This is a genomic window from Proteus sp. TJ1640, from assembly GCF_003144445.1.
Taxonomy (GTDB): Bacteria; Pseudomonadota; Gammaproteobacteria; order Enterobacterales; family Enterobacteriaceae; genus Proteus; species Proteus penneri.
Genome location: NZ_PENY01000024.1, coordinates 1 through 57671, shown reverse-complemented (window position 1 = coordinate 57671; position 57671 = coordinate 1). Strand labels below are relative to the sequence as shown.

The following is a 57671-nucleotide window of genomic DNA, read 5'->3' as shown; positions in this document are numbered from 1 at the left end:
TTCCGGCGTTAAATGCTGAACCTGAGCATATTGACTTGCTAGAAGCGATGATCCGAGAGGTATGCAAAAAATAATTACTGAATTCGATAAATAAAATTATCGGATTTGATGATATATTAATTTGATCATATTTCAGTTATATATAAACTTATCTTTTCTCATTTTTTAAGTCTTTTAGTGGAAATCACTAAAAGTGCTGATAAACGGACACTGCATTACATAAATTTAGGCAGGAAAATGAATAGTAAGCTTTCAAAACCACAATCTTCAGAAATTGATAAAGGACATTTTGACGATTTCTATCTAAAACAGAATGATGAAATCGATCTTTTTGAATTATTTTCTGTTATTTATAAATCAAAGTTTGTCATTATTGGTATCACGTTATTATTTGCTATCGTTGGCTTTACTGTTGCAAGCTTTTTACCACAAAAATGGACTAGCCAAGCTGCAATTACCAAGCCAATGCTGGATGAAATGAAGCAATTAAGAGCAACATTGACTGAACTTAGCCTAGTGGATGTTGATACTGGTGTGAATGGTTCATCTGTTTATCAAAAGTTTATTAATAACTATAACTCTCGTGTTTTACGTGAAGAATATTTAGTTAGCACTGACTACTACAAAAGCTTACTGGCAAAAATGGAAGAACCAACGCCATTGGATAAGCGTAGATTAATTGAAAATATCGTAACGAAAGATATTAATTTAAAATCATCGGATAGCAAGAATAGTGATGAAGAGTTTAGTGGGGAAATTAATTTAAGCTTTACCGCCCCAACGCCTGAAGAAGCTTACGATTTGCTTTCTGGTTATATTCGTTTTATTTCTACCAAAGTACGAATGGAAGTAAAAGACGAAATTGATGATCAAATTGAGCGTAAATTAAGTTTTGCGAAAAAAGCTTATGAAATGGATTTAGAGCGTATCGCTAATGCGCGTAATGTAAATGTACAACGCTTAAAATATGCGTTAGAAATTGCAAATGCCGCTGGGGTTAAAAAACCAATTTCCAGTGAAGGTGCACAAATTAAAGATGATCCTGATTATTCTATTGCTATGGGTTCTGATGCATTAAGTAGTAAATTGGCGATCACAGAAGCTATCACTGATCCAACAACAGTAAGCTCTGATCTGAAAAACCGTTTATATAACATGAAGCAGTTAGAAAAAGTGAAATTAGATGAGCTTCAATTTGTACCCTTCAAATATATGTTGAAGCCTTACGAACCGACTAAAAAAGATGCGCCTAAACGCGCTCTGATTTTAGTTGGCGCCGCTTTTGTTGGTTTCATTCTGTCTGTTATGGGTGTTTTACTGAGCTATATGGCAAGAAACCGTCGTAAAACCGCATAAAAATATCTTTAAATAAGTAGGTGTACTGACATACACCTACTGTCTCTCCCATAATATTGTGTTAACATTGCGCATCTTTTTTAGCTGTGTAGCATCGTTCACAATGAAATTCCCTGGCAAACGAAAATCCAAACACTATTTTCCCGTTAGTTTACGAGACCCTCTATTACAACCCATCATCAATATGACGGAGAGTGAATCTTCGCGCGCTTATATTGTCGGCATTGACCAAACACTGGTGGATATCGAAGCGAAAGTTGATGAGGCATTTATTACCCGTTATAACTTGAGTCAGGGACACTCTCTTGTTATTGAAGATGATGTCGCAGAGGCACTTTATCGTGAATTAACAGACAATAATCTGATAACACACGAATTTGCTGGTGGTACGATTGGTAATACGCTACATAACTACTCTGTATTAGCTGATGATCGTTCTGTGTTATTAGGTACTATGTGTAATAACATTCAGATTGGTAGCTATGCTTACCGTTATTTATGTAACACATCTAGCCGTACTGATCTTAATTACCTCCAAGGTGTTGATGGTGCAATTGGTCGCTGTTTTACGCTGATCACGGAAAATGGCGAACGTACATTTGCGATTAGCCCTGGTCAAATGAACCAACTTAAACCAGAAAGTATTCCGGAAGAGGTGATTGCAGAAGCTTCTGCGTTGGTATTAACGGCTTACTTAGTTCGCTGTAAACCGGGTGAACCGATGCCGTTAGCAACCATGAAAGCGATTGAGTATGCGAAAAAATATGATGTACCTGTGGTTCTTACGCTGGGTACAAAATATGTTATTGCAGATGATCCACAATGGTGGCGTGATTTCTTAAAAGAGCACGTTTCTGTTGTCGCAATGAACGAAGATGAAGCTTTTGAATTAACAGGACATGCTGATCCTCTGTTAGCTTCCGATGCTGCTTTAGAATGGGTTGATTTAGTGCTGTGTACTGCAGGGCCTGCTGGGCTTTATATGGGCGGTTATACAGAACACAACTTTAAGCGCCAAACCTCACATCCTTTATTACCCGGTGCTATTGCTGAATTTAATCGTTATGAATTTAGTCGTGCAATGCGTCGTAAAGATTGTGAAGAGCCAGAGAAAGTCTATTCTCATATTGAACCTTATATGGGTGGCCCTGAAAAAATCATGAATACGAATGGTGCGGGTGATGCGGCATTATCAGCATTACTGCATGATATTACAGCGAATAGCTATCATCGCATCAATGTGCCAAATTCAAGTAAGCATCCTCGCACTTATTTAACTTATTCATCGTTAGCACAAGTCTGTAAATATGCTAATCGAGTGAGTTATCAAGTGCTAAGTCAGCATTCTCCGCGCTTAACACGTGGCTTGCCTGAAAAAGAAGACAGCTTAGAAGAAGCTTATTGGGAGCGTTAAATACATCTATCAATACGCTCTAATACATTACTTTATAATTTGTCTTAATAATTCATCTTATTAAGACTATTTCAATACACAAGAGTAATTAATCAATTATATAGGTTAGTTATCTTGTGTATTTTTATATCCCTGACTACAGTTATAAAGACTTAAATAAAGGGGAATATAGATGCACAAGAGTATAAGTTTTTTATTTTTAGCTTTATTTTCTGCTGGAGTATGCGCTGATAATATATATTTAAAGAATGGTGATGAAATATCAGGCACTATTTCTATTATTGACAGTAATAAAATCCTTGTGAAAACAGATTATGCTGGTGAAATAAGGATTAACCTTGATAATGTCAAATCTTTTACGGTAAATACACCATCGTTAATAAAAAATGCAACCTTTTCAAAGTGGACATCAATCAATTCAATTGAGAGTTCATCTGAGGGGGAAATTACATTAATAACTGATAATAATAAAGAAAGAGTGCCAATTAATGACTCTTTAGTCTTAAGTAAAGATAAAGTAGATAATAAATTAAGTGCAGTATCGATAGATAATAAAATAACAGGAAGCTTAAATGCAGGAGCTTCTTATAATAAAGGCTCTTCTACTAATGAAAAATACTCGGTAGATGGGAATCTCAATATTGCTAATGATATATGGCGTCAAAATTTTACTGGTGCGATGTTACGTAATAAAGATGATAGTAATGTAAGTACTTATTACTATAATTTAGGTTATGATCTTGACCGCTTTATAACACCTTCATTTTTCTGGCGTGGTTATGTCAGTTACCAACATGACTGGGTTGAAGATATTAAAGAAAAGGCAGGAGTTGGTACGGGCCCAGGTTGGCAAGTATGGGATGATGAATTAAGCTCATTATCTTTTACTACTTTATTAAGTTATCAAAACTTAAAATACCGTTATGATGGGGATGCTAATTACTTACAAGGTGCTTTAGGTTGGGATTATAACCAACATCTTTTTGCTAAAAAAGTAACTGCTTATACCAAAGGTCGTATTGGTCGTAGTTTTGATAACGATGTTAGCCTTGATTTAAATGCGCGAATTGGTCTTATGTATAATGTCACTGATAGTATTAATCTTAATGCCAATATTGTGAAAGAAAAGACAAAAGGTGATAAAGCGGATTCAAGTAATACCAATTATACCTTTGGTGTCGGTTATCGCTGGTAATAAAGATAAATAGCCGTACTGAAAGAAATGATAAAAGCCACACCTTAATTAAAACTGTCCAATAAGCTGGGGTCAGTTCATTTCAAGGAGTGGCTTTTTTATAACGTCTGAATTCGTCCTAAATAAGGTTGACACTTTTTAGGAATAGCTAGCTATTATTGATGAAAGATACGTTGGATCGTTTGTGGTGATTGATCAAAGGCTCTTAAAAAAGCTTGTCGCATACGTTCTCTATCACCAAAACCTGTCTCTCTCGCGATAATTTCTAATGAATTCATTGTGGTCTCTATTCTCATTCTCGCTTCTTCAACGCGTAATTGCTCAATGGCTTTTGCGGGGGATTGTCCTGTTTCACTTCTAAATATACGGCTAAATTGCCTTGGGCTGAGATTAGCAATTTGAGCAAGGGTTTCAACAGAGAGATCGCCGTTGATATTCTCTTTTGCGTAAGTGAGTGTTTTTTGTATCCGATCGGTTTTTGCATCAAGATCAAGTAGTGCTGAAAATTGGGATTGTGCACTTCCTCGGCGATGATATAACACTAATTTTCTCGCAATATTTCGAGCTAAATCCTGTCCAAAGTCGTTTTCAACCATTGCTAAGGCGAGATCAATACCTGCAGACATACCCGCAGATGTCCAGATGTTGTCATCAATAATAAAAATTTTATCTTCTTCTAAAATTACATCAGGAAAATCTTGCCTAAATTTTTTTGCATGTAACCAGTGGGTAGTTACTCGCTTATTTTTCAGTAAACCTGCTTTTGCTAATAAAAAAGCACCAGAGCAAACAGAAGCCATTCGGCGTGTATTCACACTAATATCTTTTAGTATTGATATTAACGTATCAGAGCCAAAGCCTGCGCGGTAATCTCCTGAGATTATCAGTGTGTCATAGTCAGATGTAGGAAGTAAGGGGGCACTATCAACGGTAATGCCGTAGGATGCGTGGATCAACCCGCCTTGATCTGAATAGATTTGGAAATCATATAATTTTTGTTGCGAGAGTAGATTTGCATATTCAAAAACACTCGCCACTGAAAGGCTAAAGGATTGGAAATGGGGATAAACAATTAATCCTATTTTTAACATGTGTCACCTCAAGGCGCTCGTTTGTTAATTTCTTCTTTTCATCTTATCACGATGTCCTAAATCATTGCATATATGTCATTGAGGTCATTTAAGGGTGGGGCTAATATTCAAACATACTTTTTAAAGGAGTGGTTACAGATGAAAAATAGTCTTTTATTTGAGCCCGTAAAATTGGGGCGTCACCAATTAAGAAATAGAATAGTTTTACCGCCATTAACACGCTCAAGAAGCTCTCAGCCTGGCAATATTCCTAATGAACTGATGGCTACTTATTATGCTCAACGAGCAGGTGCGGGGCTGATGGTCACAGAAGGAACACAAATTGAGCCAAGAGGTCAAGGATATGCTTGGACTCCAGGTATTTATAGTCCAGAGCAAATTGAAGGCTGGAAAAAAATAACGCAAGCAGTACATGATAAAGGCAGTGTCATTTTTGCTCAGCTTTGGCATGTAGGACGTGTATCACACACTTCGTTACAACCTCATGGTGATGCGCCTATCAGTGCTTCTGATATACCGGCTACGGGTGTTAAGGTCTTTATCGAAACAGCGCCACACCAAGGTGCTTTGGTTGATCCTTCAATCCCAAGAGCGCTAACGACAGACGAAGTAAAACAAGTGGTTCAGCTTTATGCTCAAGCTGCGCGTAATGCAATGGATGCGGGTTTTGATGGCGTTGAAATCCACAGTGCTAATGGTTATTTAGTGAACCAATTTATTTCATCACAAAGTAATAATCGTGATGATGAATATGGTGGAACACTCAAAAATCGTCTGCGTTTTTTAAAAGAAATTGTTGAAACCGTATCGAAAGAGATTGGCTCAGAAAATTTAGGTGTTCGTTTTTCTCCTCTGTTTTCAAGTACAAAAGAGGAGCGGGTTTATCTGGGAATTGTTGAGGATGATCCTCGTGAAACGTACATCGAAGCGGTAAAAATTTTAGAAGATAGTCATGTTGCTTATCTGTCAATCGCAGAAGCTGATTGGGATAATGCGCCTGAAATGCCGATAGATTTTCGTAAAGATATCCGTCAAATTTTTAGTGGTGCTATTTTTTATGCTGGGCGCTATACAGCAGAACGTGCAATAAAACTTATTAAAGAGGGTTTGGCTGATATGATTGCATTTGGCCGTCCTTTTATTGCTAATCCTGATTTACCCGAACGTATTGCGCATAATTGGCAATTAAATAATGTTGATCATACTTCTCTTTATGGGGGTGATGCTAAAGGATATACAGATTATCCAGCCTATAAAGAATAAGTATTATTAATGTGCTTTATTCTTTTATTCCCGTTATTAAAAATAACCCCTCAAGTAATAAATGACTTAAGGGGTTATTAGCAAGTAAACTTAGTGAACTTTAAGCCACCATGCTGAGTTATTGCGCTGCACTAGGTGCAATGATTTGTTGACCATTTTCAGGTGTATCATCAATAGCACAACCAAATTCGACTTCTTTAATTAGCATATCCGCCATGGCAGATGCCGTTTGATCTTCATCGATAACGACGTGATCTGCACCTTTCTCAAGGATAAAAGAAGCTTCTTCATCATAGTTAGCACGCACGATAATATCGTCAAAATGAGCACGAACAATGATATTTAAATCAGGGTTCATACTTCTTGCTGTTTCGGCGATATCAGCTGCTTCATAACCATTAGGTATCGTCAGTAATAAAGATTTAGCACAATCAATACGGGCTAAAGCAAGTGACTCTTTGGTTGATGCATTACCCAGCACTGTGTTTAAACCTTTTTCTTTTAATTCAGCGAATTTGTTTCGGCTATTTTCGATAATAACTAATGGAATAGATTGAGCTAATAATTTTTCAGCAAGCATACTTCCTGCACGTCCATAGCCGACGATAATAGCGTGGCCACAAATATCAACAGGGACGGGCATCTCTTCTTCCAGCTCTTCTTGTTGTAGCTGTTCCATTTCTTCTTTGGTTTCTGTTTTTGCCAGATAGCGGTCTAATAAAGAGAACAGCACTGGGTTTAGCATAATAGAGACTAAAGCACCCGCTAACACCAGATTACGAGCATCTGGTTCCAAAACGTTTAGTGCCACACCGAGACCTGCAAGAATAAAGGCAAACTCACCAATTTGCGCAAGGCTGACTGAAATGGTTAAGGCGGTGCGTCGGGAATGTCCAAACATTCGTACAAGGAGTAATGCAGCTACTGATTTACCAATAATAATGATAGCTAGCGTTGCTAAGATGCCAAGAGGGTGTTCAATTAATACCATTGGGTCAAACAACATACCGACAGAGACAAAGAACAGAACTGCGAAAGCATCTCTCAGTGGTAAAGTATCTTGAGCCGCTCTGTGGCTTAATTCAGACTCGTTAAGTACCATGCCGGCAAAGAATGCCCCTAATGCGAAGGAAGCATCAAATAAAGTTACAGCACCATAAGCGATACCTAAAGCAAGGGCGAGTACACTCAATGTAAATAACTCACGAGAGCCTGTTGCTGCGGTTTTGGCTAAAATCCAAGGAATAAGTTTACGACCAACAATCATCATGATTAAGATAAAGGCAACGACTTTACCGATAGTGATGCCTAAATTGATCATCAGTTGAGAAACATTGGTTTGATCACTACTTTCCAGCATATTGGCAATAGCAGGGAGTAGTACAAGAGCTAACACCATAGCTAAGTCTTCAACAATCAACCAACCAATAGCAATTTGACCTCGTTGGCTATCAATCAGGCCTCTTTCTTCAAGTGCGCGTAAAAGTACAACGGTACTTGCTGTTGATAGACATAAACCGAATACAATGCCACTAAATAAACCCCAGCCAAAAAATGCTGATAATCCCAATCCTAATAGTGTTGCTACTGCAATTTGAGCAATAGCACCCGGAATAGCGATGGCTTTTACTGCCATTAGATCTTTTAATGAAAAGTGTAAACCTACGCCAAACATTAGCAGAATAACGCCAATTTCAGCGAGTTCAGGAGCGAGAGAGGTATCAGCAACAAAGCCGGGAGTAAATGGGCCAGCGAGTACGCCTGCAGCAAGATATCCTACTAAAGGTGAAATTTTTAGCCGTTGAGCGATCATGCCTAAAATATAAGCAAGTGCTAATCCACCAACAATGGTGGTAATGAGAGGTGTTGAATGCGGCATCAATTCTCCTTCTTTTTATAAAACTACATGTATCGAGGGGCGAGTAATATAGCAGGCTGATAGTTTAACGTATTCATGCAATAAATTCGCTAAAAATTATCGATTATTTATAAAAATAGCAAGTTTATTGAGTTTTTTAATGCAAATGCACTTTTCTATGTTATTTTAATTAGTCTTACCTTTTGAAGTAAGAAATACTCTGTTTTCAGTTCATTTTGGTAACAGAGGTGATAACAAGTTATTCAGCTTTATCGACCCAATATTAGTAAGAAGAGTGATAAAAACACCTAATAGTGGGAGATAGGCTAAGATATGATAGACATATTCAATACTATTCTGATCCATAATATATCCTAAGGCCTTAGCACTAATTTCATTCATCCTAAAAGCAACTCCGAAGAAACGCTCTGGGATCATACTCTTCTCACCTAAAACTAACTATTGAGCATAAATTAAGATAGCAGAAAATGCTGAAGCAAAAATCACACCAATGAGTCTTACATGTAAATATTGCTTTCCTATTTAGTGCATAGGGTTGTTTTTTCTGAGTGTCTTGCTGAATTTTATACCGACGGCTAATTTGTAATAGCACTACAATTGCCAGCAACTTAGTAAGAGAGAATCAACGGGTATTTACTTTCTTTTTTTATATTACATTTTGGTAAATTATTTCTATTTTTATTAGTCTACTTTACATCTATTTGGAGTTGAGAGCTTTTGTGAGAAATAGAGTTTGATTCATGTCTCAAAAAAACTATCGGATCAATGAAATAATAAAAAAATTATATAACCTACATCATAAAATACAGCAAAAGTATTTAACTTCTGTCTTCTTTTTCTACTGTAGATACATGGCAGAACTTTCTCAATAAATAATATACATGGGGATATACCATGAGCTTATCTTTTAAATTATCAGCATGCGCTTTGACCGTTTCTTTAGCTATGGCGCCAGCGTTGTCTCAGGCATGGGAAAAGGATAAAACCTACGAAATTACCATTTTGCATACCAATGATCACCATGGCCATTTTTGGCATAACGATCGTGGAGAATATGGTTTAGCTGCACAAAAAACGGTTGTTGATAACATTCGTGATGAAGTTGCTAAAAAAGGCGGTAGCGTACTGTTGTTATCGGGTGGTGATATCAATACGGGTGTTCCAGAATCTGATTTACAAGATGCCGAGCCTGATTTTAAAGGGATGAATCTTGTGGGCTATGATGCAATGGCTCTGGGTAATCATGAATTCGATAATCCATTAGATGTTTTGCGCCAACAAGAAAAATGGGCAACATTCCCATTTTTATCTGCGAATATTTATCAAAAAAGTACGGGTGAACGTTTATTCAAACCTTACACTATTTTTGATAAGCAAGGTGTAAAAATTGCCGTATTAGGCTTAACGACTGATGATACTGTGCGTATTGGTAACCCAGCAAATTTCCCTGATACAGAATTCCGCAAACCTTCTGATGAGGCTAAAAAAGTTGTAGAAGAACTGCGTACAACAGAAAAGCCAGACATTATTATCGCTGCAACCCATATGGGTCACTATGATGATGGTAATCACGGTTCTAACGCACCGGGTGATGTGGAAATGGCGCGTGCCTTACCAAAAGGCTACCTTGATATGATTGTGGGCGGTCACTCACAAGATCCTGTTTGTATGTCTCAAGAGAACAAAAACTACAAACAAGCTGATTATGTACCAGGAACGCCTTGTGCGCCTGATAATCAAAATGGTACATGGATTGTTCAGGCTCATGAATGGGGTAAATATGTTGGTCGTGCAGATTTCGAATTCCGTAATGGTGAATTTACGTTAAAGCATTACCAATTAATTCCAATCAACTTAAATCAGAAAGTGAAGAAAGACGACGGTACAACCGAGCTTGTTTACTATACAGAAGAAATTCCTCATAACCCTGAAATGATGAAATTGCTGACACCTTACCAAGAAAAAGGAGGTGAGCAACTGAATATTAAAGTGGGTGAAGTTGTTGGTAAATTAGAAGGTGATCGTAGTAAAGTTCGCTTTGTTCAGACCAATATGGCGCGTCTATTATTATCAGCTCAAGCTGAACGTGCGAACGCAGACTTTGCTATTATGAGTGGCGGTGGTGTACGTGATTCAATTGAATCTGGTGATATCACTTATAAAGACGTGTTAAAAGTCCAACCTTTTGCTAACGAACTGGTTTATGTTGATTTTAAAGGTGAAGAAGTCGAGCCTTATTTGTCAGCTGTTGCATGTATGAAAGTAGACTCTGGTGCTTATGCTCAATTCTACAATGTTAGCTTAACAGTAGATGCAGACTGTAAAGTTAGCGATGTTAAAATTGCAGGCAAACCATTGGATAAAACAAAATCTTACCGTATGGCAACACTAAACTTTAACGGTATTGGTGGTGATGGTTATCCTAAGATTGATACTCATCCTGGCTATGTTAATACAGGGTTTGTTGATGCTGAAGTCTTGAAAGGTTATATCGAAGCGCACTCTCCATTGAAAGCCGCAGATTTCGAACCTAAAGGCGAAATTGTTTACAAAAAATAAATTTTATCAATAACGTTTATATAGACAAAAGGCGACATTAAAGGTCGCCTTTTATTTTGGTTTTAAATCACGTTAATTTCTTATTTTGAGGATGAGCCTTAAAATAAAAAATCATTAATGATTATGACGCTTTACGAATAAGTGCAAATTGAGCACCTAATACAGAGCCTAAATCTTCTGCTGATAATTCAATATCTAAGCCTCGTTTACCACCAGAAACAAAGATAGTGTCAAATTCAAGTGCTTGTTCATCAATCACTGTTGGTAGGCGTTTTTTCTGACCTAATGGGCTTATTCCACCCACTAGATAACCCGTGACCTTTTGTGCAATTTGAGGATCTGCCATATCAGCTTTTTTGGCTTTAAAGCACTTAGCAACCAGTTTTAAATCTAACTGACCAGAAACGGGTGTTACTGCAACAGCAAGATTTTTAGCATCACCATTTAAAGCAACCAACAGTGTTTTAAATACTTGGCGATTATCTAAACCTAATTTTTCAACGGCTTCATCACCAAAATTATGCACATTCGCATCATGTTCATAAGGATGAAGAGTAAATTTAATTTTTTGTTTTTCCAGTAAATTGACAGCGGGAGTCATAGTTATTCCTAATCACAATATTTTTATGATTGATATGTTAGTAAATCAATCAGATTCTCTTCACCAAATAAATGAAGAGCACCTACAGTTACCACATAACGTCCAGCCGGTAATTTTGATAATATGCTTACCCATTTTTGGTTACGGCTTTCCATTAAGATATCAAATACAGCTTTACTAAAGGTATTCGGTAAAGGCGGTTGTTTCTCTTGACCGTTATAATTTAACCACCAATTGATCATGATTTGCAATGTACGTGCATTATCGTGCCAATTTTTTAGTGTATCTTCGAGTAATTGCTGACCATCATCAGGGAAACTCAATAATAATGCGACCTGATCTTCAATACCTTCAAGTTCTATAATGTTTTTTTTGTGTTCATTAGCATATTGAATGACCTGGTAATCAATACCGTATTGCGGTTGCAATCCAAGTTGCATTGCTTGGGTAGATTGTAAAATCAATGCAATTTGCCAAAGTGGTTTGTTCTCAAGTTGATAAAGTGAGAGGGCGAGATCTTCACAGTGACATGTGACTTGAGAAAAAAGAGAGTTATTTAAGCGTGTTTCTAGCGACTTTCTAAAAAGAGATGCTTGATCAAAAGGTTGTACGTCTGTGGAAATATCGGCTTCAACAATAATAGCATTTGCATTTTTTATTTCGTTGAGTAGCACATTAGAAAGTGGTGACATTGTGGGCACGCCCATATGGATACTGCCCACAAGGTGTAAAGAGACATTATTGGGTAGTGTAATATCAACAGCAGGGTAAGGATAATGAGAAGCTTGTTTTATATTGGCCCACTCTTTAAGTTTCTGAAAAATACCCGCCATTTGATATGCTCCTCTACGTGTCGATCACTAAGCTCAGCATAACGGATTTTTAATGTAATGAAACAGTGAAAACTAAGTATTTACTTAGCTTTCACTTTGTTTACTTTATTGCGTTAATATTACCAGTTGATGCCAATCCCCCCAGCTGAAACAAAATTATTTGAGTCATTCCACGCAGTAGAGGCTCTTACTTTAATATTTTCATTGATACGATATTGCATCCCCCAAGCAAGGGCGGTGGCATTACGATAATTACCAATACCAATAGCTGTGCTGAATGTTGCTGTATCAGTAAAAGGTAAATTACTCATTGCTGCAACAGATGCAATACCTTGATTGGCACGTTTTTCAACTTTATAAAAGCGATTTTGAGTATCTGATTTAAAATGTTCAAAATCATTTTTTAGCGTTTTAAATTCGCGTCTTGTGAGGGATTTTTCCATATAAAGAGAAGCAAAATGGTTTTTTAATGTAAGATTGGTTCCATTAATATTTAGATTGTCGATATAGTTATCTTTAATATTATTAATATTATCTTTATTGGTATCAATGTCTTTTCTATTAATATCAATATTTTTTATATTGGCATTAATCTTATCTTTATTGATATCAATGTTTTTTCTATTAGTATCAATGTTTTTTATATTGGTATCAATGTTTTTTCTATTAGTATCAATGTTTTTTATATTGGTATCAATGTTTTTTCTATTAGTATCAATGTTTTTTATATTGGTATCAATGTTTTTTCTATTAGTATCAATGTTTTTTATATTGGTATCAATGTTTTTTCTATTAGTATCAATGTTTTTTATATTGGTATCAATGTTTTTTCTATTAGTATCAATGTTTTTTATATTGGTATCAATGTTTTTTCTATTAGTATCAATGTTTTTTATATTGGTATCAATGTTTTTTCTATTAGTATCAATGTTTTTTATATTGGTATCAATGTTTTTTCTATTAGTATCAATGTTTTTTATATTGGTATCAATGTTTTTTCTATTAGTATCAATGTTTTTTATATTGGTATCAATGTTTTTTCTATTAGTATCAATGTTTTTTATATTGGTATCAATGTTTTTTCTATTAGTATCAATGTTTTTTATATTGGTATCAATGTTTTTTCTATTAGTATCAATGTTTTTTATATTGGTATCAATGTTTTTTCTATTAGTATCAATGTTTTTTATATTGGTATCAATGTTTTTTCTATTAGTATCAATGTTTTTTATATTGGTATCAATGTTTTTTCTATTAGTATCAATGTTTTTTATATTGGTATCAATGTTTTTTCTATTAGTATCAATGTTTTTTATATTGGTATCAATGTTTTTTCTATTAGTATCAATGTTTTTTATATTGGTATCAATGTTTTTTCTATTAGTATCAATGTTTTTTATATTGGTATCAATGTTTTTTCTATTAGTATCAATGTTTTTTATATTGGTATCAATGTTTTTTCTATTAGTATCAATGTTTTTTATATTGGTATCAATGTTTTTTCTATTAGTATCAATGTTTTTTCTATTAGTATCGATGTTTTTTATATTAGTATCGATGTTTTTTATATTGGTATCGATGTTTTTTATATTGGTATCAATGTTTTTTCTATTAGTATCAATGCTTTTTTCATTAGCATCAATATTTCCTTTATTGTCTAATATTTTTTTTAAATCCTTTTGTCGAATGGATCGGTTTTCTGAATTCATCGCTGAATTCGTCTTAATTCTATTATTAAAACCACCCAGTTCAACATTGTTCTTTTTGATTAACCTAATGATCTTTTCATTGAATTCATCTTCAATTGAAAATAAATCTCCATGGCGTATTTGATTGTTTTTCACTACATTAACTAGACCATTGTAGTGTTCAAATGTTGTGGTAGGTACATCGATTTGTTTAATCTTTATACTCTCATATGTATTTTCGTTTAAAAATTGAATAACGGCTTTTCTATTAAATGAAATAGCGTCTTGTTTGATTTGATCACTTTCTAGTTCAGAAAAAAAATTAGCAATTCTTTTTCTTATCTCTCTATCTTCCGGTGAAATACTTACTCCATTTTTTAGTGCAATGTTTTCTTTTGTAATACGTTCTCCGGACATTGTTTCTATATACCCCACGTATCCATTGAGCTTTTCTATTATCTCATCAGTTAATAATATTTCATTTTTTCCTAACTTAACATAATAATTACTTATTATTTTATCAAAAGATGAAGGAGATGTGATTATCGTATCTTGTTCAATAGCGCTAAATGGAGTTTCATCTGGTGTTTCAATTGATATTGTATAAGGAACTTCAATTGGTGTTGTATAAGGAGTTCCATCTGAAAATACATGAGGTGAGTAAATTAATGGTAATATTATAATAATTTTATTTATATTCATTCTTAAATCCTTTTAAAAATATCATTTTTGTGTGAGATTTTTTATTTTATTTAAATAATAGTTTTCTACAATAATAAATAGAAACTAAATGATAATTTGTTCTTTTTTTAAAAATATAAAGTAAGTTTATTGTGCCACTAAATTTTAATGAAAAACTTATAATATATTGCTATCCTAGCGTTAAGAGGGCGGAGTGATGACTCTCTTGTATAATGAGAAATTCCTCTTTGACTGGCCGATAGAAATATCGGCTTTTTTTTAACCTTTTGAAAATATTCATAATCATAAGTAAAAATTAGAAATAAGGTAATAAAAAACCTCCTTTATCTGAAGATAAAAGAGGTTTTAATGTTGCGAACAGTGATTAAGTGTTATTGCTTAGGTTTAAAACGTAATAAGCGGTTTGCATTGCTAACTACAGTAATTGAGGATAAGGCCATTGCTGCACCTGCAACTACTGGGTTTAATAATGTTCCCGTGAATGGGTATAAAATACCTGCTGCAATGGGAATACCTAAGCTATTATAAATAAAAGCACCAAATAGATTTTGCTTCATATTACGCAGTGTGCCTTTTGAAATTTCAACGGCATCAGCAACACCATGTAAACTATGACGCATTAACGTGATAGCTGCTGTTTCAATAGCGATATCACTACCACCACCCATTGCAATACCGACATCAGCTTTGGCTAATGCAGGGGCATCATTAATACCATCCCCGATCATTGCAACACGACGCCCTTCAGTTTGAAGGTCAGTAATAGCTTGTGCTTTACCTTCGGGCATCACACCCGCAATAACCTGATCAATACCGGCTTCTTTTGCAATTGCATTTGCTGTAATTGGGTTATCTCCCGTTAACATCACAAGTCGATAACCTTGATGATGTAAACGTTGTAATGCACTTATCGTATCTTCTCTGAGTGGATCGCGAATAGAAAGTAATGCCACAATTTTACCGTTTTGCGCTAATAAAACAGGCGTAACACCTTTGGCGGCTTGAGAATCAATTAATGAATTAACTTCACTAATATCAATACCTGATTCAACCATCAATTTAGGATTACCTAAAAGTACTGTTTTACCATTAATTTCACCACTTAACCCCATGCCAGCTAATGTGCGAAACTTGTTTACTTCAGGTAAATCAATTCCTTCAGCTCGCGTTAAAATAGCTTTAGCTAATGGGTGATTAGAACCATTTTCCAAAGAGGCAGCCAATGCCAGTGCTTGAGTTTCATCTACTTGATTAAAAGTATGAATATCAGTAACTTGAGGCATGCCTTCTGTCAGAGTCCCTGTTTTATCAAACACTAAAGTATCTAGCATACTTGCTTGTTGTAGTGCATCGGCATCACGAACTAACACGCCATATTCAGCCGCACGACCGACACCTGAAATAATCGACATAGGTGTTGCCAAACCTAAAGCACAAGGACAAGCGATGATAAGAACAGTTGTGATAATTACTAAGGCATAGGTAATTTGTGGCGATGGGCCAAAGAAATACCAAATAGCACCAGCAATAAGAGCGATAGCTACGACAATGGGGACAAACACACTTGATATTTTATCTGCTAGCTGTCCCATTTCAGGTTTACTACTTTGTGCTTGGCGAACTAATTTAATAATACGAGCAAGTGTTGTTTTACTTCCCACTGCTGCTGCTTTAAATAACACAGAGCCATCTTGAACTGTTGTTCCTGCATGAATAGTGTCACCCACTGTTTTTTGTTGTGGAATGGGCTCGCCTGTCAACATCGCTTCATCCATCCACACTTCACCTTGGATAATTTCACCATCAACGGGTACTTTATCACCTGTTGCTAAACGTAATGTCATTCCTTGTTTAACATCAGCTAATGGCATTTCAACTTCACCGTTTTCAGTGATAACTCTTGCTGTTGGAGGCGTTAAATCTAATAGTCGCTCTAATGCTTTAGATGAACGCTGACGCGCTCTTTGTTCAAGCATATGACCCAGATTGATTAAACCGATGATCATTGCACTGGCTTCATAATAGAGGTGACGCGCTTGAGCTGGAAAAATTTCAGGCCATAAATTTACGGTAATGGAATAGAGCCATGCGGCACCCGTTCCTAATGCCACTAAGGTATCCATTGTGGCACTACGATTTTTTAAGCTCTGCCATGCGCTACGATAAAAATGTCCCCCTGCAACAACCATTACAAACAATGTTGCAATACCAATACCTAACCAAATACTGTGGTTAGCTTCGGTGAGCATCATATTATCGCCGATCATTCCCCAAACCATCACAGGAATACCGACAATTAACGCTAATGCGGCTTGCCAGCGAAAACGTTTCATATTGGCAACAGCAACTTCTTGCTGACGTTCTCTGCGTTTTATATCGTCTTGGATAATTTCAGCACCATAACCGGCTTTTTCGATGGCAGACACAAGTGCATCATGATCGATTTCACCTGTCACTAATGCGCTACGTTCAGCAAGGTTTACACGCACATTTTCAACGCCATCAACGGATTGTAATGCGTTGTGAACCTTGTTTACGCAACTTGCACAGGTCATACCATCAATTAAAAGCTGAACACTGTTGTCATCGTCAGTATTGATTTCAGCGCTATTATCAATATCAGCATTCTCGACTGGAATATCACAAACAGCCGCTGACGATGCTTCCAGTTGTGCATGCGTTTGCGTCAGCGGCTCAGTTTTTGGGACATCAGTACGCGCTAGTTGTGCTTCAAAACCAGCCTCTGTAACCGCGGTAATTAAGGTTTCAGCGGTTGCAGAACCCGTTACTTTTGCGTGTGTTAATTCAACTTCAGCACTATCAACGCCTGTTGTCTCTTCAAGTGCTTTTTTGACTGAGCTGACACAATGACCACAATTTAAACCAGATAGTGTTAGATGAATTATGTTGTCAGTTGGTGCTAAGCTTGCTTGAAAACCTTCAGCAGTAATCGCTGCAATTAAAGCATCCGCTGCCGCGTCACCAAAAATTTCAGCTGATTCTTTTGTTACATTAACGGCGACAACACCTTCAATGGCTAATAATGCTTTTTCGGTTTTACCGACACACTTCATGCAGTTAAGGCCACTTAGGCTTAATTTTACATCAGGTTGTGTTGCAATTTTAGCTTCATAACCTGCGTCTTCAATTGTTTTGATTAAACTTTCAGCAGTTGCATCACTGTCAATTTTAGCGTATTGAATAGTCACATATGACTGTTCTATATCATTGCGAGCATCAAGTGCTTTTTTTACACTGTTAACACAGTGGGAGCATGAAAGCCCTTGTAATGCGAGTAGCGTAGTTTTTGCCATGTTAGTTTATCTCCGAAATAAAAAGCGTTACCTCTATTATTGCTCAATATTCGGTAACTTGCTTTCTGTAAAGGTTTTTTCTTATCAAGATAAAGGCTAAACCTTTCCGCAAGGGGAAGGTCAAGGGGGAATTTTGAATATTAGTGAAATCGCCAGTAAAACAGGATTAACGGCTAAAGCTATTCGGTTTTATGAAGAAAAAGACTTGATAACCCCACCAGGAAGAGGTGAAAACGGCTATCGTTATTATCAAGCTCAACATATTGAAGAGTTAACATTATTGCGACAAGCGAGAGAGGTTGGTTTTAACTTAGAAGAGTGTCGTGCATTGTTAATGCTATTAAGAAATCCTTCTCGCCATAGTTCTGATGTGAAAGAAGCCACCTTAAAAAAAGTGGCTGAAATTGAGAAAACAATTAATGAACTCAATGACATTCGTCAACGATTACTTTTGTTAGCCAGCGAGTGCCCCGGAGATGAAGGAGCAGATTGCCCTATCATCGATCATTTGTCAGGGTGTTGTCATCACCAGAAATAGTCTGTTTAAGCGCAGTCACTTGTAAGGTAATACCATCAATTGCGGTTACTGTTACCTTATCGCCGGCAAGCAATGGCGTGTTTGAATAAACACGCCAACTACCATCAGCTAATTTTACGCGACTAAAACCATTTTCAGTATCTGATAATAAAACCGCATGAATACCAATCAGTTGATGCGTTTTCTGATTTAAGTTTTCAGCTTCTTTTGATAGTTTTCTGCGTTTAAGCCAAAGGTGCCAAAGTACAGCACTAATTACCGTTAATATCGCAAATAAAATACCTTGAATAGGCCAGCTAATAGGCAATATCCATGTGATCAACGACACACACAGAGCCGCCATTCCTGACCATAAAAGGTATCCCGCTGTTCCTAACATTTCTGTAATTAACAGCAAGCCACCAAGACAAAGCCAGAAAAGTGCAGGTTGAGCACTAATCCATTCAATCATAATTAATTGCTCTTGTTGCCAGAGTCACTTTTTTTGGTATTGAGTAATTCAGAAATACCGCCAATCGCACCCATGAGATTACTTGCTTCTAATGGCATCATAATAACTTTACTGTTATTAGCTGAACCAATTTGAGACAATGCATCCGTATATTTTTGAGCAACAAAGTAGTTAATTGCTTGCATATCACCTTTTGCAATGGCCTCAGATACCATTTGTGTTGCCTTAGCTTCTGCTTCTGCTGCACGTTCTCGGGCTTCTGCTTGTAAGAATGCAGATTGACGCTCTCCTTCAGCCTTAAGAATTTGTCCTTGTTTCTCACCTTCTGCTTTTAAGATCGCCGCCTGACGAATACCTTCAGCTTCAAGAATATCGGCACGTTTAGTTCGTTCAGCTTTCATCTGCGCATTCATTGCAGAAATCAATTCTTTTGGTGGGCGAACATCACGAATTTCAATACGGGTAATTTTGATACCCCAAGGGTTTGTTGCATCATCCACAATTAGTAAAAGGCGACTGTTGATTTGGTCACGCTGAGAAAGAATTTCATCAAGTTCCATTGAGCCTAATACTGTACGGATATTCGTCAATGTTAAGTTGATAATTGCAAGTTCAAGATTATTAACTTCATATGCGGCTTTTACAGGGTCGATGACTTGAATAAAGCAGACCGCATCAATGCTGACGTTGGCGTTATCACGAGAAATGACTTCCTGAGACGGAATATCAAGAACCTGTTCCATCATATTGATACGACGACCAATACGATCAACAAATGGTACGAGAATTTGAAGTCCTGGCGCTAGGGTCCGAGTGTAACGACCAAAACGTTCGACAGTCCACTGATAACCTTGTGGAACGGTTTTAACACCACATAAAACTAAAATAATAGCGAATAAGATGATAATACCAATGACTATTTCCATATACCTGTCCTAAGTCTGCTTTAATAAGAAAATAAAATTAATAAAGTAAAGAATACACCATACGACGATATTTAGACGCTAAATTATCATTAGTACCTAAGGCTGATAGAATATCCATCAGGGTTTTCTTAACTTGCCCATCACCAGCATTGAGATCTTTTTTGATAAAGCTAAATAGCAACTCTAGTGCCTCTTCATTACGAGCAACTTCATGTAATTTCAGTGCGAGTTGAATAGCAAGATCGGTATTTTCAGGTTGTTGATTAAAATCGTTCTGTAATTGTTGAATTTCAGGCGTATCAGCAGCCTGTTTTTGTAATTCAATTTGCGCTAACAAACTATGATAGTAACTATCTTGATCTTGTAATGGGATAGTAATTAACAGAGTTTGAGCTTCTTCATTTTTATTTAAAGAAATTAATGCGCCTGCTAGCGCAAGCGTAATTTCACTGTTTTTAGGAGCGAGTTGATGAGCTTCTTTTAACAGAGGTAAAGCTTCTTCGGTTTTTCCTTCAGAAAGTAATTGCGAGGCTTGTGTCGCTTTTAATTCTTCTGGTTTGGGTAATACATTGGCTAACACTTGGCGAATTGCTTCTTCAGGTTGAGGGCCTTGAAAGCCATCAACTGGGCGACCTTCTTGCAAAATATAAACAGTTGGAATAGCACGTAAACCAAATTGTGAGGCAATCATTTGTTCAACATCACAATCCAATTTTGCCAAAATAAATTGATCAGCAAATTCGGCTGCCAGTTTATCTAATGTTGCGCCAAGCTCTGCACAATGAGGGCTACGTTCTGAATAGAAATACATCATGACCGGTTTAGTCATAGATTGTTCTATAATTTGTTGAATATTTGATTCATTTACATCAACAATATGTGCAGTTGCTAACATTAACTTGCCCCTTTTTGAGAGTTTTAAATATAGATGCGATTTATAACGCTATTTTATTAATAAGTAAGGGTAGATCCTGAAAAATCAAGCCTTGCCACTTTGGCGACTGAGAATAACATCCATTAAAGCATCAGGTAGAAAACGTTTTAATATTCTGACCGCGTAAGTCAATAAGGTTACGGGATAACGTATCTTAGGTTTTGGACTTTCTAAAGCATGAATAAGCTTTTTCACAACATCTTCAGACGTTAATGTGAAACGACTCGCAATCCCCGGATTTTTTACAGGTTTATCTTTTTCGGCTTGAGCGACATTTTCAGTGAAACATGTTCTTATTGGGCCTGGCTCTATTAAACTTACTTTAATACCTGTATGCGCAATTTCCATTCTTAGCGCATCAGACCATGCTTCTACTGCATATTTACTGGCTGCGTAAGCACCTCGACCAGCTGTTGAGATAATCCCCATAACAGAGCTGGTTTGAATAATTCTTCCTTCACCATGAGGCAACATTGCTGGCAGAAGTAATGTAGTAAGCTGATGTAAACCAAAAAAGTTAGTAGAAAACTGTTTTTCCATTTGTTGGCGGGTAATGGCATCTAATGAGCCATAAACACCAAATCCACCATTATTAAATAATCCATATAAACGACCGTTTGTTAGACGAATAACTTCTAATGCCGCATTTTCAACACTTTTTGGATCATCAAGATCAAGATAAATAGGCTCTAATCCCAGCGTTTCCATGCGTTTAAGATCTTCATCTTTACGGCAAGCAGCAAGAACTCGATAGCCTCTTTCCTTTAGTGATTTTGCCGCACAGAGTCCTATTCCACTGGAACTTCCTGTAATCAATACCGTTTTTTGCATAATTTTACAATTAATCTCGTTTAATCTACGTCAACTACTGTCAGAATAGTCTAACGTGTTAAGTAAGGGGATAAGGTTTTATCCATCCATTGCGCAATAAAAGGCTGAGCATCTTCATTGGGATGTATACTGTCGTTTTGCATCCACTCAGGCTTATCTGCTATTTGCTCCATATAAAAAGGAAGCAGAGGGATCGCATTCTCTTCTGCAAGTTTAGGATAAATTGCTGAAAATGATTGTGTATAGCGTTTCCCGTAATTAGGTGAAATCATAATTTGCATAAAAAGTGGGGTTGCACCCGATGCTTTAACTTGTGCAATGATGTTTTGTAGCGCGTCTTTTGTTTGTGCAACAGGGTATCCCTGTAAGCCATCATTTGCACCTAATTCAATCAAAACCCAGCGTGGTTGATGCTGTTTTAATAAATCAGGAAGCCTATTTTGTCCCTGAAAGGCAGTTTCACCACTAATGCTTGCATTAACAACATTAATTTCAGGGTAGGTTGTTTTCCATTTATCAGCAAGGCGTTGTGGCCATGCACTTTCTATCGGAAGACGATATCCTGCACTCAAGCTGTCACCAAAGATTAAAAAGGTATCAGCAGCAACCGCCTTAAAGCTAAACATCATCATAACGATAAGGAAAAATGTATGTCGACGGAAAAGGTTCTTGAAGTTCATCAGTTAACCAAACAAGTAGGAGAAGGTGATAGTCAGATCTCTATATTGCAGGGTGTTGAGTTAGTTGTCGAGTCCGCACAGACAATTGCTTTAATTGGTGAATCAGGATCGGGCAAATCGACTCTGCTAGGGATCATTGCTGGATTAGATGATGGTAGCACTGGCAGTGTGAAATTAATGGGAGAAGATCTCACAAAAATGAATGAAGAAGAACGTGCTAAGTTGCGAGCTCAACATGTTGGGTTTGTTTTTCAATCATTTATGTTAATTCCGACATTGAATGCGCTCGAAAATGTGCAGTTGCCCGCATTATTAAAAGGCGAGTCAGAAAAGCATAGTTATGCGCGTGCAGTTGATTTACTAAAGCAGTTAGGATTAGGCGAACGTTTATACCATATGCCAGCGCAACTTTCTGGCGGTGAGCAACAACGTGTTGCATTAGCAAGAGCATTTTGTACTCAGCCTGCTATTCTTTTTGCGGATGAGCCAACAGGAAATCTTGACCGTAAAACCGGCGATAAAATTGCTGACTTGTTGTTCTCTCTTAACCGAGATTATGCAACAACATTGATTTTAGTGACTCATGACAATGAGCTAGCTGCTCGTTGCCAAAGACGATTACGATTAGTAGATGGACAACTTAAGGAGGAGTCATGATTTGGCGTTGGTTTTGGCGTGAATGGCGTTCTCCTGCACTATTAATTGTTTGGCTTTCTTTAGCGCTTGCGGTTGCTTGTGTGCTTGCTTTAGGGCGTATAGGTGATCGCATAGATAAAAGCATTTATGCTCAAAGTCGTGATTTAATTGCGGGCGATTTAGTCTTACGTGCGTCTTATCCCGTTGATGAAAACTGGCTTACAGAGGCGAGGAAAGACGGGTTAACGCTCAGTCGCCAAATGCAATTTACCACGATGTCTTATGCGCCTGAAGGCGATACACCACAACTTGCGTTGGTGAAAGCCGCAGATAAATTATATCCACTGTATGGTGAGCTAGAAACGGAGCCGGCAGGGTTAAAACCGGAAAAAGGAACTGCGCTTGTTGATGCTAGATTACTAGAATTACTTGATATAAAAGTCGGCGATAAAATTGATGTAGGTGATGCATCTTTTACGATTAGTGGTGTATTAATTCAAGAGCCAGACAGTGGGTTTAATCCTTTTCAAATAGCCCCCCGTATTTTAATTAATCTTGATGATGTTGAAGCAACAGGAGCAGTACAACCCGGGAGCCGCCTAACTTATCGCTATATGTTTGCTGGTAATGAGTCCGTGATTGATAGCTATCAGCAACGTTTCGACCCGTTATTAAAACCCGATCAACGTTGGAATAGTTTAAAACAAGACAGTGGTGCGCTTTCACAATCAATGGAGCGTGCGAAAAACTTTCTTTTGCTTTCAGCTCTATTAACGTTATTGCTTGCTATATCGGCCGTTGCGGTTTCCATGGCTCATTATTGTCGTAGTCGTCATACTTTAATTGCGGTATTAAAAACATTAGGGGCAGATAAGCGTGCATTAAGAAAATGGATCATTGGGCAATGGGGCGTGATTTTGATTGGCGCTATTATTGTTGGTTCATTCGTAGGACTTATTTTCGAAACGATATTGCTACAAATTTTAGCGCCTGTGTTACCGAAAAGTTTACCCGACGCAAGTTTTTTACCGTGGGGATGGTCTGTAGGCTCTTTACTGCTAATTGCATTATTAACGGGAATAAGGCCTTACTATCAATTGATGGCAACACAACCTTCCCGTGTATTAAGAAGTGATACTACAGCACCTATATGGCCTCTTCGTTATTATTTACCGATAGTAGGCTTAATTGTTGTCGGTGCATTAACACTTTTTGCCGGAACAGGTGTTTTACTCTGGTCAATTCTGTTTGGTGTTGTTGTTATTGCCTTTTTACTTGGAATAATTGGTTGGCTAGGACTATGGATATTAAAGCAGTTTAAATTCCGTCAACTTAGTGCGCGCTTAGCAGTTACTCGTTTATTACGACAACCTTTTCAAACGATGACTCAGCTTGCGGCTTTCGCGCTTTCATTTATGTTGTTAACGCTGTTAGTCCTTATTCAAGGGGATTTACTCGATAAATGGCAAAAACAATTACCAGAAGATAGCCCTAATTATTTTCTCATCAATATGTCTGCGCCTCAAGTTCAAGAAATTAATACTTTATTGGCAAAACATCATGTTGAGCCTACAGATGCATTCCCTGTGGTGTTAGCGCGTTTAACACAAATTAATGAGCATAATGCTAAAGAGTGGGCAGATAAACGTGATGCAGGTAATAACACCGTTCGTCGAGAGCTTAACTTAACGTGGCATAGCGAATTGCCAAAAGATAACGTAATTGTTGAGGGAACATGGCCTCCTGAGGGGAATGGGGTTTCTCTCGATCAAGGTGTTGCAGAACAACTCGAGATTAAATTGGGTGATGAATTAACATTTGTCGGTGATACTCGTGAATTTAAATCCATTGTTACAAGTATTCGTCATGTTGATTGGGAAAATATGCGCCCTAATTTCTTCTTTATCTTCTCTGAAGAAGGGTTAAGTAATCAGCCAGAAAAATGGATGAGTAGCTTTTATTACAATGGCGAGGGCGGGTTAATTACGGCACTTAATCGGCAATTTCCAACGGTAAGCGTGTTAGATACAGGTGCATTAATTCAGCAAGTTCAACAAATTTTACAGCAAGTCAGCCGAGCATTAGAAATTATGGTTGGATTGGTCATGATCTGTGGCGCGTTATTGTTAGTTGCTCAAATTCAGGTAGGAATGACACAACGGCGCATTGAGCTGGTGGTTTATCGCACACTGGGAGCGGGTAAATCATTATTACGACGCACACTTTGGGCTGAATTTGCATTATTAGGTTTAATGGCGGGTTTCGCCGCAGCGATTGGTGCTGAGGTCGCATTAAGCTTATTACAAATATCCGTGTTTAAGTTCCCGTGGCAACCGCAGTGGGGAATGTGGCTCACAGTACCTATTGTTGCGGCATTATTACTTTCATTATGTGGCAGTATTTTAGGCGTTAGGTTGTTGCAAGATAAAGGTCAATATCGACGGATACAAGGCGAATAGTTAGAATAAATAAGAGTTATAAATAGTGTTAAATAAAAATGCTGATGCCATTAAGCATCAGCATTTTTTATGGGAAAGGATAAGACAATTATTCTTTTATAACATAAGCATAAATTTGCTTACTGCCATCTTCTTCATCATAAATATAGACCCCTTGAAGTTCCGTTGAAAAGCCTGGAAGCTGATTAATCGAGGCTTCAAGTGCCTGAAAATAACGTAAAACAGCACCTCCCCAAATTTCACCGGGTACAGCACATAAAACACCTGGCGGATAAGGTAAAGCGCCTTCAGCAGCAATGCGTCCTGATAATTTATTTAAAGGTAAAAATTCAACATTACCACGAACAAACTCAATATTAGCCTGTTGCGGAGTTAATGCTCGTTTAGGAAAGTGACTCTTTCTAAACATCTGTTTTTGCAGTAATTTGATATTGTATCTGACACAAATATCATGCATTTCCTGACAGAGTTGTCGTAATGTATACCCCTGATAACGAGATGGATAGCGACGACACACAGAAGGCAAGATTTGTTCTAATGGCACATCTTCAACTAAGTGTTTTTCAAATTGAACAATCAAAGAGATTAAGCGATCAAACTTTGCTTGATGTTCTGCGGGAGTCAGCAAAAATAAGATTGAATTGAGATCGCTTTTTTCAGGGATAACGCCGTGCTCACGTAGATAATTTGCCAAAATAGAGGCGGGTACACCAAAAGATCCATATTCCCCTGTATGAGGATCGATACCCGGCGTTGTAAGCATTAATTTGCAAGGATCAACAAAGTATTGATTGGTTGTGTAACCTTCAAATGAGTGCCAATTATCATTAGGAATAAAATTAAAAAAACGCTGATCGTGGGCGATTTCATCTGTGTCGTGATCTTGCCAAGCAATACCATCAACCACTTCAGGAATAAACGGCTTAATAAACTGGCACTGCTTTAGTAATAATTTACGGGCTTCAATGCCTTGTTTTACGCAACTCATCCACATCGCTTCACCACTTTTGCCAGAATGCATTTTTGCATTGACATCAAGAGCGGCAAAAAGGGGATAAAATGGGCTGGTGGATGCATGCATCATAAAAGCATTATTCATACGTTTATGATTAACATAACGAGATTGCCCTTTAAGATGGGCATCTTTTTTATGTATCTGTGAGGTTTGTGAAAATCCCGCTAACTGCTTATGAACAGATTGAGTAACGAGAATACCAGGATCGTCTTCATTCAGTGTTAGTAACAAAGGCGAACATTGTTTCATCATTGGAATGAATTGTTCATAACCCACCCATGCAGAATCAAATAAAATATAATCACAAAGATGACCAATTTTATCGACAACTTGCCTCGCGTTATAAATTGTGCCGTCATAAGTGCCTAGTTGAATAACAGCTAAACGGAAAGGGCGTTTATCGAATTGACGTTCTGGCGCAATTTCTGCAATTTGTTGGCGTAAATAGTGTTCTTCAAAGCAATGAGCATCAATACCACCAATAAAGCCAAAGGGATTACGAGCTGTTTCTAAATAGACAGGTGTTGCTCCTGCTTGAATTAGTGCACCATGATGATTGGATTTATGGTTGTTTCTATCAAATAGCACTAAATCATTTGGTGCCAATAAAGCATTTAAGGCAACTTTATTAGAGGAGGATGTTCCATTTAAAACAAAATAAGTTTTATCTGCATTAAACACTTGTGCTGCATAGGCTTGTGCATCGTAAGGTGCACCTTCATGAATAAGTAAATCGCCCATTTCTACATCAGCATTACAGAGATCAGATCGAAATAGATTTTCACCAAAATATTGATAAAACTGTTCGCCAGTTGGATGACGACGGAAAAACTCTCCGCCTTGGTGACCGGGGCAATCAAAAGCAACATTCTTTTCGGCAACATAATTCACTAAGCGTGAAAAAAATGGTGTCGTTAGACTCTCTTCATATTGCTGTGCCGCTTTATTAATTAACATACTATTTTTTTGATATGCACTTTTATCCGTAATCACAATTCCTGAAACTTGATTAAACAATTCAGCATTGATTGCATCATTAATATTAACTGCAATAAATACGGGAAGTTGAAACCCTGTTTGATGAATGCGATCTAATTCGCCAGACTCAATATCTGACAATGACAACACTACTACTGATATTTGCGTTAAATTTGCATCAACAATATCAACAATCGGACGTTCAGAATAAAAATAGTGTGAAAGAGTAGGGTGACACGCCAACTTCATTTTTTTCATTATACTCGCATTTGTATCAATAGAAGAATTGGCGATCAATATACTTGGTTGTGAATATGATTGAAATAAATTAAAGCAATAAGGTTGATTATTTTATGCATAATAAATGCATAGTTTACCGTTATTGGTGATTGGTAAATGGATAAATTTATCAGAGGCTAAACTTATCCATTTCTATTATTGTGGGATAGAAGACGATTTTTCGATATAAATTGTTTGAGACGGAAATGCAAAGTCAGCACCATGTTTATGCACAATCTCAATCATCTTTAAATAGACTTCTTGTTGAGCTTCAAGCCACTGTGCCCATACGGTTGTTTTGGTAAAACAATACACCATGATATTGAGTGAAGAGTCTGCGAATTGATTAAAATAGACTAACAAGGTTTGTTGCGTATCAATTTTGTCATTTTGCATTAGCATGGTGCGGATATCTTCAACAATTACGCCAATTTTATCAGAGTCTTCGTAACGTAAACCGAGTTCAGTTTCAATACGTCGATTAGTCATTCGCCCCGGATTTTCTACACTAATAGATGAAAAAATAGAGTTGGGAATATAAAGCGGTCGATGATCAAAAGTAATGATTTTGGTAATACGCCAACCAATTTCGACTACAGTGCCTTCAATATTACGATCAGGTGAGCGTACCCAATCACCAATATTAAAAGGACGATCGAAATAGAGCATGACACCAGAGAAAAGATTACTTAATACATCTTTACTTGCCATGCCAATGGCAATGCCACCTAACCCTCCAAATGTCATTAAGCCGGATAAGCTCATGCCAAAATGCTCACCGAACAATAAAATGATAATAACAAATAGAGTGATTTTGAATATGCGAGAAATAATACGAGCAGAAGTAGGATCACTGCCTTTTTTAATTTGAGCTTTTTCTAGCCGATTAATCAGTAAGAAAAATTTTCTCATTAAAATTAATGCTATACCAATATAGGTAAAGAAATTAATCATCCTAAAAGAGATAAAATGGAGATTAAAATCAACCACAGCCATTTCACAATATTGGCTTAAGATAATCACTAAACTACAAAGAAAAATAGCTTGGCTGATATGAACAATAATATTTCTGTGGCGTTTTTTCTTTTTATCATGAAAAAGGGATACGATGATAAAGCCAACCAAACAGGCTAAAGCGATGCTAACACCTATTGAGTATTTTATTATTAATGCATCATTCATCAGCTTAACGTCTCCTTAGAAAATGCGTTTTTATAATATGAAACTCGCTATCTTGCTTATTTAAGGGTTACTTTTCTTGCTCACTCGCATGCTGAAATTTAGGATAAACTGGTGGTTTCATAAATAGAGTGACTATTAAAATCAGTAAAACAGGTAGGGTTAAAATCAAGAATGCCGGTGTAAAGCTACCTGAAATATCTTTGATTGCCCCAGCAAAAAAGGGTGCTAAACAAGCTAGTGTTGAAATTAAATTCATTACAGAAAATAGCTCAAGATAAGGGGTGCGACCAAAATAGTTAGCAAGCAATATACTTGATGCTAAGAACGTCATGCCATAACCAATACCGACACAAACCGTAAATAAGATCAGGTAAATCCAAGAATTAGCCATACTTAGTGCGAGCAATCCGATGATAATAATACTTAAGCTTGCGATAAGTAATTTTTTAGGTTCTAACCATTCACCAATAGCCCCACCCGCTAAGCGCGAGAACGCATTGATAAATGCCATACTACTTAATAGTGTTGCAGCAATAGTTTCACCAAAACCATTTTCAATAATATGTGCAACCGCAAAGCTATTGACTGTGATCCCACACCATAAAAAAGCCGTGTAAGTCGCAGCAATAACATAAAATTGCCATGTTCTTAAAGCATGACGAGCTGTCCAAATTTCTTTAGTTTGATAGATACGTTTTGTGGATTGAAGTTGGCTAATTTTTTTTGCATGTTCTTGCTCTTTACTCCCTTCACGTAAAAATAAAATAGTGAGAAGAGTAACAACAGTGAGAGTGATCGCGGAAATAAGCCAATGCATTCGCCATGTATGCCATAAATGGGTTGCTAAAAAGTAGATCCAAGGTCCGGCAACACCACCTAATCCACCAATAGTAAAATAGACACCAAAGGCAAAGGATTGTTTTTCAAATAAGCGGGAAATAACATAAGTACCGGGTACGGTAGCCAGTAGTGTAAAACCCACACCTAATAGTGCAGTACCAAGAAAATAACGCGCAATGGTGTATGTTTCGTAAAGGAAATAGAAACCACTGACAAAAATGCTCAACCCAATTAGTAGTGTAAGGCGAACACTTAATTTACGGATCAGTAAGGTAGGTAAAAAACTCGCAAGACCGCAGGTTAATCCTAATAACGTAAAACCAAGACCTGCTTGAGTCCAGTTCCACTCTAGCTCGTTTATCATACTAGGAAGAACAACACCTAAAGAGGTAAATGTGGTTGCGGTAGCTAAAAAATATACAAAGCCCAATAATATCAGCATACTCCATTGATAAACGGGCCCAAAAACCTGTTGCGTGACTTGCATCCTGACTCCATCAAACGGGTGCAGTAACCTGAATAATCAGGAGAAAATAGCGAATAACAGACCTCTTTATCTAAGGTCTGTTCGTTTAAAGGCTATTATTCTCTAACTTTATGAGTCGGACTGCTAGCTTAATTTTTCTAAAGCCCATTTGATAGGGAACTGATAGGCATCATCAAGCATTGAGCTTAATGATTTGAGTGTCTCTTTCAGTGGGTAATTATCGCGATGAACAAGATTGAGGTGACCCACTTTGCGCACAGGGCGAACTTCTTTTTCATACCAATGTAAATGCACTAATGGCAATGAAAGCCATTGAGGATTGACATCAGTTCCGATCAAATTAACCATTACTGCGGGTTGGCAAACCTCAGGTTTTGGCATCGGTAAATCTAAAATTGCACGTAGGTGTAACTCAAACTGGCTAATTGAGGCGCCATTTTGTGTCCAGTGGCCACTGTTATGAACTCGAGGCGCTAATTCGTTGATAAGCAATTTGTTACCAACAATAAAGCACTCCATTGCCATGACACCGATATAGTTGAGTTTATTAAGGATGGCGGTCAGCATTTTTTCTGCTGATTGTTGTAATTCTGATGCAGGTGTTGGTAATGCAACACTCATACGCAAAATGCCATCTTGATGAAGATTATGTGTTAAAGGATAAAATACACAATGACCGTTTCTATCTCTGGCTCCAACTAAGGACACTTCACCAGAAAAGGGAATACCTTGCTCAACAATGCATTCACCATAAATTTCAGCGGGTAATTGTTGCTCTTCACCAGGGTGAATGCGCCATTGACCACGACCGTCATAACCACCAACACGGCGCTTTACAATAATAAAATCACCCAGTTGAGCGAAAATATCAGGCCACTGTGTTGGTGATGTTAATGGTTGCCAAGGTGCCGTTGCTAAACCCAGTTCATCAAGAAGCTGTTTTTGAGGTAATCTATCGGCAAGCAATGGAAAAATATCACGGTTTACAAAGTTAGTATGACGTTCTAACTCTTTAGTGAGTGAAGTTTCAGGCCAGCGCTCAATTTCAGCTGTGATTATGCTTTTTTGATAGGGAACGGCTTCGGGCTCTGCATCTAATCCTACTGGATAAACCGCAATGCCTAAAGGTTCTCCTGCTTGTTTTAGCATTCGCCCTAATTGACCATTTCCCAGAACACAAACAGGCTTCATAGTGCCCCCCTTGGATCAGGGTTATTTAATACATCGTCAGTTTGTGCTGTGCGCCATGCTGTTAGTGCTTCAAAAATAGTAGGAGAGTGTAATGCTAAAATTTGAGCAGCTAATAAGGCAGCATTAGCTGCGCCTGCTTTACCAATCGCTAATGTTCCCACGGGAATACCTTTCGGCATTTGTACAATAGAGTAAAGGCTATCAACACCACTTAATGCTGCACTTTGAACTGGAACACCTAATACAGGAACAAGTGTTTTTGCTGCGAGCATACCGGGTAAATGGGCTGCGCCGCCAGCACCTGCAATAATGACGTCAAAGCCATTATTTTTTGCCTGTTCTGCAAAGCTAAATAGCTTATCAGGGGTTCGATGCGCAGAAACAATCTCAACATGATAAGGAAGCTGTAGTGCGTCTAGTACATCAGCGGCATGAGACATGGTTGTCCAGTCACTTTTAGAGCCCATTACAATGGCGATACGAGCGGAAGAGGTATTTAGACCAACTTGAGAAGACATTACTTAACTGCTCCTGTAAGCATAAACGGATATAGCCTAATAAACTGAGGATGATAGTATCACGCTAACACACCAAGGAAAACGTTTGCGTAAAGAAAAAATAGCCTTTTTATGCAGAAAATAAGCAAAGCAATTTAGAAGGGAAAATGAATAAGTTCTATTTTATCCGCAGTCACTTTAAACATAGAGCCTTCAGTATGCCAAGCGCCTAATACACCACGATAATGTATTTTATCATCAATATTGACAGTATGAATTGCTGGACGATGTGTATGACCGTGGATCATCCATTCTGTATTGAAATGTTTAAAAGTATCAATCACTGCCTGAGGGTTAACATCCATAATGGCATCTGATTTGTACTGATTTTCATGTTGGCTACGCGAGCGCATTTTGTCAGCGATACGTAGTCGAATAAATAGAGGCAATAGTAAGAATAAGCGCTGAATAAATTTATTATGTACTTTTTTACGGTAACGTTGATACGCTTCATCATCTGTACAAAGTGTATCACCATGCAAAATTAAGATGCGATTTTTCTCAATTTCGAGCACTTTTTCTTGTGGAAGTAAGGTGATACCGCTCTCTTTGGCAAAACGAGAGCCAATTAAAAAATCACGATTTCCATGAATAAAATAGCAAGGCACTCCTGCATTTTTTAACGTCATCAGAGCTTGAGCAATTTGTTGATGTAAAGGATTAGGATCATCGTCACCTATCCAAAAATCAAAAAAATCACCTAAGATATAAAGTGCTTTTGCATGAATGGCTTGTTCTTTTAAAAAGCGAAGAAAACCGGCAGTGATTGCCGGTTCATGTTCACTTAAATGCAGGTCTGCAATAAAAAGCGTACACATAAAGAGTGAGGCTTATTCGCTAACCGTTACACTTTTAATGACGATATCTTCACGAGGAACATCTTGGTGGAAACCGCTACGACCTGTGGAAACTGCTTTAATTTTATCAACAACGTCCATGCCTTCAACAACTTCAGCAAAGACACAATATCCCCAACCATTTGCGTTTTCAGCACGGAAGTTTAAGAAATCGTTGTCTGCAACGTTGATAAAAAATTGAGCAGTAGCAGAGTGTGGATCGTTCGTACGAGCCATTGCTAATGTACCGCGGTTGTTTGCTAGGCCATTATTTGCTTCGTTTCTTACAGGTGCTTTGGTCGCTTTTTGGTTCATACCTGGTTCAAAACCACCACCTTGGATCATAAAACCATTGATGACACGGTGGAAAATAGTGTTATCGTAGAATCCTTCTTTACAGTAGTCTAAAAAATTTTCTACGGTTGCAGGTGCTTTGTCTGCAAATGTATTAATCACGATATCGCCGTAATTGGTATGAAAAGTAACCATATTCAGATCCTAATATAATTTTAGCTTTACCCAGATTTGGGCATAAACAACAGTCCCGTTTTTATATCACAGTTGCCTAATTTAGTCAGTATGCATCTTTTTCTTAAGCTGTTTTTTCTTGCTAAATAAATCAGTAATAAAAGGAAAAAACACGTTTCGCTAAAATTTAGCTAAATAATAGAAGATTGATTATTCACTAGCGACGATTGAGCAGTGAAAATAAGCGCTAAGCAGAGTAAGATAAAAACCCTAATCTTGAGTTTGCTTTGCCTTCAAGATCCAATATCCTAATAATATCATGCTATAGTAGTTGTTATTTTCTTTTATATAAAAACGTAATAAACACGTACAGTTGAAAACGGGAACGTCCACTGATGCTAAAGATTTTTAATACTCTCACTCGCCAAAAAGAAGAATTTAAACCTATCCATGCAGGAAAAATAGGTATGTACGTGTGTGGCATCACTATTTATGACTTATGCCATATTGGTCATGGACGTACATTTGTGGCTTTTGATGCCATAACCCGTTATCTACGTTACTTAGGATATGATGTTAACTATGTTCGTAACGTAACGGATGTAGATGATAAAATCATCAAACGTGCGATTGAAAATAATGAAACATGTGAGCAATTAACCACGCGTATGTTAGCTGAAATGCACAAAGATTTTGATGCATTAAATATTGCTCGTCCTGATTCAGAGCCACGAGCAACACACCATATTGCTGAAATTATTGAATTAACAGAAGCGCTAATTAAACGTGGACATGCTTACGTTGCCGATAATGGTGATGTGATGTTTGCGATTGATACCGATCCTGATTATGGCTTACTTTCTCGTCAAGATTTAGAGCAACTGCAAGCGGGGGCTCGAGTTGAGGTGGCTAACGTTAAACGCAATCCAATGGATTTCGTCTTATGGAAAATGTCTAAACCGGGTGAGCCAAGCTGGGAGTCGCCATGGGGAAAAGGTCGCCCTGGTTGGCATATCGAATGTTCTGCGATGAATAGTAAAGAGTTAGGACATCATTTTGATATTCATGGCGGTGGTTCAGACTTAATGTTCCCTCATCATGAAAATGAAATAGCGCAATCAACTTGTGCCCATGATGGTCCTTACGTTAATTACTGGATGCACTCTGGTATGGTGATGGTAGACAAAGAAAAAATGTCTAAGTCACTTAATAACTTTTTTACTATTCGTGATGTATTGGCTTATTACGATGCTGAAACAGTGCGTTATTTCTTATTATCAGGCCATTATCGTAGTCAACTTAACTACACTGAAGAAAACTTAAAACAGGCTCGTACTGCATTAGAACGCCTATATACTTCATTACGTGGCACAGATAAAAATGCACAACCGGCGGGTGGCGAAGCGTTTGAAGCACAATTTATTGACGCAATGAACGATGATTTCAATACACCTGAAGCTTATTCCGTTTTGTTTGATTTAGCGCGTGAGGTTAATCGTCTAAAAGCGGTTGATATGAATGCAGCGAATGGTTTAGCCGCAGTATTACGTAAACTTGCTAAAGTATTAGGTTTATTAGAGCAAGAGCCTGAGCATTTCTTACAAAGTGGTGCTAAAGCAGATGATGCTGGTGAAGTTGAAAAAATTGAATTATTAATTCAACAGCGTAACGATGCTCGTAAAAATAAAGATTGGGCAGCGGCTGATGTTGCTCGTGACGCATTAACCGCGATGGGGATTGTTTTAGAAGATGGTCCTCAAGGAACTGTTTGGCGTCGTAATAATTAATACGATAATTGAGTTTCGCGTTTAATAAAAAAATATCGGATATTTAATATCCGATATTTTTTTGTCTGATGGTTAATTCATTGACTCATAATACTTGTTTCTCTTTTGCTATCTTTTTGTTTATATTCAAAATAAGCGATTACACTTTCAGAGAAAAAGAGTCGATGTGTTAAGATCACGATAATAGAAAAAACAACAAAGCTAATTTCCGATATATTCGTTAATGACATCGAAATACTAAGTATAAAGAAGAGCGAAATAGATAAGCATATCCATGATATTTTTAAAAAAGAGTAAGCATTTCTACTATTTTTAGCGAGTTTTATCCATGCCGTTACTTGCATGATCATCGTTATAATTAGACACAGCATGATGAACAGTCCCGCTAGCATTGTTTGGCCTCCACCCATTGCCATTGCTAATAAATAAATCGGTGCCCCTGCAACTAATATAAATAAACTAATACCTAAAAATAATACTGAAATAACTTGGATCCATAAAAGTATTATGGGCCTTTCCATAACTTCTCCTAAAAACAGAAATAAGTTTTTATTGATTTTAGAATATCTTTGTTAAATTTTATTAAAGTGAAGTTTATCGAATAAATAGAAAAAATAAAGTTTGATTTAATAATAAAAGATAATTAATCAATTAAAGAGATTCTATTTTTGATGTTTTATAGTAGAGCGTTAATCTATTTAATAGAAGAGTTGGTAATTCTACTTAGTATTATTCAAATTACCACTGAGTATGATTACTTATAATTTTAGCGGAGTTAATTCTACTTCTGTCATCATTTTTGCTAATTGTTCGCGATCATGAATACCAACATTGGTTTGGCTCACAGCAAGCGCAGAAACGGCAGTCGCAAGACGTAAAGTATGTTCACTAGTTTGTCGCATCATTAAACCATAAATTAAACCACCAACCATAGAGTCTCCAGCTCCGACGGTACTTACGACATCACATTTAGGTGGTTTCGCCATCCATGCTCCAGACGCATTAACCCACATCGCACCTTGCTCGCCTAATGAAATGACAACATGGGCAATACCTTGCTGACGCAATGCTTCAGCCGCTTGCACAATATCAGAAAGCTTAGGTAAGGATCTACCCGCCCAAATTTCTAATTCATGATGATTAGGTTTAACAAGCCAAGGGGCAGCTTTTAACCCAGCGACAAAGGCATCTCGACTACTGTCAAAGATCAAACACATACATTCACTACGTAAGCGAGTCATCCATGTAGTGAAATCATTGAGATCAATGCTAGGAGGAACACTACCACTGACACAAATCATATCAAATTGACCCGCCCAGCTTAGCGTATCGTTGACAAAGCGAGTCCAGTCTTGTTTAGTGATTTCAAAACCAGAAAAATTGAAGTCAGTCACTTTACCATTGGGTTCTGTGAGTTTGACGTTAATACGAGTACGACCTTCAACCATTTGAAAACGGTTAGCGATACCCGAGTCACTAAACTCTTTTTGGAATCCATCTTGGTTTTCTTTGCCTAAAAAGCCTCCAACAGTAACATCAACGCCAAGGCTTTTTAAAACCTTAGCCACATTGATGCCTTTACCCGCAGCATGGAAGCCTGCTGTTTTAACTCGATTAACTTCACCAAGTTCAATAGGAGCACTTAAACCTACAAGATCATATGCAGGGTTAAGTGTGATGGTTGCTACTCTGCGTTTCATGCTAGTTCCTTACCTTAAATAAAAGAACAGGCATCAATTTTTGCTGTAATTTAGCAAAAACAGAGATACCTTGAGTGGGTAAGCCGAGCATAAAATCTCCTGTTAGATAAAGGGCAAAAAGATGTAAATATTATAAAATAACAACTAAAATAGTATCATCAAGCTGAATCGTTTCAAATTATAATCTATAATTTAGTACAAACAATGTTCTTTTGCCTAATGAAAGTAGAAATAAATTAGATCTAAATCACATTTTAATGCATTTAAACATGAATAAACGGATAAAAGTATCAACAAAAAGGTTTGTTGCTGAAGTTTTACAGTAATGGTTAAAAAGTGTTATCTATATATAAAATAATAACTTATAGCATTTCTTTTTATCTATTTTTTTATAAAATGTACAATTTGCTGAACACCGAAAGAAGATTATAACTATAGACAAGCTTGAAAATGATGATCTAAATTTAAATATATTAAATTAAATTTTATTATTTTATTTTAATTCAATTGGTTATGTTATTTTCTTTTTTTTCACATGATTAAATAAGAAAAAAGAGGAAGAAAAAGTCTATTCAAGGCAAAAAAGGATTAAAAAGAAAAAAAGCGAGGCTAAGATAGCGACGCTTTTTCAATATTAATTGATTTGCTGATTATTTGCTGACGCTAACGGAAAACTCACCAAAGGTGACAACTTTTCCTGCAATAATTTTACAGCGTTTACGAGTTTCAACTTCACCGTCAACACTCACTAAACCTTCAGCAATAACACTTTTAGCAGAAGCTCCGCTTTCAGTCCAACCTTGAAGTTTTAATAAATCACAAAGCTCGACATAGTCGTGCCCATCTAATTGAAATGTTTCCATCGATTAATTATTTCCTGTTTCAGGGTCGTGGTATTCTTCGCATGCTTGCAAAGTATTTTGAATAAGTGTGGCGACTGTCATTGGACCCACACCACCAGGGACGGGAGAAATCCAGCCCGCACGTTGAGAGGCGGCTTCAAAATCAACATCCCCAACAACTTTACCACTTTCAAGACGGTTGATACCGACATCAATCACGATTGCACCTGGTTTAATCCACTCGCCAGGAATAAAGTTAGGTTTACCTACCGCCACAACGACTAAATCCGCGTGCTCAACATGGAAACGTAGGTCTTTAGTAAAACGGTGGGTAACTGTAGTTGTACAACCTGCAAGTAATAGTTCTAAACTCATTGGGCGACCAACAATATTTGATGCGCCAATAATAACGGCATTTAAGCCATTCATTGGAATATTACAACGCTCTAGCAGTGTGACAATACCACGAGGTGTACAAGGGCGTAATTTAGGTGCTCGTTGGCATAAGCGGCCGATATTATAAGGGTGAAAACCATCGACATCTTTATCAGGATGGATGCGTTCTAAAACCTTAACATTATCAATTCCAGCAGGTAAAGGGAGTTGGACGAGGATACCATCAATGGTACTGTCTTTATTAAGTTGGTCGATCAGATTTAATAAATCAGCTTCACTGGTAGTATCTGGTAAATCATAAGAGCGAGAAATAAATCCGACTTCTTCACAAGCGCGACGTTTACTTCCAACATAAATCTGTGATGCAGGGTTATCTCCCACTAAAATAACCGCTAAACCAGGCGCTCGTTTTCCGGCATTAATACGTTGTTTTACTTTTTCTGCAACTTCGCTTCTGATGGTCTGCGCAATCGATTTCCCATCTATAATTCTTGCTGACATCTATACATCCAAATTATTCAATTACGGTATTGGTCTATTTTGTCAGATCAAGAGCAATCTGTCAGTCGAATACTTGCCATATTTTGACCATATAGTTTGATATCGTTGAAAAATCGTTGACTCTCAGAATGTTGAACGTATAATTCACATCCGTTATCAGAGTAGTCTTGCTAACGTCTAAAGTTCTTCTAGGCGCCCTTAGCTCAGTTGGATAGAGCAACGGCCTTCTAAGCCGTAGGTCACAGGTTCGAATCCTGTAGGGCGTACCATTTAAAATCAATAGGTTACATTCATTTAAAATTCTCTACTTTTCTTAATTGGGACGTATTTGTGTCGTTATCACTAAGAATGTCATTAATTTTACGTACATGTTCTGTTAAGTGAGCGCATTTTATCAAGCTATAAACTATTATCTTGTTTCTATCAAATAAGCATTTCGCTATTAAATTCTTTCATTTATATTTCTATAAATAATCCAAAAATATTATTAATAATATTTTTATCCAATTACCACTATATCAGAACTAGAAAAAATAGTGGTTTATTCATTACAATTTTAAATTAAATAATATATAAATTTTTTAATGTTACATATATTAAATATTAATTAATAAAAAATACTATGGTATTTTTATATTGGTGTTTATAGGTGTAAATAAGAATTAGTAGATTAATAAAAACCATTGTTAATGATTTGTGTTTTTTGTGTTGTAAATAAATTAAGTAATCAAACGATTGATTTTATAATAACGTATTCTTATTTTAATGGGAATATTAGTATAAAAAACAATCTTACTCTTAAGGTTATAATTTTATTTATCTGTTAAAAGAAGAGTAAGTTTAATAATTTCAATGTGTTGTGTATATTCTTTTTCTATAAAGTTAAGTTAAATATAAAACTATAAATTTTATATTTTCTTATTTAAGATGACGTCTTTTTTTATTTCTCAATACAATGACATCACTCGAGTATAATGTTTTTTCTGTCCATGCATTAAGTATTGGTGACATTGTTTCAGAGGTAAGTAATAAACTTTGTGGTGATATACCAAGTATATAAGAAATGGTAATCAGCTGATCTACTGTTATTTTTATATGCCCATTTTCTAAGCGTGAGTAATGTTGCTGGCTAATACCGAGGCGTCGTCCCATTTCAATTCCTGTTAGTTTTAGTTGCTTTCTTTTCTGCTTTATTCGTTGGCCAACAATAGTATTAAGTTCGCTCATATCAATATCTCCTATTTTTTTAAATAATAACGTAAAAAAAACAGTAGATCGATATAAGCGATCAAAGTGTGATTATTGATAGGCAATAACTATTAAAAGTTATTTATTAACAGTTTTAAGCAGTTTTACTTAAATCAAATAATTAGATAGATTATATTAATATTTAATAGTTTTTTAGCTTTTTGATAATGTAATAAAACTGTTAATTAAAAATGATTTAAGGTTATTTAACGTTATTTAACGTTATATACAATAAAATATTTTATTACATTTTTTTGTTTTAAATAAAACCAATTAAGATTATTTTTATCGTTATCACTTTTTAATAATTATATTTTTATTTAAATTAACTTTCTCTTTTTCTATAAAATTAGAACTAAAAATTAACTAATTCATTAATGTTTATTAATTATAAAGTCAATATTTAATACCATGGTGTTACTCTAAATATGATGAATATTAAAATAATATATAGAAATGTAAATTATTTTAAATTTAAAATATCGGAATAACCTTATTAACAAAATTAGTAAAAATAAGTAATGTTACGATTATTCACTAGCTAATGGTCAAGTATTTTCAGTTTATGGTTTGATAGTTTATTAACTATAATTTGGCATTTTATCAATGTAATCATCTAATGATGTAATGAAAAAAGGGGAATGAAGGGATGATTAACACCAGAGTTGGGAATAGAATAAAAATGTTAAGAAGACAATTGAAAATAACAGAAAATGAAATGTCTGAGAGGTTGGGAATAACCATGCTACATTATTCCCAATTAGAGGATGGGCATATAAAAATAACAGTAGATCAGTTGATTACCATTTCTTATATACTTGGTGTTACGCCTCAAAGTCTTATCTTGGAAGCTAAGAAAACAGACTTCATGGTATTTGAGGATAAGCACTCGATAACTCAACCGAGTGAAATAGTTATATTTAGAAAGAAAAAAATTATTTAAAAAACATTGGTATATTACTTGTTGATATTGAGTTTTGATAAGTATATTGATCATTTTTAGTTGTGTTAATCAAAATTATATTTCTCAAAACTCAATAACCAATAGCAAAACAGCCATCTTATTATAGGATGACTTTTTTATATTCATTTTAACATCTTGAAATATAATTAATTAATAATTTTTATTATAATTAGTTTATTAAAATTTAATATTTATTAGTATTGCTAATTGAAACAGAATGTAAGTAAGGTATATTTAATTTAAAATTAACTATTTTGGAATGATTTTTTCTTTGTAGTCTAAGATTATTCTAATTAAATCTATGAGGCTAACAAAGGTAGTTCTCCTATAAAGTAAACATATAATACAGCTATTTAATAAATTAATAATACTAATAAGTACTAAATTCCTTATCAAGTATATTGTTTAATTATTCATAACGTAATAATGAATATCGATTCAATAGTTGTTTAAAATGATTATCTATTTGTTGGTATTCATAGTCTGAAATTGAATTTTGTGTTGGTTGTTTCTCAAGTAAGCGTAACTCTTCTTCTAAAGGTTTAGCTTGATTGAAATGTTGGCGGGCTTTGAAAATGATAGATTTTAATTCAGAGCCTGTGATGTAATTTTTAGGATTACCATCAAAGCTATCTAATCTTTGGCTTAATCTATCAAGTTCACTCATACCTTTAGACCATTGATTGAGTTGTTCATCCGTAGTGGCATTGATTTTTAGATTGTTTTTCCAAAACTGTGTAAATGCTAAAAGCTCTGGGTTATCTTCATACTGCTCGTTTAAATAGCTGATGACTTCGAGCCCATAACTCTGTGTCCATGTAGGAGAAAGTAATGTGAGTTCATCTAAACGTTTTTTGATCACACCAATTTGTTCTGAATTGAGTGTCTTTGTTATATTTGTACCATTTACAGTTTGTTGTTTAATAAGAGAGCTAGCGTCGGCGTTAATGGTTGGAATATAGGGAAAAGCATCTGTTAGATTGTTATTTTTTAATTCAGATAACCAAAAATAAAATAAGATAAAAAATAATAAACTACTGGTTAGCGTGCCAATTAAAATACCCCGCCATAGCTCCTGTCGATATGTCTTTTTTATGGGGGACTGTAATGAAATGGATGAGGATATATAGGTTTTTGGTGACGTAATACTTTCTTTTTCATTAAGGGAAGCAGATAAATCAGTATCGATAATTTGAGGTGAAATCTTATCTTCTTTATTGATAATAGAAGATAATTCGGGAGAATTAAAATTACTATCTAATGTGTCTGCATTTTCTAATTGTCTTGCTTGAGCAATAATTAAGTTCTCTAGATAATCAAATTGAACAAGATGTTTAATTTCTAATATTTGAAGATGATTATTGATACTTTTTAATAATTCTTCAATTTGATAAAGGATAGGCAAGTCAGAATAAACAAAAGCCGTTCCACGAATACCAGAGACTAGCTGTTGACTTAAGGAAGAAAGAATATTGATACGCGTATGTGTTTGTACAGGCCATAATGTTTGCCAATGTTGGATAAATATTTTATGAATAAGGTAAAGTCCTTCATTTAAACCATCAAGCCCAGTTTGATTCTGGCGACATACAACAAACCAAGATGCAGTTTGAAGATCGACACCATTTTGATTAAATAAAGAAATACACAATTCATGGACATATTGCCAATTAATATCTGGGCGAGCTGGATGAAAACGTTTATCAAGCTCTTCTTTAATAGCAATAAATTGATTAAATACGCGAGGATCACTTCCAATTGAAAGTGAATCTAAGTAAGAATTCATATTTTCCTCAAGGTAAATGATGATCTTAATAAGATAAAAAAATCTAAATAAAGAAAATTAAGAATAAGTGGTAAGAAATAACATTATGACAAATAAGATTGTTTTTTTAAATGATGAAGAAATATTCTTCCATCAGGTGAGAACTCAGTACCATAACGAATAAGTCCTCTTTCATGTAATTCAATATCTAAAGAATAATACAATTTTCCAAATTCATTTTCAGGTAATATACCTAGTGTAACTGACTTTATTCTCGGTTCATATTTTAGTAATGTTGTTGATAATATAGACATTACTTTATGTGAACTTCCAGGTAGTCCTTGAATTATTTTACTCATATCAGGTAACCCATAATCAGGTAGATGTTTTAATGTTCCTGCTCGTGAATTTAATATTCGTCGAATATTATCCATAATAGAAAGAATAACCTGATCTTCTTCTGATATAGAATCAACAGGTAATCCCCCTGAAAAATAACCCGTTAGCATTTCATAGAGAGAAGGTTGTGACATCGTTATTTTTTATCCAAAGGTTGTAATATTAGTGTATTTTCAGAAAGTTCAATTTTACGTGCTTTATCAGGATCGAGTTCGTTTTTAGGAATAACAATTCGCCAGTTGTTTTTAGCTTCATTAGGTGTATGAAACATTGTAGCAATAGCGACAAATTCAGTTTCTTTTTCCATTGGCATATCGAGAGAAATAGATTCACCAGGGCGAATACGTAAATCTTTTTGTGCTAATAAAGAGGATTTTAAAACGTCGTCATTTTGATTAAACAGTGAAAGATAATCGCTATTATTAAAAGTATCTGCTGACTTTAGTTGAAATACTCGAACAATGACAGAAAGTGATGAACCATTATCATCAGTATTAAGTGCTTCTCTTGCGGTAAAGTCCAAATGCAATATTTTGATCTGTTTATAAAAAATAGATTTTGTTAAAGAGACAGTACCATCACTGATGGTTTGAGTTAAACCACAGCCTGCGATTGCAAACGTTACGATAAATAGCAGTGCTAATCTGCGAGTAGAAGAAAGAAATGTTTGCGATTTAAAATTGATAATTGCCATATTCATCACTTTTATAATGTTGAGTGCGGTGGGTTAGATATTGATAAAAACCAAGTCCAATGGTGATAAAAGATGCAGTGTGCGTTTTTTCAATCTGGCTGTAAGGCCGCATAACAGCGGTTCTACCTAATTGTACCCCTTGATTTTTAGAGGTACTTAATGTTGCATCAGGTAATAAATGTCTGGGTAATGTTAAACGTAGTCGCGCATTAACTCTTGATCCCAAATAAACACGAAGTAATGCCATAAAATCCTGATAAATGTTGCCATCTGGTAACCAACCTTTTGCTTCTTCCTTGTTTTCGGTGTGTAGCTTTATTAATACTTGGCTATTTACATCAATAGCATAACGACCTAAAACAGGTTTATTTTCTAATGTTGTAGGTTGTGTGCACGACATGATTGTGAGAGTGTCGAGTGCAATTCTTCGGGGATCATGAGGTACAATACTGACTTTTGTTGATGGTGCTAATAATTTTACTAATGCACTAATACCTTCGGCTGTACGTGTTGGTAAACGTAAGATCCCTAATAGTGCTAAAAAGCGAGATAAAGGTGATTGTACATGATTAGCACAACCTGGAATGCCTAAACCAATTAAGCCATAAAGATATTGCGATGTTTTATCTGATCCACCTTCTCCAAAAGTCGCAGGATAAGAATATTTGCGCCAGATACGATAAAATTGGGTAGTAAGACGGTGGTTAAAAATATCTAAAAAGTCAGTGAGTGAATCTGTACCATCGCGGTATTGTGCAATATCGTCAAGGTAAGCTGTTGGCAGTGGTGATGTAATACCATAAAGTCCCAAAAAAGTAGTATGTAAGCTTGGTATTGTGCTTTTTCGATATTTGTCGAGGGGGTCAGTTCCTTTGATCTCTGTGGCAGGAAAACCCATGCCACGATGTGGGCGAAAACGAATAGGATCAGTTTTCGGATCATGAGAACTCCCTAATTCAGGTAATTCGGGGTTGAATTTTTCAAGTAATTGGCAAAAGCGGTAGAAATTCACATAAGGTAATTTTTCACCTAAAGCCTGAATTAGCGAGGTAGCTGTGGATTGTGGCTTTCTTTCCATTGAATTCGTTTTCCTGTTGGCAAAATAATCAGCGTTAATTGATTAAAAAGATGAACATCAGCATAAAGTGCAAAAAAGCGATTAAGCATTTCTCCAAATAAATGAATATCACCTTCACCATTAAAACCATTGCTATCAATCGTGACTTCGATATCAATACCTCGCTGTAAAAAACCTTTCTCAAAGCGTTCAATTAAATGATGTTCTACATGAATAATGGCATCGAGTTTCCTATGGTTCATATCATCATCTCGCCAATCATAAAGTGCGAGAGTGCCTTGTAATACTTCAGCATTATCCATCATGTTAAGAAAGCTAGAGCCTAAATGGCTTAGTACTCGCCAGTGGAAGCGATCTTCTGAAGGAGGATAAAGAGGAAGTGTTGGCTTGCACAAATTACATACCGTTAATGGGATCTGTAAGGTTTGTTCTGTTCTATCAAGTAAGGTACTTTGTAGTGCTTTGCGAGGTAATTGCCCATTCGTGCCAGTAAGTTGTAATGACAGGGTTTCTGTTTGAGTTGTTAAATCAATCTCTTGTTGTTCCCCTCCTAGTATAAGCCAAGTATCATGAAGACCTGTAACACCACGCTTCACTCGGGTGTGATAATAACGTTCAGGTGCATTATGTCGTAACATACCACCACGATGACGAAAGCTAGTAAAGGGGACATAAACCGCTTCATTTGTACGCTGAGAACCATATACGCTATCAACACTATAGATTTCAGTATGCCCATCTTGAACACGACGAGGTCGTAATAAATATTCACTTTCCAATCTATTAACAGTCAGTGGATCGGCTTCTATATTAAAAAGGTTGATAACGGGGACGCAATGTAAACGTATATTTTCCTCATTTAATGTAAGAGAGTTATCCCACAATGTATTGAGAACAATATCTAATTCAAATTCAGATGTTTCTTCAGGAAAATGGATATCATCTAATCCATTAAGTGAAACAAACATAAACTTTTCACGGAAAGAAAAATATTCGAGTAATAATTGATAGCCACTAAATGTGGTGTCTCCTTTAGGCCAAAGAGTGTCTGTATTCTTAAATCCTCCTGGTGAAAAATAGAGAGGGATTGCTATTCTATCTTTTGACTGAGGGAGCTTTAGATAAGTTTTGGCAACTTGTTTAGTTAATGCTAAATGCAGTGCATTAGTTGTTGGAATATCGCCAGATAAATAAAACGAGAGTTCATGAAGACTCACTTCAGGCCAATTAATCATTTCACTGCATTTAAATTTTAACCGAATAGCTGAACGCCCATCTGGCTCGGTAGTTAAATTTACAGCAGCAATTTTTATTGGATTAAGCGTTAAATCTTGTGTTGTTCGATAGTGACAAATCGTTTTTTTAGGACCGATAGGGCGGGAAAGAACCTCAAATTGAGCAGGTATTTTATCCGTCATTTTCATTTTTTGAATGTCAGGGGCTAATTCAACAATGGATAATGATGGAATTATTTGTAAATAGTGAGGCCATAATAAACTGACAAGACCTTCTGTTAACTCAGGTAAATCATCATCAATTTTTTGTCTTAATTGCCCCATTGAGAAAGCAAAACCTTCAAATAAACGCTCAACAAAAGGATCGGGGGTGCCGGCTTTATCCAAATCGAGCATTGCCGCTCTATCGGGATGTGCTTGCGCGAACTCTTTGGCGGCTTCTCTAAGATAGCGCATTTCTGCATCAAAATAGCGAAGGGTTAAATCATCCATTAATTTGATACCTTGATTTTTCGAGTGAAAGATTAGGAATATAAAATTGCAGAGCGAACGGGATCGATAGCAGTTAATTCACTAAGTAATAGTTCCATCTGTTGTTCTATACGGGATTTATCTGAGGTGTTACGTTGAATTTTGGCTCGGAAAAGATGAAGTTGTCGTGCCTTCACTTCAAAAATATAATTGGGCTCCCATTGTGTTAACGACATAGAAAGTGCTTTTTTATCGAGTTCGCGCAATAAATTTAATGCCAGATCGTGGCGAGCAAATTGTTCTGCTATTCGTGCCATTATGAGATTTAATAACCATTTTTGTCTTGAAGTGCTAATATCAGGGCGATGTTGTAGCCATTTTAATGCAACGTCTATACCTTCATTATCAGCTTGTAAGATAGCTTCGGTTTCTAATGCCAGTATTGATTGATCTTCAGATTGATTAGGAACATTAGTTGATAACCCTTGCATGACATCAAAGTTTTCTTCCATAACATGTTGTTTTATCCAACTTAATGTGACTTCATCGGCAAATGGCGTGCCATCTTCCCATGAGAGTTTCTCTAAATCAGGAAGACGGGTAAGGAATTGTTTTAAATCGTTTTTTATAATATCAGACCATGCATTCCAAGGTGCAGGGGATTTACTAAGTGCTTGATAGAGATACCATTGCACATCTAACCAAAAATGGTTAACACCTTCTGCAAAAAGCTTATCCGCTTGCTCCGCCAGTTCCCCCCAGCTTTGTTGTAAATAGAGGCGTTTAAGTTGTGCTCTTGCATCGGTTCTTGGTGGTGAAAGGCGAGTACGACCTTGCTGATCTTGTGGTGGAAGTTGATGGATCGTATCCCATCTCACCACTTTCATTAATCTATGTCCTGCTAACCAACCATGAGATTGATTACGTAGATAATTAGCGAGCATTTTGGATTGTTCTAATAATTCACGACCCGACTGTATGGTCTCTATTGGTGTGCTCTGTGAAATTAAAGGAGAAGTGGAACTGTTGTAAGTTGGATCAGTCCGACTAATGTTTTGTGGGACTAATGAATTTGTCCCGCCTGATTGAGCTAGGCGTTTTTCGAGTGCTTGATATAATCCTGAAAATTGTGGCTTTTCAGTTTCATTCCATGTTCCAAGCTCTGTTTCAATGGTGGCTAATAAGGCGATAATACGAGAAAATTCATTCTGATCGACCTCGGGATAAAGCGATAAGCTATCTAAAACACGTTGCCCAGATAACCACTCTAAAGCAGATTTCCGACTAGTGGCTCGGTTCGGTAATAATGTGTCGTGATAGCGAATAAGTAATCCAGCCAAAAGCCCCAAAGAATCGGCAAGTCCGTGTTCACCTTCTTTGTGCAAGCGTGCCCAAATATAATAAGTTACAACACGCACATCTTTGCAGGTATTAAGTAGCAACTTTTCAGCAAGTAAACAAATGAGCTCCGTATCGGCACCAGAGAGTTTATTAACTTCTTCTTTCATTCGCTCAAAGTCATCTTCATAGCTGGGATCATCACCAACAGGTTGATTAGGAGTAATGGGTAATAGCCAACGATCCCATAAATTGATTTGTTGTTGAGCAAGTTGTTGCGCTTTGTTTGTATCATCAGCAAAGCATGATGAGATTAAGGTATCCAATAAGGACATAGTGAGCGTATTTCCTTTTGAGATATTAGGGAATGTGATTTTTATTTAATCCAAAAAAATTTTTTCCGGTAAAACAAAATTACGGAGTTGTAAGAGTGCAATTGGACCATCACCCATTTCCGTTCTTAGGGTGTAGTTAAGTAACTGTCCATTTAAGGTTTTCCAACTGACAGAATAACTGCTGGTGCTACCGGCATAAGGGACGATATTGGCATCCTCCAGCAACCGAATGATGCCCCAGACGCCACGATAATCGCCATAAATACGTGTGCCTGTATTCGTTGTGATCCAACTGAGTGATGCACCAGGGGCAACGGTATCTGCTGGCCAAACAAAGCGCTGCCATTGCGGTTGTTGGTTATTATAGATAAGAGACTGTTTATCTATCATAAGATGGGTTTGCATAATGTCAGGAGATGTTCCTGGGCGTAATTCAAAATAAAGACGCGCTTCACCATTCGCAAAAACCACATCCCCTAAGTAGCTTAATTTATCTAAGGCTTTTAAGAACTCGGGGTTAAACGTTAAGCCTTGGGCATTGGTGGTATCGGGTACCCAGTGCGTCCCTTCTTTATGTAAAACTCCGTTAAGATGAGTTTCAAGAAAACGTTGAATACGCCCATTATCAGGGCGTAAATATTGCGCCATAAGAGGCAGTGAGATTTCACTTTGCGTATTTTTGAGTGGATAACGTCCACCAAAGGCGCTATTCCAGTCATTCACAACCGCATTTCGCCATTGGGTATTGATACCTTGCGCAGTCGGCGCTAATAGCTGTTGCCATGCTTGAGATATCGGTTGTACCAGTAGTGTTTGCCCAAAGCCATTCCACTCTTGACCAAAGCTTGCGGCGATTAAGCTTCCGTAATCTTGTGTTTCGGATAAATCGACCGTTTTTCCTTCGAAAACACTGCGGGCTAAGGCTTGAGACATCGCTTGGGGATCAGGTGCATTAACTACTTGTTGGAGTTTTAAACGCACCCGCGTTACACGTGTAAGATAAGCTTGTAAGCTTAATGCATCACTATTTTGTACTGCAGATTGCGGATCAGTAAAAGTCAGTATCGGTGCAAAAACAGGCTCTAGAGGGCCTGTGAACGCTGCTTTTTGGCTAATTACTGGTTGTTGCTCTTTGTTTAATAAATCTTTGGCGGAATTCACAAAAGAGTCAGCGAGCTTTTCTTGCTGGCGACCGGTTTTACCTTGATAAGAAAGCGTATTCATCAGTGCAATAATGGGGGACTGTCTGATATCGCTCATAAGTGTGAGCTGATCAATTGTATCAGATAAACTCTGTGTTTCTCGCCACTGTAAACCATTGAGAAAGCTTAACCAACTGCCTGAAAAATCATTAAAATAGCGCTCGGTGAGATTTTGTTGCAGTTTTTCAGGTGAGATATCAATATCGGCCTCTTTTTGTGTGTCACTCAATACCCAATCTATTTCTTCTCGTCTTTCATGAACAGCTTTTTTAATCGCAGGTTCAATCGACTCTTCCCAGGCTTTACGCGTAAAAATACCGGGTATCGTTTCAGTGGTGCTGAGTAAGAAACTGACATCGGTATCCCCCGTCATATCATCTAGCGTCATATCCGCAAAGTTATGTTGGGCTTGCTGTAAGATTTTTTGGTAAAGCGCAGACTCGCCATTACGTTGACCAATTTGACGAATAAGAATAGTGCGACTTCCGGCGACTAAATTACGATTAGGCTTGATAGTCCATTCATTATGATACGGCAATTGAGAGGCATAGAAGGTTAATAGCTCAGTGCCTAATGTTTGCCATTCACCGTCTTTTAGATCTTCATTTTGATGCCAAATATTGAGCACATTTTCAGTAAAAAAAGCGGGTTCGATACGAGACGGTTCGCTCATCATTAAATAAGCTTTCAGTGTTTGATAAGCAGATTGCGCGCCTTCTATGCGTTCAGCACTTTCAGGTGGAAGCTGCACAAAGCTTTGAAGATAAGCTTCGAGGCGCTGTTGGGTCGAGTCACGTAATAATGGCAACATGGACTGGCTATAAACCGGCCATAAATGATGGAGCAATTGATTGTTACTACTTAAGCCAAAACGTAACCAAAATGGCACCGCAGTCTGTTCGCGATAACTCAATAACCCTAATGTTTGTTGCAAACCATATTGGGCTTGTAAACGCGCAAGTTCAGTTTGGTGATTATCCGTTGCCAACTGCGCTTGTTGCTGGCTTTGAGTAATTAATTGGCGATTCATAAAGTAAGAGACCACCATACCAATGCCCCACAACGTCATGGCCGTTGCGACGGTATATTGCAAAATACGTTTTGAATTTAAACCTAACGGTGAAGCTTTTAATTGTGGTGGAAGTTGTTTATTTGCAGAGAGTAGCGCTTTCCAGTGTGTATTCTCTGTCCATTGGTTATTTAACGATGTTGTGGAAGATGAAGATAGATTCTCACGAACAGGTGTACTAAAGAGCACGCCCGCAAAGGGTAATGAGCGATAACCCGATAAAAGTGGCGCCAAGTTATTGGCGAGTTTTTCACATCCTTCATGCTGTAAAAAGCGTGCTAAAGCTAATAAATAAGTGTGTGTTTGATTATGTAAGACAGCGTGTGTACCTTGTTCCACTAATGCAGGTAAAAGTATTTTTAAGTCATTGGAAAGTGTTTCAGAAGTGGCTTTTAAGGGGACTGAATAAAGCACTGTAGGTGTTTCATCTGCGGTTATTTCACCGTTATTACTGACGTTCCATAGCCAAATAGGCGCCTGCCAGCGTAATTGACGAAAGAGCTGGTGGAAATAACGGCTTGCGATGTCTGTATTGGCTGGGTTTAAGTGATTAAATAAAGAATGGCCCAATGGTTGTTGCGATAGACTATTCTCAGAGACCCAAATAACCGCATCAAGCGGACGGCGGCGACGCAGTTGTTTTAAATCTTGAATTAAATTTTCATCAATAGGTTGATGGATATCGCCACCATAGATAAGCAATGTACCGTTATTTTCTTGCCAGCGTTCAGTCGTTAGATTAGGAGCGAGTTTTTCGATAGAAGAGGAGGTGCCAATAAGGAGTTGGATTGATAATTTAGTTTTGTAAATAAAAGAACCATTTTCTTTTATATTTAAGGTGTTATTTTTTTTGTTGGTTATATTTTTTTTATCATTATTTTCATCGTCAATATCTATAGTAATCTTGGGTTTTAAATAACGAGAAAGAAAAAAAAGTACAATTAAAGAGAGTGTAATTGAAAAAACTAATAAGTAAGATTGTGTTGCAGTTATCGATACTTTATTAAATATGACAAATAAAAATACAATTGTAGTTAATATAATTATTGAAAGAATGATAAATATTGAAATATATCGAGTTATTTTTGATTTCATTATAAATTCCATTTTTTATTGAGCGTTTTTAAAAAATAAAATTCCCAGTAAAAATTAATGTAAATTTTTTTAATCACACTAATTATTATAATAGTAAAAAGAAACGAAGTTGAAACAATGATTATTCTTTCATTATCAAACTCTACATTTTCAATGATATTTTTAATAACAATGGAAATAAAAGTGAAAAAACCCACAAGAACTGTACCTATTGGGAATGATGATTTTGGTATGTTTGCATAATGATTTTTAATATATGATTTTTTAGTTCCTATTGTTTGGCAGTAGTAGATGCCATCTAGTTTATAAAATAAAAGCTGGCTATTTTTTCTGAATTTTGATAGGGAAATTAGTGCTACTAAATGATATATGGATAATTCTTTGTAATTGTCTATATATTCATAAAAAAAATAACCTTGTGGATAGCTTTCTAAGGATAATTGATAGCTTTTTTCGTTTCTTAACTTTATTAAGATATTGCTTGAATTTACTTCTTCAATATCAATAAAATTGACCTGTTTTATATCCTTATTACTTTGTTGTTGAATTAATGTCATTGTTTTGATGCTCTCATCTATATTATCCATATTAAATGGCATTGGTTGAAATAATTTTAAAAATTCCTTTCCTTGGTTATGAGATAGTATAATTAAACTTGCAAATTCATTTTCTTCATTAGTAGATAATGAATAGTTGTTGATTGAGAAAATAAATGTAGTTACTTTCTTGCTTCTAATTAAATTTAATTGTTTGCTATAGTCTGGTTTTTTTTGAAAGATGATCTCATAATTATTTAGGTAGTTATCAAAAAATGATTCTAATTTGTTTTTTATAAAGTCACTCTGTTCAAATAAACTATTTATTATAATTAAATGGTTTTCATTTTTACTAATTTTTATATCCTTGATACTATTTGTTAAAAGTTTTACTATATAAAAAACTCTTTCCTCACCAACAATATTTTCTCTTTCTAAATCTATTAATTTATTGTTTGATTTTGTTTTTTCAAATGTGTTTTCGTTATTGAAGTTGGAAATGATTGATGAGTTGTTAGATATTATATTTGAATAGATTAAATATAACTTATCTTGCTTTAACTTTATCCATTTAGTTAGTAAATCTGCTTGCCAAAAACACCAGTAAATATAAAGAGTTTTCTTTACTTCCCAAAATAGAGTGTATGAAGATAATAACAGTAGAGAAATTAAAAAAATAACTGAAGATAATATTACACCATCATGACTTATGACATAACTATTGAAATTTGTTTTTATTATAAATTTCAATATAAAAAAATAAATTAAATTTATAAATAGTATTGTGCTACTTACAGTTAATAATGGAAATGGTTTATTTACCCAATGTGGTGGATTATAAGGAGGTGTCCAATATTTCATTTATATTTCCATATCATTAGAAGTTGAGTAAATAATAGCACCACATTGTGTCTTACAACCATCAAATACAATTCCTTTACCATCCTCATTATAATGTGAGCTACTTTCAATAATTTGATTATCTCCGTGTAGAGGACATGAAACAGTATCATAAAGAAGAGTGGCACTTTTCCCATCAACAATAAGAGTAGAACTTGATGATATAACTTTACCTCCATGTGATGTGGGGTCACCGAGTCGAATAATATTTTTCATTTTATTTTCTCTAAATAGATTTTTTGATATTGTTTAATTATAATATTTTGTTTAATCAATTAAATATTGTCTTCTTTAATGGAATAATATTCCCTCTCTTAATTTATCCATGAAAAAATAATAATACCAGGAAAATGAGATTTAACATAAATAATCCTTATTTACATGGTGTTATTTTATTTCGGCATGATGATAAATATTATTTTTTAATTATATAATCTCGCCCATAGTCACCTAGTTTTGACATCGGGGAAATGGAAGGATCACTGCAATCAAATCGGGTTTGTCCTGAAGGTGTTCTTATACCAGAGAGGGGAGCTTCTAGAGTATGAGGTTTCCATGTTCGATTTTTTATCTCTTCAAGGGTTGGATAGGGCTCTTTTTTCCAATATGAAATATCTAGTGGAATATTTTGGGTAGAAGAATTAAAACTTCCCCCAATATAATAATAGCTATCCGTTACCACAATAGTAAAATAAGTGGTCTCATGTACAGGATTAAGCGTCTTATTCCCAAGCGGTGTAATGAGTGGCATTAATTTTCCTTTAGAATAGAGTAAAACCGAGCTTTGGCAACCATCACGGCGACCTGCGCAACCATGNTGGCAGCCCAAATTAAATGGCCACGAAAGTTACATGCCGAACCGTTATACACTTTAAAGTGGGCTTGCGTTTGTGTGTTGTTATAAAAAGTATAGCCTTCTCGTTTTTCATTAAATTCTTCAAGGGTAAAAAAACGGTGGTCGTCAATACGGTAAATGACCACGGGCGGTTTAAAGGTTTTCCGTAATTCGGCTAATTGACGTTGTTGCTCAATCTTATCTTGTTCTGCTTTAATCGCGGCTTTTTCTTTTAATGATAAACAGCCGGTTAATAAGGTGATGCTAAATATTAAAAGTGTGGGCCATTTTTGTCGAAGTAATAGCATAATTATCCTTATTTACATGGTGTTATTTTATTTCGGTATGATGATAAATATTATTTTTTAATTATATAATCTCGCCCATAGTCACCTAGTTTTGACATCGGGGAAATGGAAGGATCACTGCAATCAAATCGGGTTTGTCCTGAAGGTGTTCTTATACCAGAGAGGGGAGCTTCTAGAGTATGAGGTTTCCATTTATTATTTTCCACTTCTTCTAGTGTTGGATAAGGATATTTTTCCCAATATAAATTATCTAAAGGATATGCCAAGGTAGAAGAATTAGAACTTTCGCCAATATAAAAATCAGTATCTGTGACCACAATAGTGAAGTAGGTGGTCTCATGAACTGGATTAAGTGTTTTATTTCCCAACGGCCTAATTAATGGAACAAGTTCACCTCTATAATAGCGTAAAACCGAACTCTGGCAACCATCACGCCGACCTGCGCAACCATGCCAATTACTGGATGTAGCAGGAAAAGCGATATAATCATCCTGTGTGGCAGCCCAAATTAAATGGCCACGAAAGTTACATGCCGAACCGTTATACACTTTAAAGTGGGCTTGCGTTTGTGTGTTGTTATAAAAAGTATAGCCTTCTCGTTTTTCATTAAATTCTTCAAGGGTAAAAAAACGGTGGTCGTCAATACGGTAAATGACCACGGGCGGTTTAAAGGTTTTCCGTAATTCGGCTAATTGACGTTGTTGCTCAATCTTATCTTGTTCTGCTTTAATCGCGGCTTTTTCTTTTAATGATAAACAGCCGGTTAATAGTGTGGTACTAAAAATAAACAGTAATGAGAACTTAATACGATGCAATAACATGGCTTATTCCTTTTAATTGTGCTGATTTATTTAAAGTGATTTTTAGATAATTAATATTTTTTCTTTTATGGCTTTTTTATTATTTCGGGCATTTCAGGTATATCTAATACACCTTTCTCCATATAGCTATCTAAGCCACTTAGCCAATCCGCATATTTTCTTAACTCATCCATTTTTTCTGGACTTCTACCTATTTCACAATAACCAATAGGTAAATCATAAGTGACTACACGACGAAGAAACAGTGAATTTCTTGGTAATGTACCATGATCAGTAGGGCGTTGATTATATGCGCGAATACGTGTTCTCATCTCTTCTAAGGTTTCATATTTTGTAGTTGCATTTTTTTCTTGAGGATCTAATAGTGGATTATTCTGGAGTATTTTCTTCTCTTCTGGGGTGAGTTCAACCCAAATACGATGTTGATAAGAATAGAGATCTTTATAGAAGTAATATTCGGCATCTTTGGGCTCATAGCTCCTACTTTTGGGGTTATATATTAATTGCCCATAACCTTGACCTAAAGGTATCTCTTGTTTCTGATTATCAGCATTGATATTAATTTCAGGGGTTGGTTTCTCCTCTTTTTTTTCTATTACGGTAAAATCTTCATCAAAAGTTGCCAATTCGGCTGGTGTAATAGGGTGAGGTACTTCTGGGGCATTAATATTTAGTGAAATATTCGCTGAAGGTTCAGGCCACGCTAAGCCTTCTAATGTTTTGGTATTACTGTCCCAGAAAATATTACCATCACTAAATAGTCTATTTGCATCAGTAAATATGGTTTTTGGGTTAGGTTTTCCACCACAAGGCGTATTACGTGCCAGCATTCTGATATAGGGTGGATGCTCAAGGTCAAATAATGGATGATGCTGTATTTGTCCTCTTTCTTTAGTATTAGGAAGCGGGCACCAACCAATACTTTCTAACGGTGATGAGCCCATTACGCGATCGTGTGGATTACAATAAATATAGAACCGCCCGTGATTATCTCTTTCTTTAATAAATTCACCTTTAGTGAATTTTTCCTTATTTATTTCGATATTTTTTTTATTTTCTTTATTCTCGTTATCTCTAATATCAAGCTTATTCCCTTTATATATAATTACATCAGGAGTCCAACTTTTTTTATCTTCACTTTCTCCGACAACTAGACTTGAATATCCACAAGGCGATCCCTTTAATCTATTTTTGTTTTTTGCAATCTTATCAATGATTGCTTTTAGCGTGGCTTCACGCTGTGCTTGATCAATATTTTCACTGTAAATATAAGAGTAGCTATTTAAAAATTTATCTTCGGTAGCATAGGGAGAATTTAAAACAAAGAGGCTATCAGGAGCTTCAATTGCTGCTGCGGCTAACGCTATCATCGTGCCTTGGCTGTGTGAAATAATGGTAACGGTATCATGGGAATTGTATTCACGTATTTTCTTGACTAAATTGGCTAGCCGTTTTACAGCATGAGCATAATAGTGACGAGGAGGAGACTTTGTTAATAACCGGTCTGATTCAGGGTTAAAGGTCTGTACATTAAAAGGGATTGGCGTTGGGATCACGGTCCATAACATCGCGAGATTGCTAAAGCCACTCTTACTCCATAAACTGACTAAATTATTACAGCCATTTTGAAATGGCCCTCCACCCCAGAAAAAAGGGCCTTTATGTTTAATTTTTTCATTAATAAAGAGGCGTTTTTTACGATAAGGCAGAGAGTTGTATTCTTGTACGATATTGTATTTTTTTATATCTTCGGGGGTCCAATATCTTTTATCTTCATGACTGTATTCGGGGTTAAGTATTTCACTGACTAAGCGGTGATAGCTTTCTCCTGCTTTATTTTTTAATGGAATACAATACTGACCTAAATCGTCATCCGTTGCACGGTATCCCCAATAAAAACGGATCACCGGGGAATAGCCTAACTCGGTTAAGGTTCGAATAGGCTCTTCATAAATATAGTGGCTATTATCATAATTTTTCTCATCTAAAACAAACTTAGGTTGGTAATATTTATTCCTTTCCAACTCATAAGCTGTACCAGTAAGATTCAGTCTTTCATTAATCCCCTTGCAAAGTTCTCGTTCGGCATCGTCATACCATTCTCCTTCTGAGTTCACCCCATGAACAAAAATAATAATTCCGGGTAAGTGGGGTTTAGCATGGATTTCTGCTCCAATATTGGCAGCATGGGTGATAGAACGCCATTCTTGACTACCATCAAGGCATTCCTTGGGTTTTAGCCAACGGGTTGGCTTACTATTGCTCATAATTTTTCTGCCTGTGAAATAGGGTAAATAGAAGGGGCGCTGCAATCAAAACGAGTTTGCCCTGAAGGGGTTTTTAGTGTTGAAGAGGGGGATTCTTTATCCCCGAGACTACTATGAACATAATTTGAATCGGTAGGATCAAAATAAAATTTTCGCCACCAAGGTTTAGCTAATTCATCATTAACTTCTCGGCGACTGACAGCGGTTTCCCCTAAATAAAACCCCTCATCAGTTACAATAATATCGAAAAAAGAAGAGTAGTAACCGGGATGATCAGTATGAATACCAAACCCCCCATTTGTGGGTCTAAAGTTTTTCCCACCATCCAAGGTGACAAGAATAGCGTTAACACACCCCCATTTAGTGCCTGCACATTGATCGGTTTTTCGACTCAGTACCGCAGGGAAAACTAAAGCATCATCGCGCTCGGTCGCCCAGATTAGGCGTCCTTGGTATAAACAGGCTGAGCCGTATAATATTTCTTGATGGATATTATTTTTTGTATTGTTGTAATAGGTGATCCCCTCACGTCTTTCATTATATTGCTCCAAGGTAAAAAAGCGGTGGTCATCAATACGGTAAATGACGGTGGGAGGACCATAACTTTTAATTTCTTCGGCGATTAAACGTTGTTGTTCGGCTCTATCTTGCTCCGCTTTAATCGCAGCTTTTTCTTTTAATGATAAACAGCCGGTTAATAGG

General features: G+C 36.3%; 46 protein-coding genes, 1 tRNA gene and 1 pseudogene (1 of these 48 running past the window's edge). 12 read left to right on the top strand and 36 right to left on the bottom strand.

Translation table 11 applies throughout. The features are described from left to right. The 4 genes from hemH to DK861_RS11470 all read left to right on the top strand — a co-directional run. On the top strand, positions 1 to 74 hold the end of the coding sequence (gene hemH, locus DK861_RS11485; RefSeq protein ID WP_109400184.1) for a ferrochelatase. Its footprint begins 907 nt before the window's first position; 74 of the gene's 981 nt are visible here — the last part of the coding sequence; its start codon lies off the left edge, out of view; its stop codon occupies positions 72 to 74. 163 nt (positions 75 to 237) lie between these two features. Further along, positions 238 to 1356, top strand: coding sequence for an LPS O-antigen length regulator Wzz(fepE) (gene wzz(fepE), locus DK861_RS11480; RefSeq protein ID WP_109400183.1), 1119 nt, complete (start codon positions 238 to 240; stop codon positions 1354 to 1356). Positions 1357 to 1459: 103 nt separating this feature from the next. After that, complete coding sequence (locus DK861_RS11475) at positions 1460 to 2770, top strand: inosine/guanosine kinase (protein ID WP_109400182.1); 1311 nt, start codon at positions 1460 to 1462, stop codon at positions 2768 to 2770. A 172-nt stretch (positions 2771 to 2942) separates the two neighbouring features. Beyond that, entirely contained in the window at positions 2943 to 3965 is a 1023-nt protein-coding gene (locus DK861_RS11470) for a DUF481 domain-containing protein (RefSeq protein WP_109400181.1), read from the top strand. Between the two features lie 155 nt (positions 3966 to 4120). Here DK861_RS11470 and DK861_RS11465 read toward each other — a convergent pair whose 3' ends face one another. Beyond that, positions 4121 to 5056 carry a GlxA family transcriptional regulator gene (locus DK861_RS11465; protein ID WP_109400180.1) on the bottom strand — a complete coding sequence of 312 codons (936 nt, stop codon included), beginning with the start codon at positions 5054 to 5056 and terminating at the stop codon, positions 4121 to 4123. A gap of 138 nt (positions 5057 to 5194) precedes the next feature. Between DK861_RS11465 and DK861_RS11460 the strand changes: the two genes are divergently transcribed. Next, the gene (locus tag DK861_RS11460; protein ID WP_109400179.1) at positions 5195 to 6319 is read left to right on the top strand and encodes an alkene reductase; all 1125 of its coding nucleotides are present in this window, start codon (positions 5195 to 5197) and stop codon (positions 6317 to 6319) included. Positions 6320 to 6437: 118 nt separating this feature from the next. On the opposite strand, the gene ybaL is transcribed toward DK861_RS11460, so the two are convergent. Beyond that, positions 6438 to 8198 carry a YbaL family putative K(+) efflux transporter gene (gene ybaL, locus DK861_RS11455; protein WP_109400178.1) on the bottom strand — a complete coding sequence of 587 codons (1761 nt, stop codon included), beginning with the start codon at positions 8196 to 8198 and terminating at the stop codon, positions 6438 to 6440. 894 nt (positions 8199 to 9092) lie between these two features. Between ybaL and ushA the strand changes: the two genes are divergently transcribed. Then, on the top strand, positions 9093 to 10757 hold the full coding sequence (gene ushA, locus DK861_RS11445; protein ID WP_072065105.1) for a bifunctional UDP-sugar hydrolase/5'-nucleotidase UshA: 1665 nt from the start codon (positions 9093 to 9095) through the stop codon (positions 10755 to 10757). Between the two features lie 121 nt (positions 10758 to 10878). Here the strand turns inward: ushA and ybaK are convergent, their stop codons facing one another. The 4 genes from ybaK to copA form a co-directional block, all read right to left on the bottom strand. After that, on the bottom strand, positions 10879 to 11358 hold the full coding sequence (ybaK, locus tag DK861_RS11440) for a Cys-tRNA(Pro)/Cys-tRNA(Cys) deacylase YbaK (protein WP_109400176.1): 480 nt from the start codon (positions 11356 to 11358) through the stop codon (positions 10879 to 10881). A 23-nt stretch (positions 11359 to 11381) separates the two neighbouring features. Further along, complete coding sequence (locus DK861_RS11435) at positions 11382 to 12191, bottom strand: TraB/GumN family protein (RefSeq protein ID WP_109400175.1); 810 nt, start codon at positions 12189 to 12191, stop codon at positions 11382 to 11384. A 119-nt stretch (positions 12192 to 12310) separates the two neighbouring features. Then, entirely contained in the window at positions 12311 to 14581 is a 2271-nt protein-coding gene (locus tag DK861_RS18175; protein WP_162556775.1) for a YadA-like family protein, read from the bottom strand. A gap of 371 nt (positions 14582 to 14952) precedes the next feature. Continuing rightward, entirely contained in the window at positions 14953 to 17895 is a 2943-nt protein-coding gene (gene copA, locus DK861_RS11415) for a copper-exporting P-type ATPase CopA (protein ID WP_109400173.1), read from the bottom strand. 133 nt (positions 17896 to 18028) lie between these two features. Here copA and cueR point away from each other — a divergent pair, with 133 nt between their 5' ends. Next, a complete protein-coding gene (cueR, locus tag DK861_RS11410) occupies positions 18029 to 18433 on the top strand; it encodes a Cu(I)-responsive transcriptional regulator (RefSeq protein ID WP_072065100.1) in 405 nt (134 codons plus the stop codon). On the opposite strand, the gene DK861_RS11405 is transcribed toward cueR, so the two are convergent. From DK861_RS11405 to tesA, 5 genes are all read right to left on the bottom strand, one after another. Continuing rightward, positions 18393 to 18884, bottom strand: coding sequence for an NfeD family protein (locus DK861_RS11405; protein ID WP_006533997.1), 492 nt, complete (start codon positions 18882 to 18884; stop codon positions 18393 to 18395). The genes cueR and DK861_RS11405 overlap by 41 nt on opposite strands. A 2-nt stretch (positions 18885 to 18886) precedes the next feature. Further along, on the bottom strand, positions 18887 to 19810 hold the full coding sequence (locus DK861_RS11400) for an SPFH domain-containing protein (RefSeq protein WP_006533996.1): 924 nt from the start codon (positions 19808 to 19810) through the stop codon (positions 18887 to 18889). Between the two features lie 37 nt (positions 19811 to 19847). Beyond that, positions 19848 to 20705 (bottom strand): co-chaperone YbbN, encoded by an 858-nt coding sequence (locus DK861_RS11395; protein ID WP_109400172.1) that lies wholly within the window; start codon positions 20703 to 20705, stop codon positions 19848 to 19850. Between the two features lie 84 nt (positions 20706 to 20789). Then, a complete protein-coding gene (locus tag DK861_RS11390; protein ID WP_109400171.1) occupies positions 20790 to 21575 on the bottom strand; it encodes an SDR family oxidoreductase in 786 nt (261 codons plus the stop codon). A 50-nt stretch (positions 21576 to 21625) separates the two neighbouring features. Continuing rightward, the gene (tesA, locus tag DK861_RS11385; protein WP_109400170.1) at positions 21626 to 22255 is read right to left on the bottom strand and encodes a multifunctional acyl-CoA thioesterase I/protease I/lysophospholipase L1; all 630 of its coding nucleotides are present in this window, start codon (positions 22253 to 22255) and stop codon (positions 21626 to 21628) included. Between tesA and ybbA the strand changes: the two genes are divergently transcribed. Both ybbA and ybbP read left to right on the top strand, forming a co-directional pair. Continuing rightward, the gene (gene ybbA / locus DK861_RS11380) at positions 22226 to 22912 is read left to right on the top strand and encodes a putative ABC transporter ATP-binding protein YbbA (RefSeq protein ID WP_006533992.1); all 687 of its coding nucleotides are present in this window, start codon (positions 22226 to 22228) and stop codon (positions 22910 to 22912) included. The two genes, tesA and ybbA, sit on opposite strands and share 30 nt — an antisense overlap. After that, a complete protein-coding gene (ybbP, locus tag DK861_RS11375) occupies positions 22909 to 25350 on the top strand; it encodes a putative ABC transporter permease subunit YbbP (RefSeq protein ID WP_109400169.1) in 2442 nt (813 codons plus the stop codon). The genes ybbA and ybbP overlap by 4 nt, the downstream gene beginning before the upstream one ends. 88 nt (positions 25351 to 25438) lie before the next feature. On the opposite strand, the gene DK861_RS11370 is transcribed toward ybbP, so the two are convergent. From DK861_RS11370 to ppiB, 7 genes are all read right to left on the bottom strand, one after another. Continuing rightward, positions 25439 to 27601 carry an ornithine decarboxylase gene (locus DK861_RS11370; RefSeq protein WP_109400168.1) on the bottom strand — a complete coding sequence of 721 codons (2163 nt, stop codon included), beginning with the start codon at positions 27599 to 27601 and terminating at the stop codon, positions 25439 to 25441. Positions 27602 to 27778: 177 nt separating this feature from the next. Beyond that, positions 27779 to 28804, bottom strand: coding sequence for a mechanosensitive ion channel family protein (locus DK861_RS11365; RefSeq protein WP_109400167.1), 1026 nt, complete (start codon positions 28802 to 28804; stop codon positions 27779 to 27781). Between the two features lie 67 nt (positions 28805 to 28871). After that, positions 28872 to 30131: an MFS transporter gene (locus DK861_RS11360; RefSeq protein WP_072065093.1), complete on the bottom strand. Its 1260-nt coding sequence runs from the start codon at positions 30129 to 30131 to the stop codon at positions 28872 to 28874. 123 nt (positions 30132 to 30254) lie between these two features. Then, positions 30255 to 31322 (bottom strand): 5-(carboxyamino)imidazole ribonucleotide synthase, encoded by a 1068-nt coding sequence (gene purK, locus DK861_RS11355; RefSeq protein ID WP_109400166.1) that lies wholly within the window; start codon positions 31320 to 31322, stop codon positions 30255 to 30257. Next, positions 31319 to 31840 (bottom strand): 5-(carboxyamino)imidazole ribonucleotide mutase, encoded by a 522-nt coding sequence (gene purE / locus DK861_RS11350; RefSeq protein WP_109400165.1) that lies wholly within the window; start codon positions 31838 to 31840, stop codon positions 31319 to 31321. The genes purK and purE overlap by 4 nt, the downstream gene beginning before the upstream one ends. 134 nt (positions 31841 to 31974) lie before the next feature. Continuing rightward, entirely contained in the window at positions 31975 to 32697 is a 723-nt protein-coding gene (gene lpxH, locus DK861_RS11345) for a UDP-2,3-diacylglucosamine diphosphatase (RefSeq protein WP_109400164.1), read from the bottom strand. Positions 32698 to 32709: 12 nt separating this feature from the next. Beyond that, a complete protein-coding gene (gene ppiB, locus DK861_RS11340) occupies positions 32710 to 33204 on the bottom strand; it encodes a peptidylprolyl isomerase B (protein ID WP_006533972.1) in 495 nt (164 codons plus the stop codon). A 374-nt stretch (positions 33205 to 33578) separates the two neighbouring features. On the opposite strand from ppiB, the gene cysS reads away from it, so the two are divergent. Then, positions 33579 to 34970 carry a cysteine--tRNA ligase gene (gene cysS, locus DK861_RS11335; RefSeq protein ID WP_109400163.1) on the top strand — a complete coding sequence of 464 codons (1392 nt, stop codon included), beginning with the start codon at positions 33579 to 33581 and terminating at the stop codon, positions 34968 to 34970. Between the two features lie 77 nt (positions 34971 to 35047). Here the strand turns inward: cysS and DK861_RS11330 are convergent, their stop codons facing one another. The 4 genes from DK861_RS11330 to folD all read right to left on the bottom strand — a co-directional run bounded on the left by DK861_RS11330 (position 35048) and on the right by folD (position 38409). Continuing rightward, positions 35048 to 35491, bottom strand: a complete 444-nt coding sequence (locus DK861_RS11330; RefSeq protein ID WP_109400162.1) for a hypothetical protein — start codon at positions 35489 to 35491, stop codon at positions 35048 to 35050. A gap of 237 nt (positions 35492 to 35728) precedes the next feature. Then, positions 35729 to 36670, bottom strand: a complete 942-nt coding sequence (fruK, locus tag DK861_RS11325) for a 1-phosphofructokinase (RefSeq protein ID WP_072065087.1) — start codon at positions 36668 to 36670, stop codon at positions 35729 to 35731. Between the two features lie 650 nt (positions 36671 to 37320). Beyond that, entirely contained in the window at positions 37321 to 37533 is a 213-nt protein-coding gene (ybcJ, locus tag DK861_RS11320; RefSeq protein WP_006533967.1) for a ribosome-associated protein YbcJ, read from the bottom strand. A 3-nt stretch (positions 37534 to 37536) separates the two neighbouring features. Further along, positions 37537 to 38409: a bifunctional methylenetetrahydrofolate dehydrogenase/methenyltetrahydrofolate cyclohydrolase FolD gene (gene folD, locus DK861_RS11315; protein ID WP_072065086.1), complete on the bottom strand. Its 873-nt coding sequence runs from the start codon at positions 38407 to 38409 to the stop codon at positions 37537 to 37539. 192 nt (positions 38410 to 38601) lie between these two features. Here folD and DK861_RS11310 point away from each other — a divergent pair. After that, a tRNA-Arg gene (locus tag DK861_RS11310) sits at positions 38602 to 38678 on the top strand. 649 nt (positions 38679 to 39327) lie between these two features. Here DK861_RS11310 and DK861_RS11300 read toward each other — a convergent pair. Further along, positions 39328 to 39636: a helix-turn-helix transcriptional regulator gene (locus DK861_RS11300; protein ID WP_006533899.1), complete on the bottom strand. Its 309-nt coding sequence runs from the start codon at positions 39634 to 39636 to the stop codon at positions 39328 to 39330. A 670-nt stretch (positions 39637 to 40306) separates the two neighbouring features. Here DK861_RS11300 and DK861_RS11295 point away from each other — a divergent pair. Further along, positions 40307 to 40600 (top strand): helix-turn-helix transcriptional regulator, encoded by a 294-nt coding sequence (locus tag DK861_RS11295; RefSeq protein WP_109400161.1) that lies wholly within the window; start codon positions 40307 to 40309, stop codon positions 40598 to 40600. A 430-nt stretch (positions 40601 to 41030) separates the two neighbouring features. Here DK861_RS11295 and DK861_RS11290 read toward each other — a convergent pair whose 3' ends face one another. From DK861_RS11290 to DK861_RS11225, 13 genes and pseudogenes are all read right to left on the bottom strand, one after another. Continuing rightward, positions 41031 to 42407 carry a VasL domain-containing protein gene (locus DK861_RS11290; RefSeq protein ID WP_109400160.1) on the bottom strand — a complete coding sequence of 459 codons (1377 nt, stop codon included), beginning with the start codon at positions 42405 to 42407 and terminating at the stop codon, positions 41031 to 41033. A gap of 83 nt (positions 42408 to 42490) precedes the next feature. Continuing rightward, the gene (tssE, locus tag DK861_RS11285) at positions 42491 to 42919 is read right to left on the bottom strand and encodes a type VI secretion system baseplate subunit TssE (protein WP_109400159.1); all 429 of its coding nucleotides are present in this window, start codon (positions 42917 to 42919) and stop codon (positions 42491 to 42493) included. 2 nt (positions 42920 to 42921) lie between these two features. Next, a complete protein-coding gene (tssJ, locus tag DK861_RS11280; RefSeq protein WP_109400158.1) occupies positions 42922 to 43485 on the bottom strand; it encodes a type VI secretion system lipoprotein TssJ in 564 nt (187 codons plus the stop codon). Continuing rightward, positions 43460 to 44557, bottom strand: a complete 1098-nt coding sequence (gene tssG, locus DK861_RS11275) for a type VI secretion system baseplate subunit TssG (protein ID WP_109400157.1) — start codon at positions 44555 to 44557, stop codon at positions 43460 to 43462. Before tssG ends, tssJ begins: the two co-directional genes overlap by 26 nt. Further along, the gene (gene tssF, locus DK861_RS11270; protein ID WP_109400156.1) at positions 44521 to 46284 is read right to left on the bottom strand and encodes a type VI secretion system baseplate subunit TssF; all 1764 of its coding nucleotides are present in this window, start codon (positions 46282 to 46284) and stop codon (positions 44521 to 44523) included. The genes tssG and tssF overlap by 37 nt, the downstream gene beginning before the upstream one ends. Before the next feature lie 32 nt (positions 46285 to 46316). Beyond that, a complete protein-coding gene (tssA, locus tag DK861_RS11265) occupies positions 46317 to 47936 on the bottom strand; it encodes a type VI secretion system protein TssA (RefSeq protein WP_109400155.1) in 1620 nt (539 codons plus the stop codon). A 45-nt stretch (positions 47937 to 47981) separates the two neighbouring features. Beyond that, positions 47982 to 51302: an ImcF-related family protein gene (locus DK861_RS11260; RefSeq protein WP_109400154.1), complete on the bottom strand. Its 3321-nt coding sequence runs from the start codon at positions 51300 to 51302 to the stop codon at positions 47982 to 47984. After that, positions 51302 to 52699: a hypothetical protein gene (locus DK861_RS11255; protein ID WP_109400153.1), complete on the bottom strand. Its 1398-nt coding sequence runs from the start codon at positions 52697 to 52699 to the stop codon at positions 51302 to 51304. Before DK861_RS11255 ends, DK861_RS11260 begins: the two co-directional genes overlap by 1 nt. After that, complete coding sequence (locus DK861_RS11250; protein WP_072063441.1) at positions 52700 to 52954, bottom strand: PAAR domain-containing protein; 255 nt, start codon at positions 52952 to 52954, stop codon at positions 52700 to 52702. A gap of 199 nt (positions 52955 to 53153) precedes the next feature. Continuing rightward, positions 53154 to 53489 (bottom strand): hypothetical protein, encoded by a 336-nt coding sequence (locus tag DK861_RS11245; RefSeq protein ID WP_109400152.1) that lies wholly within the window; start codon positions 53487 to 53489, stop codon positions 53154 to 53156. Between the two features lie 442 nt (positions 53490 to 53931). Beyond that, positions 53932 to 54702 carry a hypothetical protein gene (locus tag DK861_RS11235; protein WP_109400150.1) on the bottom strand — a complete coding sequence of 257 codons (771 nt, stop codon included), beginning with the start codon at positions 54700 to 54702 and terminating at the stop codon, positions 53932 to 53934. Between the two features lie 65 nt (positions 54703 to 54767). After that, positions 54768 to 56969 (bottom strand): hypothetical protein, encoded by a 2202-nt coding sequence (locus DK861_RS11230; protein ID WP_109400149.1) that lies wholly within the window; start codon positions 56967 to 56969, stop codon positions 54768 to 54770. Next, a pseudogene (locus DK861_RS11225) lies at positions 56966 to 57671 on the bottom strand (hypothetical protein); the annotation flags it as partial. The pseudogene DK861_RS11225 and the gene DK861_RS11230, both read right to left, overlap by 4 nt.

Bases quoted from the DNA above. Each gene is read 5' to 3' on its own strand.
- DK861_RS11235 (WP_109400150.1), bottom strand. From the start codon at position 54,702: ATGTTATTGCATCGTATTAAGTTCTCATTACTGTTTATTTTTAGTACC.
- DK861_RS11470 (WP_109400181.1), top strand. From the start codon at position 2,943: ATGCACAAGAGTATAAGTTTTTTATTTTTAGCTTTATTTTCTGCTGGA.
- DK861_RS11435 (WP_109400175.1), bottom strand. From the start codon at position 12,191: ATGGCGGGTATTTTTCAGAAACTTAAAGAGTGGGCCAATATAAAACAA.
- fruK (WP_072065087.1), bottom strand. From the start codon at position 36,670: ATGAAACGCAGAGTAGCAACCATCACACTTAACCCTGCATATGATCTT.
- ushA (WP_072065105.1), top strand. From the start codon at position 9,093: ATGAGCTTATCTTTTAAATTATCAGCATGCGCTTTGACCGTTTCTTTA.
- DK861_RS11295 (WP_109400161.1), top strand. From the start codon at position 40,307: ATGATTAACACCAGAGTTGGGAATAGAATAAAAATGTTAAGAAGACAA.
- DK861_RS18175 (WP_162556775.1), bottom strand. From the start codon at position 14,581: ATGAATATAAATAAAATTATTATAATATTACCATTAATTTACTCACCT.
- purK (WP_109400166.1), bottom strand. From the start codon at position 31,322: ATGAAGCCTGTTTGTGTTCTGGGAAATGGTCAATTAGGGCGAATGCTA.
- tssG (WP_109400157.1), bottom strand. From the start codon at position 44,557: ATGGAAAGAAAGCCACAATCCACAGCTACCTCGCTAATTCAGGCTTTA.
- ppiB (WP_006533972.1), bottom strand. From the start codon at position 33,204: ATGGTTACTTTTCATACCAATTACGGCGATATCGTGATTAATACATTT.
- DK861_RS11230 (WP_109400149.1), bottom strand. From the start codon at position 56,969: ATGAGCAATAGTAAGCCAACCCGTTGGCTAAAACCCAAGGAATGCCTT.
- ybaK (WP_109400176.1), bottom strand. From the start codon at position 11,358: ATGACTCCCGCTGTCAATTTACTGGAAAAACAAAAAATTAAATTTACT.
- ybcJ (WP_006533967.1), bottom strand. From the start codon at position 37,533: ATGGAAACATTTCAATTAGATGGGCACGACTATGTCGAGCTTTGTGAT.
- DK861_RS11400 (WP_006533996.1), bottom strand. From the start codon at position 19,810: ATGGAAATAGTCATTGGTATTATCATCTTATTCGCTATTATTTTAGTT.
- DK861_RS11465 (WP_109400180.1), bottom strand. From the start codon at position 5,056: ATGTTAAAAATAGGATTAATTGTTTATCCCCATTTCCAATCCTTTAGC.
- tssA (WP_109400155.1), bottom strand. From the start codon at position 47,936: ATGTCCTTATTGGATACCTTAATCTCATCATGCTTTGCTGATGATACA.
- DK861_RS11475 (WP_109400182.1), top strand. From the start codon at position 1,460: ATGAAATTCCCTGGCAAACGAAAATCCAAACACTATTTTCCCGTTAGT.
- ybbP (WP_109400169.1), top strand. From the start codon at position 22,909: ATGATTTGGCGTTGGTTTTGGCGTGAATGGCGTTCTCCTGCACTATTA.
- DK861_RS11250 (WP_072063441.1), bottom strand. From the start codon at position 52,954: ATGAAAAATATTATTCGACTCGGTGACCCCACATCACATGGAGGTAAA.
- DK861_RS11395 (WP_109400172.1), bottom strand. From the start codon at position 20,705: ATGTTAGCAACTGCACATATTGTTGATGTAAATGAATCAAATATTCAA.
- DK861_RS11405 (WP_006533997.1), bottom strand. From the start codon at position 18,884: ATGATTGAATGGATTAGTGCTCAACCTGCACTTTTCTGGCTTTGTCTT.
- DK861_RS11360 (WP_072065093.1), bottom strand. From the start codon at position 30,131: ATGCAAGTCACGCAACAGGTTTTTGGGCCCGTTTATCAATGGAGTATG.
- copA (WP_109400173.1), bottom strand. From the start codon at position 17,895: ATGGCAAAAACTACGCTACTCGCATTACAAGGGCTTTCATGCTCCCAC.
- tssE (WP_109400159.1), bottom strand. From the start codon at position 42,919: ATGTCACAACCTTCTCTCTATGAAATGCTAACGGGTTATTTTTCAGGG.
- DK861_RS11260 (WP_109400154.1), bottom strand. From the start codon at position 51,302: ATGAAATCAAAAATAACTCGATATATTTCAATATTTATCATTCTTTCA.
- tesA (WP_109400170.1), bottom strand. From the start codon at position 22,255: ATGAACTTCAAGAACCTTTTCCGTCGACATACATTTTTCCTTATCGTT.
- ybbA (WP_006533992.1), top strand. From the start codon at position 22,226: ATGTCGACGGAAAAGGTTCTTGAAGTTCATCAGTTAACCAAACAAGTA.
- DK861_RS11460 (WP_109400179.1), top strand. From the start codon at position 5,195: ATGAAAAATAGTCTTTTATTTGAGCCCGTAAAATTGGGGCGTCACCAA.
- DK861_RS11255 (WP_109400153.1), bottom strand. From the start codon at position 52,699: ATGAAATATTGGACACCTCCTTATAATCCACCACATTGGGTAAATAAA.
- DK861_RS11245 (WP_109400152.1), bottom strand. From the start codon at position 53,489: ATGCCACTCATTACACCGCTTGGGAATAAGACGCTTAATCCTGTACAT.
- tssF (WP_109400156.1), bottom strand. From the start codon at position 46,284: ATGGATGATTTAACCCTTCGCTATTTTGATGCAGAAATGCGCTATCTT.
- DK861_RS11290 (WP_109400160.1), bottom strand. From the start codon at position 42,407: ATGAATTCTTACTTAGATTCACTTTCAATTGGAAGTGATCCTCGCGTA.
- purE (WP_109400165.1), bottom strand. From the start codon at position 31,840: ATGTCTTCTCAAGTTGGTCTAAATACCTCTTCCGCTCGTATCGCCATT.
- DK861_RS11370 (WP_109400168.1), bottom strand. From the start codon at position 27,601: ATGAAAAAAATGAAGTTGGCGTGTCACCCTACTCTTTCACACTATTTT.
- lpxH (WP_109400164.1), bottom strand. From the start codon at position 32,697: ATGTGTACGCTTTTTATTGCAGACCTGCATTTAAGTGAACATGAACCG.
- DK861_RS11390 (WP_109400171.1), bottom strand. From the start codon at position 21,575: ATGCAAAAAACGGTATTGATTACAGGAAGTTCCAGTGGAATAGGACTC.
- ybaL (WP_109400178.1), bottom strand. From the start codon at position 8,198: ATGCCGCATTCAACACCTCTCATTACCACCATTGTTGGTGGATTAGCA.
- DK861_RS11365 (WP_109400167.1), bottom strand. From the start codon at position 28,804: ATGAATGATGCATTAATAATAAAATACTCAATAGGTGTTAGCATCGCT.
- folD (WP_072065086.1), bottom strand. From the start codon at position 38,409: ATGTCAGCAAGAATTATAGATGGGAAATCGATTGCGCAGACCATCAGA.
- DK861_RS11330 (WP_109400162.1), bottom strand. From the start codon at position 35,491: ATGGAAAGGCCCATAATACTTTTATGGATCCAAGTTATTTCAGTATTA.
- tssJ (WP_109400158.1), bottom strand. From the start codon at position 43,485: ATGAATATGGCAATTATCAATTTTAAATCGCAAACATTTCTTTCTTCT.
- cysS (WP_109400163.1), top strand. From the start codon at position 33,579: ATGCTAAAGATTTTTAATACTCTCACTCGCCAAAAAGAAGAATTTAAA.
- DK861_RS11300 (WP_006533899.1), bottom strand. From the start codon at position 39,636: ATGAGCGAACTTAATACTATTGTTGGCCAACGAATAAAGCAGAAAAGA.